The following is a 57,477-nucleotide window of genomic DNA, read 5'->3' as shown; positions in this document are numbered from 1 at the left end:
TACTGAAAGTTTGGAACGAATTGATGGTGCACTGCAGAAAATTAGTGCCAGAGTTAACTTATGATAAGGCCTTGGGTTGTTCATATTGGCGCTGGTCCATGGCAAACTTCAGCCATTAAAAGGGTGAGAGAACTTGGTTATCGAGCATTAGTTATTGACGGCAACCGTGACGCAGTGGGTTTCGAGTTTGGAGATAGCCATATTGTGGCAGATATTGCTTGCTCGCCGGCCGTCGAAAAGGCTGTCAGGGATTTTTTTGCTGATACATCAGATTTACCCTCCGCTGTAGTATGTAGTGCATGTGAAGCAGGCATGCTCGCGGCTGCCAAACTTCGCGATATTTATAACTTGCCCGGTACAAGATCTTCATTGGCACTAAGGCTTACAAATAAAGGTGAGCAACGTAGAGCTTGGCAAGCGCTTGCCTCACCAAATTTTGTGGTAATAAACCGAGATAATACAAATATAGCATCAGCTTTATCAGAAATATGCAGTGAAAAAGTGATTATCAAGCCTATAGACTCTTCCGGGAGCCGGGGGATTACCGTTATGCGTCGTCAGGATATATCTCGTGACGCTCTAGAATGGGCTCTTACGTGGTCAGGTTCAGGGGAACTTATTATTGAGGAGTTCGTCGATGGAAAAGAATATACTATTGAAAGCTTGAGATTGCATGGAAAGAGCTACCCCATACTTGTTACAAGTAAAGAAAAAGTAGCTGGTACTTACTCTACTGTGGCTAACCTTTTGGTTTCAAGTATCCTCAGCGCTTCGCAGTCAAAGCAAATACAGCTCTTAATCCAGCAGGCTCATGACGCTCTTGGTTACGATAATGGAGTTTGCCACACCGAAGTAATAGAAGATGCAAAAGGGCGTTTTTGGCTGGTTGAAACTGCTGGTAGGGGAGCAGGCTTCGGAGTCTCAGAGCATTTTATCAAGTACGCCACTGGGTATGATTACTTCGAGGCCTCACTCTGTTTTGATTTGGGTCTCTCTGTTGAGGTTCCACCATCTAATTTACCAACTTTAATTTCAGCTGTACGCTTTCTTGAAAATGTTCCAGGGACACTTATAGACATCGTAAACGACTCAGATTCAGAGGTCCACCTCCTTGCCTCTCCAGGAACGAAATTGTCGCCGCCTAGAACTGACGGAGATCGAATGGCGTATTTTTACGTCCAAGGGCATTGCCACAAAGTTGTGAATGAAAAAATTATGGCAACGCTCGCAAAAATTCATGTGAAGGTAGAATAATGTATAAACAAAAGCTTTTTGACCCCCTGATGCATATAAAAGTTGATAAGACTTGGTATAAAACGAACAAGCGGGCCGATGTTCATACAATAAAGTCGTTTCAGGAGGGAGGTCTTCTTAAAGGTGGTGTGATTGCTTGCATGCCAGATGATGAACCTGAGGCAATTTCAAATATCATATCTGAACAGTTACCATTCTGTCACCTCGTAATTAGTGTGAAAAAAGAGTGGTTAAAGCTTGATGAAGTACAACTAACTGCTCTTTTTAAGGGGTTCAAAGAAAAATATAAAGCAATAGGAATAAAAATTCATCCCCGCTTCACGGAAATTAGTCTCGAAAATAGCGAAGTAGTCGATAGAATTATTCAAGCGACACATCGCTGCAATATGCTAGTGTATATTTGCACAATAATTAGAGCGCCAGTGGGACCAAACAGTGTCCCTCCACATTATCTTATTGCCCAGATAGCGGAAAGGCACCATGCGGTAGATATTGTTTTTTTGCATGGTGGTTACAGTGACGTATTTAATACAGGAGAAGTCATCCGTGATTACCCTAACGCATGGCTCGATCTTTCATTTACCTTCATGAGATTTAGGAAAAGCTCTCTGGCCCTTGATTGCGGATATTTGATGGAAACCCTCGACAGAAAAGTGATGATAGGGACTGATTACCCAGAATATACCCCAACGCAACTTTTTAACGCCCTAGATGAATACGTTTTTGAGCGGCGCGATCTTGAATTAACGGATATTAAAATCGAAAATGTGCTCAGCAGAAATATCGAAACTTTGGTGAATAAGTATGTCTAAGATGATTAATATTGACGGGAGAGAAATTGGGGAAGGTAGACCTCCGTATATTGTTGCTGAGATGTCTGCTAACCACAATGGAAATCTTCAGAATGCACTCGATATAATTACTTTTGCTAAAAAGTGTGGCGCAGACGCAGTAAAAATCCAAACGTATCGTCCAGATACGATTACCCTGAATAGTCACGAAGACGAGTTTATTATCAAAGAGGGTAAATGGGCGGGCATGTCTCTTTATGAGTTGTTCGAGCAAGCTCACATGCCTTGGGAATGGCATAAGCCGCTATTTAAATATGCACGAGAGCTTGGCATCACAATATTTAGTGCACCCTTCGACAATACAGCGGTAGATCTACTTGAAGACTTAAATGCCCCTGCATACAAAATTGCCTCCTTTGAAGCAGTTGACTTGCCATTAATAAAATATGTTGCTAGGACTGGTAAACCTATGATCATATCAACCGGAATGGCGGACGCAGATGAAATTCAGGAAGCAATTGAGGCAGCTCGCGAAGGAGGGTGTAAAGAACTAGCGGTCTTGCATTGTGTAAGCGGTTACCCAGCCCCTTCCGAAGACTATAATTTACGGACTATCGACGATATGATTAGACGGTTTGGGCTTGTTACTGGCTTGTCGGATCACACGCTCGATAACACTGTGGCCATAGCTAGTGCTGCTTTAGGGGCATCGATTATCGAAAAGCACTTTACGCTTGATCGCAGTGGAGGAGGGCCTGACGATAGTTTCTCCTTGGAACCTGCTGACTTAGAAGCCTTGTGTCGGGACAGTAAGACCGCTTGGAAAGCTCTTGGAAAGGTTGATTATGGACATAAGGCGAGCGAACAAGCGAACGTTAAAGTACGGCGTTCATTATATTTTGTGAAAGACATGAAAGCGGGTGACATTATTACTGAAGATTGCATTCGTAGCGTCAGGCCAGGCTTCGGCTTAGCCCCTAAACACTTTGCAGAGTTGATAGGCAAGAAGGTAGCAATTGATATAAAAATTAATTCTCCGGTAAAACGAGAGTTAATTGAAGATTAATAATAAAAAATGGTTAAAAAAACTATTCAGTTAAGCGACTGGCATTTCTTTTGGCGGTATCCCAAGAAAAAGCTCCATGATTCGAATCGGCAAATTCGGAGCTACATTTGTCTGAGTTATGTTGCTGCATTTCCGTGTAAGACCTGAGGCTTTCCGATAGCTTATTTATGTTAGAATCACAAATAACTGGAATGACGGTACACAAGCTCACCCAAGATTTAGATGCCGGAGATGTTGTTCGTCGATGGCTTGCGCCTTTATTAAAAAGAGAGCAATTGCATCAGTTTTTAACTGTTGCTACTAGATCAATTTTACTCAGTTGGTAACATCAGGAAACTTTAAACAAAAAGAGCCAGAAGTATTCAGGCAATTTTAACAGCTGAAAGCTTTACAGTGCGAATCTTAAAAACAAAAAACCGACCAACACGTTACCGTGGGTCGGTTTTTCTGTTTGCTTGTGCTCGCCCTTAGGAAAGCACGAACAAATTCAGATTAAAGCGCTTGGATCTTAGCGTTCAAACGGCTCTTATGACGTGCCGCTTTGTTTTTGCTGATCAAGCCTTTAGTTGCGTAACGGTCCAATAATGGTGTTACTGTGGTTAAAGCTGAGGTTGCAGCTTCTTTATCTTTGCTTTCAATGGCTGCGTTTACACGTTTAAGGTAAGTACGCATCATTGAACGGCGGCTTGCATTATGGCGGCGATTTTTCTCGGCTTGAATCGCACGCTTTTTAGCAGACTTAATGTTAGCCAAGGTGAACTCCTAAAATTCGTTAACAGAACGCTTCTTTATAAAGGTCGTGGATTATGCCTAATCTGGCGGAAATGTCAACACTTAATGTCGTAGATTGTGTATTTTGAGTGACTTGCCAAACATGATTTTTTATTCGATATTGTTAACAGCTTGCAACATTTAAGGATGAGTTATGGCTGAATCGCTCCGAGTAGAGAAGATCCGTGAGTTTGGACTCTACATAGGACAAGAGGATCCTCAGTTAAATGGGTTAATGAAGGCGCTTGCAGCCTGGCTAGATGTGCCTATGGCGTTCGTCAGTATCGTCGACAATGAAACTCAGTTTTTTAAGGCGAAGACAGGCTTTGACGGGGAGGAAATCGATCCTGAGCCTTCGTTTTGTAATTATGTCGTGAGCAACGAAGCGCAATTGCTAATAAACGATGCGCTTAAAAGTAAACAATTTAAAGACAACCCTTATGTCATCGACGCACCTAATGTTCGATTTTACGCCGGGGTTCCACTTAAGCTCGACGATGTGACGGTGGGAACGGTATGCGTACTCGATACACAGCCGCATAACTTTACTGATAAAGAACTCGAGAGCCTGTCGCATGTCAGCGAGCATGTCAGTCAATACTTAACCTTATCTTTAAAGCACCAACAGTTAGTGCAAGAACGCTCATTTATCGATGACACGCCTGCTGCGCTCATTAAATGGCGTTATAACATGGCACTGGACCTGCAGTATGTCTCGGCCAACATGTCGACGTTGTTCAACATTCCCAGTGATCAACTCCGTGATGGCTCAAAAAGCTTTGAAGACTTTCTCGATGATAAAGGTCGCAAGGAGCTCAACTTTTTACTCAGTAACCATCTGGCTGGAGTCGCAACGAGTGAAGCCCAGTTTCGTCTAGTCCCAGCCAAAGGTCCAGAACGCTGGGTCAAGCTGTTATCAAAAAGCTTTTATGATCCCGAGGGACGACTTGAAAATATCCACGCTATGCTGATTGATAACACCGCTAACCGCTACTTTGAACGGCGGTTGAATGAAGCGAACCAGCAAATGCGTTTGGTCTTGGAGGCATCAGGGTTGGGTACCTGGGATTGGAACGTGCCAACCGATACCAATAAAGTGAATCAACGTTGGTGTGAGTTACTCGGGATTGAGTACGCTAATTTCGACCCATCCTTGTATTTTTGGGAGAGCCTTGTTCATCCTGCCGATTTAAAACGGGTTGAGCGCGAGTTACAAGCCCATATGGTGGGCGACACACCTGCTTTCTCGACCATTTATCGTATGCGTCATGCGCAAGGTTATTGGGTTTGGATAGAAACCTATGGACGCGTGGTCGAGCGCGATTCGGCAGGCAAAGCACTGCGCTTAACGGGGACGCACCGCGATATTACTGAAAAGAAAGAGGCCGAGCTGCTCGACACTAAGCAGCGACAACTATTAAGCTTTATTAACAAAGCACAGGCGCTCTACTTAAATGACAAAGATCTCTCTAAAGCCTGCCAAGACATTTTACCCGAGCTGATTGAGATTGCCGACAGCCAGTTTGCCTTTATCGGCGAGATGCAAAAGCGCAATGGTAAAGATGTGTTGTATATCCATGCGATATCGGAACTCTCGTGGAACGAACAAAGCTCAGAGCTGTATAAAGCGTATCTGCGCGGCGAACTATTCTTCGAGAGTTTGAACAATTTATTTGGCCGCACCATTACCTCCAACGAAGTCGTACTGACCAACGAACCCAGCCAACACGCTGCTTCCAAAGGCACACCGAGTGGCCATCCCCGTATTATGCGATTCTTAGGTTTACCGATTCGTTTACAAGGTAATGTGGTTGGCATGATAGGTCTCGCTAACAAGCTCAATGATTATGAGCAAAGTGACGCGACTTTTTTACAGCCCTTGTTAGACGCGCTGGGAGCACTGTTTTATGCAGTTCAATTGGACAAAGCACGTATCGATGCTGAGCGGCGTCTAAAAAATATGGCGATGACAGATGCGCTCACTGGTGTGCCTAATCGTCGTGCATTTATAGAGCGTTGCCAATTGTTAAATGACGAGGGTGGCGCACGCAGTGTTGCGATTCTTGATATCGACCACTTTAAACGCGTCAATGACACCTTTGGTCATGCTGCCGGCGATGCGGTGATTAAACATTTAGCAGAGTCGCTAGCGCGCAGTATTCGCTCCGACGACATGGTCGCGCGTTTAGGGGGCGAGGAGTTCGCACTGATTCTTAATAGCGACTCAAAAGATAAAGCGCATCAACGCTTGGAGGCGTTGCGGCAAGAGATCGAACAATCTCAGGTCACTTTTGATGGTGAGCAAATAGGTTACACCATTAGTATCGGAGCACTGTTTATAGCTGAGGACGAGCCCGCAAACAGTGATCTCGAGCAAGCGGTACTGGATCATGCTGATAAAGCACTGTATGACGCCAAAAAATCTGGCCGTAATCGCGTTGTATGGGGCACCTAAGGCGCGTTACAATAAGCATGCGTAGCGCATAGCGAGCGCTTGGTATACACTGACGTTTTTCAATCCGCAGCCCGTGTACAGGAGAGCCCGTGTCCAAAGCGTTGTTACGTTCCGGATTCATAGTCAGTGCCATGACCTTGATATCACGTGTATTAGGATTGGTACGTGATGTTGTGATTGCCAACCTGATGGGGGCTGGTGCGGCAGCGGATGTGTTCTTTTTTGCGAATAAAATTCCCAACTTTTTACGTCGGCTGTTTGCTGAAGGTGCCTTTGCTCAGGCGTTCGTTCCCGTGCTTACCGAATACAAGCAAGGCCAACCATTGGAGCAGCAACGGCTTCTGATAGCTCGCGTATCGGGCACGCTCGGCACCATCGTAACGATTGTCACCTTAGTGGGTATGCTTGCTTCTCCGGTCGTGGCGGCACTTTTTGGCACCGGCTGGTTCTTAGACTGGTGGCACGACGGCCCTCAGGGTGAAAAGTTCGTGTTAGCCAGTGATTTACTGCGTATTACTTTCCCTTACTTATGGTTCATTACCTTTACCGCGATGGCGGGCGCTATCCTCAACACCTTGGGTAAGTTTGCTGTGGCCGCATTTACACCGGTGTTCTTGAACATTGCGATTATTGCTGCCGCAATTTGGCTGGCTCCCAACCTTGAGCAACCCGAGTTTGGTTTGGCGTGGGGCGTGTTTTTTGGTGGTTTGATTCAGTTTTTGTTTCAAATACCTTTTTTAAAACGCGCGGGTTTGCTCACGCGGCCGCGTTGGGGTTGGCATGACAGTGGTGTAACCCGCATTCGTAAATTGATGTTACCGGCCATTTTTGGGGTCTCGGTGAGTCAAATTAACTTGCTGCTCGACACCCTTATCGCTAGTTTTTTAATGACCGGCTCAATTAGTTGGCTCTATTACTCAGATCGCTTGCTTGAATTTCCGTTGGGCTTATTTGGTATTGCCATAGCCACGGTGATTTTGCCGGCACTGTCATCACGACATGTCGATAAATCCACTGAAAACTTCTCGGCAACCCTCGACTGGGGGTTACGTATGGTGCTGTTACTGGGCTTGCCCGCTATGGCTGGACTGTTCTTCTTAGCAGAACCGATGCTGATGGTGTTGTTTATGCACGGTGCGTTTACGCCAAACGATGCCGAGATGGCGTCCTATAGCTTAATGGCCTATTCCGCCGGTTTGCTGAGCTTTATGTTGGTCAAAGTATTGGCAACGGGGTTTTATTCGCGGCAGGACACCAAACGCCCCGTTAAGTTTGGCATTATTGCCATGGTCGCGAATATGGCACTCAATGTGGTATTTGCCATTCCGTTCAGTTACGTTGGCTTAGCGATGGCAACGGCGGCATCGGCGGCACTGAACGCGATTTTACTCGGTGTGACGCTGCATCGCGAACGCGTGTTGGTTATCCAACCAGGCACCTGGGCTTTTGTCGCTCGCGTGGTCATCGCCGTAGCGGTGATGGTCGCTGTGGTATTATGGCTTACGCCATCAGTGCAACAATGGCGTGATATGTCATTGGTCGCGCGTCCTTGGCAATTAGCACAAATTATCGGGGCCGGTGCGGGCGCCTATTTATTGGTGCTACTTATCGGTGGGTTACGACCACGGCATTTGCGCGCGCAAGAATACTGATTCTGAACGCAGCATCGGTTATAATCTCGCCCGCATTATTTTTATACATTAATGAGTGGTACTTTGTTCGGCTATGGAACTTATTCGCGGCATACATAATTTGCGTTCAGAACATCATGGATGCGTGCTGACCATTGGTAATTTCGATGGTGTGCACCTAGGCCATCAAGCGGTACTGGCGCAAGTCAAAGCAAAAGCCAGCGCACTCGGCGTGCCGGCAGCAGTCATGACCTTTGAGCCGCAGCCGCAAGAAATCTTTCAGCCAGAAAAAGCACCTGCGCGCCTCACCAATTGGCGTGAAAAATATCTCGCGCTGCGCGATGAAAACATCGACCGACACCTCGTCATTGAGTTTAACCGTAAGTTTGCTGGTCAGCCGCCCATTGAGTTCATCGAGAATGTGTTGGTTGGTAAGCTCGGCGTTAAGTTTTTGGTGGTGGGTGATGATTTTCGTTTTGGTTATAAACGCGAGGGCGATTTTGCACTGTTGCAACGAGAGGGCAAACGGCTCGGCTTTGAAGTCGTCGACACGCGCAGCTACCGCCAACAGCAACAACGGGTGAGCAGCACTGCAATTCGTAAAGCGTTGGCAGAGGGCGACTTTAAAAACGCCGAAGCCATGCTCGGCCGCCCTTATCAAATGCAGGGTAAAGTCGTACACGGGCGCAAGAACGGCCGCACCATCGGCTTTCCCACTGCCAACATCCCGTTAAAACGCCTAAAAAGCCCGCTACACGGCGTCTTCGCCGTAACGGTAACCATAAGTCGTGCCGAAGGCACGACCTACGACGATACCGATGTAGGTCGCGCCTTCGGCGCGACAAACAGCCGCGCCGCAGGCGCAAATAACCGTTGCGCAGCAACAAACACCCGCGCCCAAGGCACATACCATGGCGTAGCTAACCTAGGCACACGGCCTACGCTGAACGGCGACGAAGTCCAATTAGAAGTGCATTTATTCGATTTTTCAGGCAACCTGTACGGTCAGCACGCAACCGTGACACCGGTCGCCAAATTAAGATCCGAGCAGCGTTTTGCTTCGCTCGAACATTTAAAACAGCAAATAGAGAAAGATGCCGCTCGTGCCCGAGAACTACTCAGTTGATCGGCCACGATAGTCAGTAAATATGCGGAAAATGGAAACAGTGACCCATGAGTGATTATAAGCACACATTAAACTTGCCGGAAACGGCGTTCCCAATGCGCGGAAACCTCGCGAAGCGCGAGCCGGGCATGCTCAAACAATGGTATCAAGACGATCTCTATGGCGAGATCCGTAAAGCCAAAGCGGGCAAACCGAGTTTTATTTTGCACGATGGACCTCCGTACGCAAACGGTCAGATCCACATTGGTCACGCGGTCAATAAAATCCTAAAAGATATTATCATTAAGTCAAAAACCTTAAGTGACTTTAATGCACCCTACACCCCAGGGTGGGATTGCCACGGCTTGCCGATCGAGTTACAGGTCGAGAAAAAGCATGGCAAACCGGGTCAAAAGCTGGATCTCGCTGAATTCCGCAAACATTGCCGTGATTACGCGCAAACGCAAATTGATCAGCAGCGCGAAGACTTTAAACGTTTAGGCGTGCTCGGTGACTGGGACAACCCATACTTAACGATGAACTTTAAGCAAGAAGCGGATAGTGTGCGTGCGCTGGCTAAGATCATCGAAAAAGGGCACTTGCATCAGGGTTTTAAACCGGTGCATTGGTGTACAGACTGTGGTTCAGCACTGGCAGAAGCCGAAGTCGAATACAAAGATAAAGAGTCACCTGCGATTGATGTGCGTATGCCGCTGACTGACAGCGATAAAGCATTAGCCGCCTTTACCACGCCAGAAGGGCATCAGGGTAAAGGCAAGGTGAGCATGGTGATTTGGACCACGACGCCGTGGACCATGCCGGCTAACCGTGCCGTGACATTAGCCGAAGGGCTTGAGTATGCGTTGGTGCAAATCGAAGAGACCGACGATCAACAGGCTGAGCGCGTCATTTTAGCAAGTGATTTGGTGAACGATTGTATGGACCGTTGGGGCATCAATCATTACCACAAGCTGGGCTTCTGCAAAGGTAAAGCCCTTGAGTTGTTGCAATTAAACCACCCACTGTTTGATATCACCGTGCCGGTGATCATGGGTGACCACGTAACAACCGATAGCGGTACAGGCTGTGTGCATACAGCGCCCGGTCACGGTGTGGATGACTTCTTGGTGGGTCAAAAATACGATCTCGAAGTGTACAACCCGGTCGGCGATAACGGTGTTTACAAAGAAGACACGCCGCGTTTTGCTGGCCAGCACGTATTTAAGGCGAATGAACCTATTATCGATGCGTTACGTGACGCGGGCAACTTGATGCATGCCGAGCGCTATAAGCACTCATATCCGCACTGCTGGCGCCATAAAACACCGATTATTTTCCGTGCTACACCGCAATGGTTTATCAGCATGGATCAAAAAGGTTTACGTAGCCAAGCGCTTGAACAAATCAAGCAAGTGCGTTGGGTACCCGAGTGGGGCCAAAGCCGCATCGAATCAATGGTTGAGGGCCGTCCCGACTGGTGTATTTCACGTCAGCGTACGTGGGGTAACCCGATTGCGATTTTCGTCAACCGCGAGACCGAAGCGCTTCACCCAAACACCCTTGAGTTGATGGAAAAAGTCGCTCAGTTGATCGAGAACGAAGGCGTACAAGCATGGTTCGACCTTGATCCAGCGACCTTACTGGGTGATGAAGCTGATCAGTATCGTAAAGTGACCGACACCCTCGATGTTTGGTTTGACTCGGGTGTTACACATCACGCCGTGCTGCGCGAGTTCGCTGGATTAAGTTGGCCCGCTGACTTGTATCTTGAAGGTTCTGACCAACACCGTGGTTGGTTCCAGAGTTCACTGGTGACCGGCGTCGCGATGTATGAACAAGCGCCTTACCGTCAGGTATTGACGCATGGCTTTACCGTTGATGCGCAAGGCCGCAAGATGTCTAAATCAATCGGTAATGTCGTAGCGCCGCAGGATGTCATGAACAAACTCGGTGGCGATATCTTACGTTTGTGGGTGGCTTCGGCAGATTACTCAGGCGAGATGACGGTCTCTGATGAGATCCTCAAGCGTTCAGCCGATGCCTACCGCCGTATTCGTAACACTTCGCGCTTCTTATTGGCGAACTTAAGCGGTTACGAGCCAGAGCAGCATCAAGTGCCGATGGACGAGATGGTTGAACTGGACCGTTGGATTGTTGGTCGCGCAGCTGACTTACAAAAGCAGCTTGTGGATGCGTACGATAACTATCAGTTCTTATCGGTGGTGCAAAAGCTCATGCACTTCTGCTCTATTGAGCTGGGTAGTTTCTACCTTGATATTATTAAAGACCGTCAGTATACCGCCAAAGCCGATAGCTTGGCGCGTCGTTCATGTCAGACGGCACTGCACCACATTGCTGAGGCATTAGTGCGTTGGATGGCTCCTATCTGTAGCTTTACCGCCCAGGAAATCTGGGAACTCTTACCTGGCGAGCGTGAGCAGTATGTATTTACGCAAGCGTGGTACGACGGGTTTGAACAGTTTGCGGGTGTTAGCAGTGAAGAGAATAGCTTCTGGATTGAGCTGCTCAACGTGCGTGATGCGGTCAACCAAGCACTTGAACAAGCACGTCGTGACGATGTGATTGGCGGTTCGTTGCAAGCTGAAGTGACGCTCTACGCTGATACTGCGCTTGCAGAAAAACTGCAACGCTTAGGCGCTGAGCTGCGCTTCGCACTGTTGACCTCAGAGGCGTCTGTAGCGGATCTTGCCGATGCACCTGAAGCAGCGGTTAAAGCAGAGCAATTACCGCTTGCGGTCAGTGTGGTTGCAAGCGCGCACAAAAAATGTGAGCGTTGTTGGCATCACCGCGAAGAAGTCGGTCAAATCAGTGAACATCCAGATTTGTGTCAACGTTGTGTGAGCAACATTGACGGTGCTGGAGAGGAGCGTCATTTTGCCTAACGCTCAATCGATGAAACCCAGCAAACGTGCATCGGGCCTACAGTATTTGTGGGTCACGGTGGCGATTTTCATTCTCGACCAACTCACCAAATGGTGGGTTGCCGGTGATTTCGAATTATATGAAAGCCGCATCATTATCGATGGCTTGTTTAACCTGACGTATGTGCACAACTATGGCGCAGCATTTAGCTTTTTAAGTGATGGTGGCGGCTGGCAGCGTTGGTTCTTTACCGTAATCGCCGTGGCAGTGAGTGTCGTGTTGTTAATCTGGTTGCGCCGTAATGACGTAAGTTTTTGGCGTCAGAACTTATCATTCTCATTGATTTTGGCAGGTGCCATCGGCAATGTGACAGATAGGTTCCTGTTCGGTTATGTGATCGACTTTTTAGACGTGCATTATCAAGGCTGGCACTGGCCCGCGTTTAACGTGGCGGATTGTGCGATCACCATTGGTGCGGTACTGATGCTGTTAGAAGCCTTTATCGATAATCAACGAGATCCTGAAGATACCCAAGGTAAGGAGTAGTCGTGGGACGTTTACCTATTGAAGATGGCCGCGAAGTGGTCATGCATTTTACCATTAAGCTGAGCGATGGTTCTGTCGCCGATAGCACCCGCATGTCGGGTAAGCCGGCTAAGTTTCGCATGGGCGATGGTAGTTTGACCGAAAACTTCGAAGCGTGCCTGATTGGTTTGCGCCCTGGCAGTGAGCGTGAATTTACGCTAGCACCAGAACACGCCTTTGGTGAACCTAATCCAGACAACTACTATTATGTAGATTCGTCTAAATTTAGCGAAGAAACCAAGCCCGAAGTGGGTGCTATCCTTGCCTTTAATCAGCCCGACGGTACCGAGTTACCCGGTATCGTCCGTAAAATCGAAGGGCCCACGGTCACCATCGATTTTAACCACCCGTTGGCTGGGCAAACCGTGATCTTTGAAGTCGAAATTATTAGCGTGGAGCCGTAGTAGGCACACGGAGGAATTATGCAAATATTACTCGCCAACCCACGTGGTTTTTGTGCGGGCGTAGATCGCGCGATTACTATCGTCGAGCGCGCACTTGAGATTTTTGAGCCACCTATTTATGTGCGTCACGAAGTGGTGCATAACAAATATGTGGTCAATAAATTACGTGATGCGGGTGCGGTATTTGTCGAAGAGCTGGACGAAGTACCCGATGATGCCATTGTTATCTTCAGTGCGCATGGGGTTTCGCAAGCGGTTCGACAAAACGCCAAGGACCGAGGCTTAAAAGTCTTTGATGCGACCTGTCCATTGGTCACTAAAGTGCACATGGAAGTCACTCGTGCAAGTCGTAAAGGTCATGAATGCGTTTTGATTGGTCATGCTGGGCACCCAGAAGTAGAGGGGACCATGGGGCAATATGCCAACTCGAAAGGCGGGATCTATTTAGTTGAGTCTCCAGAGGATGTGCAAACGCTCGAAGTTAAAGATGCAGACAACTTGCATTACATGAGCCAAACCACACTGTCGGTGGATGATACGGCCGATGTCATTGATGCGCTACGGCAACGGTTTCCAAACATTAATGGACCGCGCAAAGACGATATCTGTTATGCCACACAAAACCGCCAAGATGCCGTGCGTCAGCTGGCTGAAGAAGCTGAGTTGATGTTAGTGGTGGGTGCCAAGAATAGCTCAAACTCTAACCGCTTGCGCGAGTTGTCCGAGAAAATGGGCACGCCCGCGTATTTGATCGATGATGCCAGTGGTATTCAACGCGAGTGGTTGAACGATATCCAGCGCGTAGCCGTAACAGCAGGGGCTTCTGCACCCGAAGTGCTGGTACGTGAAGTGATCGAGCAGCTGCGAGCGTGGGGCGGACAAACCGTAACCGAGCGTGACGGTCGCGAAGAAAACATCATTTTTAGTATTCCCCCCGATCTGCGTTAGACAGTTCTACATACACGGGTATCTCACCCGGTAACTCTGCATGAGCAAGCCAAAATGTGACTTGCCGTGTTGAATGCCAAACGTGCTTTACCGTGATTGTCTCGAGAGCGGCTTGCCACTCAATGAGCGTATCTCGATTCATGACCTGCATGAGCTCGCTTTGTGCTCGTTGCAGCTCTTGTAAGGCGTGCTGACGCCGTTGCAGTAGCAGAACTTCGCTCTGAGTGAGTTGAACCATCGTCAGGCCGCTGGCGAGCGAAATACTTAATATCAAAGTCATCATCATCGCCTCGAGTAAGGCTGAACCCCCTACGCTGCTCATAAACGTGCTGTTGCAGTTGTTGGTATTGCTGCCATTGCCAGGCGAAACGTTGCGACAACAGACTCAGTTGCTCGGCGGCAAGGAGCATGATCAATGCATGTATGCCAATCAGTGACAGAAGGGGGGTCATAAAGCTGCTCATTAAGCGTACTCCGAGTTGCTGGCGCCGAGGTAACGAGTGGGAGTTGAACCTTATCCGTGGCGGTTGCCAAAAAGACCTGATAACCGGTGGGCAACGTTAGGATATCAAAGCGTGTTAATTGTAAGCTGTGCGGAGCACTCAGACTTTGCCAGCCGCGTTGAGCACAGTCAAAGGCATCGCCGTGATACTGTAACGCGCCCTTGTGTAACCGATAGCCAATGTCGGAAGAAGTCACCGTCGACAGTATAAAGCAGCTTTTTAATGATGGTGACGTCAGCCGCTTTACTGCGTGGCTGCGGCTCAGATCGCGTCCGATTTGTAGAGCTAAACTTTGTAACGCGAGTTGTGGCCGCGGCTGTTGCAGCACGCGATTGACGGTGCCTGCCTGCCAAAGAATGACTTGCACGGATGAGCTCGCCAGAAGTGCCATGAGTGCGCAGGCGGTCATTAATTCGAGCAATGCAAAGCCACGCAACTGGAATTGGACGCCAACGGGGCTTAGATACATGAGGCGACTCCGGGTATATCGACCGTTCCGCCACTGCAATATCGTACGCGACCCAATGCGCTGACAATCCAACGCAGTTGCAGGTCGCCTTTTTCCATAACAACGCGGCCGGCGCGCGCAAACCCTTGAGGTGCATAAAAGACGAGTGGACGCCGGTGATCATCAAAATTACTCGAGAACTGCCAACCGTCGGTTTTTAGAGCATTTTTAACTTCGGTTAACGGTATCGTGATATGACGGTGCTGAGCCCGTGCTCGCGCCTGATAGGCATGCAATAGACTCAACCCACGCAGCGCGAGTGCACGCGCCTCAAGTTGCCCGTGAGCACTCTGCATCGCCGGTACACCGGCAGTCATTAACAACACGCTTAATAACGAACTGACAGACCACTCCATTAAGCTACTTGGCATCAACGCATCTCCACAGATTGACTTCAGGCAAAAAAGCTTACCGTATCCGCGCGAATCGACCAGTTGACGGAGCCGATAGTTAAGTAAGTGAATGACGCATCTTGTTGGCACAAAAATTGTATTAATTAGCCAGAGAATCATTTTTTTGACGCGCAGGAAACGAAGTATGGCAAGTGGTGCTGCAAGGCTGAACAATTTAAAAGGGTTTGCTCAAGCAAATTCGCATTTGATTAAAGGGTTCGGTACCCCGCTGGCGGTTATGGCGATTTTGGCAATGGTCGTGTTACCCATTCCGCCTATCTTGTTGGATATCCTCTTCTCATTTTCTATCACACTGTCGTTAGTGGTGATGTTGGTCGCGGTTTACACGCACCGTCCGCTCGATTTCGCGGCATTTCCAACCGTGTTATTGATAGCGACCGTATTGCGTTTATCGTTAAATGTGGCATCGACGCGTATCGTGCTGCTCAACGGTCACGAAGGACCTGGCGCGGCGGGTAGCGTGATCGAAGCATTTGGTAGCGTCGTTATTGGCGGCAACTACACAGTCGGTCTGGTGGTGTTTGCGATCCTAGTGATTATTAACTTCATCGTTATCACTAAAGGTGCAGGTCGTATTTCTGAAGTCACCGCGCGTTTTACCCTTGATGCCATGCCAGGTAAGCAAATGGCGATTGATGCCGACCTCAATGCGGGCTTAATCAATCAAGAAGAAGCGAAGGCACGCCGCAGCGATGTCACGCGTGAAGCAGACTTCTACGGCTCTATGGACGGTGCCAGTAAGTTTGTTAAAGGTGATGCGATTGCCGGCATTCTTATTCTACTAATCAACGTGGTTGGTGGCTTCTTAATCGGCATGATCCAGCACGGATTATCTTTTGGTGAGGCGATAGAAGTTTACACCTTGCTGACCATCGGTGATGGTTTGGTGGCACAGATTCCAGCGCTGTTACTCTCGGTTGCTACTGCGATCATTATCACGCGTGAAAATGACACCAAAGACATGGGTGAAGCGGTTGTATTCCAGCTTATCAACAACCCTAAAGTGTTAGTCATTACCAGTTCAGTTTTGTTTGCCATGGGTATCATCCCAGGTATGCCTCATTTTGCATTCCTCTCGATGTCGGCAGTTTTAGCTGGGGCGGCTTACTACAAAATGCGCAATGCAGAAACGAAAGAAACCGAGCAAGTCGAGCAAAAGCAACAAGAGCAACAGCAGCAAACGGCCCAAAAAGAACTCAGTTGGGATGATGTACGCCACGTTGACACGCTGGGTTTAGAAGTGGGTTACCGTCTCATACCCTTGGTCGACCGAAGCCAAGGCGGTGAATTGTTATCGCGCATAAAAGGCGTGCGTAAGAAACAGTCGCAAGAGTTTGGCTTTTTAGTTCCAGCGGTGCATATCCGCGATAACCTCGACCTCGGCCCGAATAGTTATCGCATTACGCTGATGGGTGTGACGATGGGTGAGGCCGATATCCGCCACGACTGCGAACTGGCGATTAATCCCGGGCAAGTCTTTGGTGAGCTCGAGGGCGAGAAAACCACCGATCCTGCGTTTGGTCTCGAGGCGGTTTGGATTAAGCCAGAACAGCGCGAAAATGCCCAAACCATGGGCTACACCGTGGTTGATGCGGCAACGGTTGTCGCCACGCATTTGAGTCAAATCGTCACAAACCACGCCTCGCAATTATTAGGGCACGAAGAAGCTCAAGAGCTATTGGATCGCTTGGGACGCAGTCATCCGAAGTTGGTCGAGGGGCTAGTCCCCGATTTACTGTCACTTGGTAATTTCGTCAAAGTACTGCAAAACCTGCTAGATGAGGGGATTGCAATCCGTGACATGCGAACCATTACACAGACCTTGGTGGAATACGCAGGGCGCACTCAGGACACCGATGTCTTGACCGCCGCAGTGCGCATTTCATTACGTCGACTTATCGTACAGGACATCTCCGATGGACAAAAAGAGCTCCCCGTCATTACTTTGGCGCCAGAGTTGGAACAGATGTTGCATCAATCATTGCAGGCAGCAGGCAATGAAGCCGAACAACAAGGCGCGGGTATCGAACCTGGCTTGGCAGAACGCTTGCAGCACTCGTTGAAAGAGGTTCATCAGCAACAAGAGATGAACGGCGAGCCTTCGGTCTTACTGACCTCAGGCTTATTGCGCTCAACGATGGCGCGGTTTGCGCGTCACTCCACTGATGGAATGCGGGTACTGAGTTACCAAGAAATTCCAGATGATAAACAGATTCGAATTGTGAGCTCGATTGGCGGCCAACAACAGCCAGCGGCTCAGTGATAGGGGGATTTACCTGTGAAAATGAAGCGCTTTTTTGCTGAGGATATGCGTCGAGCTTTATTGCAAGTGAAAGAAACGCTAGGGCCCGATGCCGTTATCATGTCGAATAAGAAGGTCAATGGTGGCGTTGAGATCGTTGCGGCAATCGATGGTGATGCTGAACCGCAAGCGCCAAAAGCGCAAGCACAGCCCGACAAAACGGAAGAGCCAGCCAAGCCAGCGAATTCTTTAGCTGAGATCCTCGCGCGCCAAGCGCAGCACCCGGCGATGGCGAATGCTAACGAGCCTCCCGAAGCGGCACCCCAAGCGACACCTCAACAAAATGAGCAGTCGATCTGGCAGGCACAAACCGATACGGTAGACGAACCTGCCGAGCCCGAAGTCGATGTTCCAGATTATGTAGGTGGTGGCAGCGCTGCGGAAATAGCGGAGCTGCGTGCACAAATTAAGGGTGTTCAAAATCTATTACAACACCAGCTGAGTGGTTTAATGAAGCAGGAAATGGAGCGCGAGGAACCAATGCGAGCATTATTGACTCAGCGCCTGATGACCATGGGAATCAGCGAGCGAATCGCCGATCAAATTGCCTGTTTTATCCCAGAGGGTGATGACATTGAGGACAGCTGGGAGCAATCGCTGCAACTGCTCGAAGGTCAGCTAAACACCACTCATGACGATATTTTGACTCGTGGTGGCGCAGTCGCGTTGGTTGGACCCACAGGGGTAGGAAAAACCACGACTATCGCAAAACTTGCAGCGCGTTATGCCCAGCGTCATGGCTCTGAATCGGTGGCATTGATTACGACCGATACCTTCCGCATTGGCGCAAGTGAACAATTAAAGGTCTATGGGCGTATTATTGGCTGTCCAGTTAAGGTCGCCAATGATGCTAAAGAGTTAGCGGATGCGATGCTCACCTTGCGCGATAAGCGTCTGATTTTGATTGACACGGCAGGGATGGGTCAGCGCGATAAACGCTTAAGTGAGCAACTCGCACAATTATTACAGAATAAACGTCTGAGAATCCGTCCATATTTGGTATTATCATCAACATCACAGACACAAGTGTTGAACGATACCGTTAAGCAATTCAAAACATTGCCATTGGCAGGTTGTATTTTTACCAAGCTCGATGAGTGTTTGAGCTTGGGTGAGAGTATCAGCGTCGCCATTGAGCAAGGACTTGCAGTGGGTTACTTAACCCACGGACAACATGTTCCAGAAGATATCCGTGTGGCCGACGAACATTACATGGTCACTGAAGCGGAGCGCTTATACGACAAAAGCATTTGTTCGAATGTGTCAGACATGCCAAAATCAAACTGGCAGGCCGTTCAATAAAGGTCATCGATTAACCAAGCAACAGGTAGCAGTAAGAGTTGGAGCACATGGATCAAGCGAGTGGCTTAAGAAAGATGAATCAAAGTAAAGTCAAAGTCATTGCAGTAACCGGTGGTAAAGGGGGGGTGGGTAAAACCAACATCTCTTTGAACATGGCCATTGCAATGGCAGAGCAAGGTAAGCGTGTATTGGTACTCGACGCCGATTTGGGTCTTGCCAATGTTGACGTGATGCTCGGACTGCGCGTACAAAAAAATCTTTCTCATGTGCTAAGTGGGCAAGCAGAGCTCAAGGATATCTTGATCGAAGGTCCCGCTGGTATTCGCATTGTCCCAGCGACATCGGGTACTCGTTCGATGATTGACCTCGATGAAACACAGCACGCTGAGTTGATTCGTGCGTTCAGTGATTTACAAGGTGACTTTGATGTGTTGGTCATTGATACCGCAGCAGGGATAGGCAATACCGTAGTGCGTTTTGCCCGTGCCGCTCAGGATGTAATGCTGGTCGTCTGCGATGAGCCCACCTCGATTACCGATGCCTATGCGCTGATGAAAGTGCTCAGCAAAGAGCAGGATGTGTTTAAGTTTAAAGTGGTTGCTAATATGGTGCGCAACCTGAGGGAAGGTCAATTACTCTTTAATAAATTGACTAAAGTCACCGATCGGTTTTTAGATGTGGCGTTAGAATTGTCCGCCATTATTCCGTTTGACGAAAATATTCGTCTCGCGGTGCGAAAGCAAAAACCACTGGTGCAATTACACCCTCGGTCGCCCGCTTCATTAGCCATCAAAGCGCTTGCACAGCGAGCACTTGATTGGCCTGTCCCTGCGCAAGCAGGCGGCCATTTAGAATTTTTCCTTGAACAATTAATAGGATCGGCCGATAACGGTAAGAAGCAGGATGTTGCCAATGAATAAAGCCGCTGTTTACAGTGCCCATGCCGACAATCGCCAAGCGATTATTGAACAACATACCGGGTTGGTAAAACGAATTGCGCACCACATGATGGCGCGCCTGCCCGCGAGTGTACAAGTCGATGACTTGATCCAATCAGGCATGATTGGCTTATTGGAAGCAGCTAGAAATTTTGATAACAGTAAAGGTGCAAGCTTTGAAACCTTTGCTGGAATCCGTATACGAGGTGCCATGCTAGACGAAATTCGTCGGGGCGATTGGGCGCCTCGCTCTGTGCACCGTAATCATAGACGCGTTCTCGAAGCCATTCGCCAAGTAGAAAACGAGACGGGGCGCGATGCTAAAGATACGGAAGTCGCCGAAAAATTAGAAATGTCACTTGAGGAATACCATAGCATACTGCGCGATGTTAACTCAGGACGTATCATTGGTATCGAGGACCTCGGCGTCTCTGAAGATGTCATTGTCCCTGAGCAAGTGACGGGTACCAACTATGAGCCGCAAAGAGATGTAGAAAACGATGCGTTTCATCGCGCACTGGTGGATACCATTTCTGGTTTACCTGAACGTGAAGCATTAGTGCTTTCGTTGTATTATGATGAAGAACTAAACCTAAAGGAAATAGGTGAAGTTCTCAGCGTGAGTGAATCACGTGTGAGTCAAATTCATAGCCAAGCGATGATGCGGTTAAAAACGCGCATGCAAAGCTGGGTTGAGTAATTGTCGTAGTAATCGAGAGCCCAAGTGGAGGGAGCTTTGGATAAAAACATGAAAATTCTTGTTGTTGATGACTTTTCAACAATGAGACGAATCATCAAAAACCTTCTTCGCGACCTTGGATTTACCAATATCCAAGAAGCTGACGATGGCAACACTGCCTTACCGATGCTCCAGCAAGGTGATTTCGACTTTGTTGTCACCGACTGGAACATGCCAGGTATGCAAGGTATCGACTTACTTAAAGAGATCCGTAAAGACGATGACCTTGCGCATTTACCTGTTTTGATGGTGACCGCAGAAGCGAAGCGAGAGCAAATCATTCAAGCTGCACAAGCGGGTGTTAACGGATACATCGTTAAGCCTTTCACAGCTGTTACGTTGAAAGAAAAGCTCGATAAAATCTTTGAACGCATCAGTTAATGAGTGCGGTTATGGCAAAATCATCGGCAAATATATCGCTCCAGCAAGCGCGGCAATTGGTTGAGTGGCTTGAAGAGGGCGAACAAGCTAAAGCGGATCAATGGCTTGATGACTTTCGTGAAGAACGTGATGACAAATTATTTACGTCTGTGGGGCAACTCACCCGCGATCTGCACGAAGCCCTGCAAGACTTTCAACTCGACCCCCGCATCATGCAGTTAACGCAGGACGATCTGCCTGACGCACAAAACCGCTTGCAATATGTTATTGAGAAAACAGAGGATGCCGCCAATCGAACCATGGATGCGGTTGAAGCCTGTTTGCCAATGACAGACGAGATGCATCAACGTGTCGAACAAGTTATGCCGACTTGGCAGCGATTGATGAACAATGACATTCAGTTGCACGAATTCAAAGAGATGTGCCATCAAGTCGATGCGCTGATGCGCGAATGTGGGCAAAACATGCCACAAATACACGGCTTAATGACCGAAGTTTTAATGGCGCAAGATTACCAAGATATAACGGGTCAAATCATCCGTCGAGTTATCCAGCTCGTAGAAGACGTCGAGAAAAATCTAATCGAGCTACTCAAGTTGTTTGGTGAAGAACAGAAATCTCAAGCTAAACAAAATGTAAAAGCAGTCGATAAGAGTGCAGCAGAAGGGCCTGTCATTAACCCAGAACAACGCGATGATGTCGTCGTTAATCAGGATGACGTAGACGATTTATTATCTAGTTTAGGTTTCTAGGAGAGAGTAGCGCATGAGCTTTGAGATGGACGAAGACATCTTGCAGGATTTCTTGATCGAGGCGGCTGAAATCCTCGAGCAACTATCTGAGCAACTCGTTCAATTAGAAAACGATCCCGACAACAAAGACCTACTAAACGCGATCTTTAGGGGCTTCCACACTGTTAAAGGTGGCGCTGGATTTTTGTCGGTATCTGCGTTGGTTGACACCTGTCATGGCGCGGAAAACGTTTTCGATACCCTTCGCAATGGTCAACGTTCCGTTTCATCTGACCTGATGGACGTTATCCTGCAAGCACTCGACACCATCAATGCGCAATTTGCGCAACTGCAAGCGCGTCAAGAGCCAGAAGCCGCTGACAGCGAGCTACTCGAAACCTTGCACAAGCTCTCCCAACCCGAATCGGAAGACGAAGCCGACGTACGTCGCGCCTCTGGCGCGACAGGCGATGGCTCCGACGACACCGAAACCGACGACGATACCGACACCGACGTACGTCGCGCCTCTGGCGCGACAGACAATGCCTCTGTCGACGACATCCAAGAAGACGAATTCGAAGCACTACTCGACGAACTTCACGGCAAAGGCAAAGCACCCACGGCGGGTAAAGCACCAGATAGTAAAGCTGAGAAAAAGCAAAGCACAACCAGCGACAGCAGTGGTGGTGACGAAATCACCGATGACGAGTTTGAAGCGTTACTCGATGAGCTCCACGGTTCGGGTAAAGCGCCTACCAGTGCAGAGAAAAAGCAAGCAGAGCAAAAGGCGTCGAACAAAAGCGACAGTGATGAGATCACTGACGATGAGTTTGAGGCGCTACTCGATGATTTGCATGGCAAAGGCCAGGCGCCTAAAGTGGGTAAATCAGAAGCCAAACAGCCCGAGCCTAAAAAGCCAGAAGCTAAAAAGCCCGAGCCGAGTAAACCCGAACCGAAAAAACCAGCGGCAAGTCAGCCTGCGGCCAAGCAAGAAGCTAAGAAACCTGCTGCGCCACCACCGCCGCCGCCAGAAACAACAGTACGTGTTGATACCAAGCGACTTGATGAGATCATGAACATGGTCGGTGAGTTAGTCTTGGTGCGCAACCGCTTGCTGAGCCTGAGTAATAATGATGAACAGAAGCAAGAGGAAATGAGCAAAGCCATCGCTAACCTTGATGTGGTCACCGGTGATCTGCAAGGTGCTGTGATGAAAACGCGTATGCAGCCTATCAAGAAAGTGTTTGGCCGCTTCCCACGTGTTGTCCGCGATTTGGCGCGAAGCTTGAAAAAAGAAATCAATCTAGAGATGTACGGTGAAGATACCGATCTCGACAAAAACTTAGTCGAGGCGTTGGCCGACCCGTTAGTGCACTTGGTGCGTAACTCCGTCGATCACGGCATTGAGATGCCCGATGAGCGCCAAGCAAAGGGTAAGCCACGCGAGGGGACAGTCACCCTTTCAGCATCGCAAGAAGGTGACCACATCATGTTGTCGATTAAAGACGACGGTGCGGGCATGGACGCTGAAAAGCTGAAACAAATCGCGATTAAGCGTGGTGTATTGGATGAGGACGCTGCGGCGCGCCTCACTAACGAAGACGCATATAATCTTATTTTTGCCGCGGGTTTCTCAACTAAAGAACAAGTGTCAGACATCTCTGGGCGAGGTGTGGGCATGGACGTGGTGAAAACCAAGATCAGCCAATTAAACGGTAGCATTAAAATCGATTCAGAATTGGGTCGAGGCACTGAATTATTGATTAAGGTACCGTTGACGTTGGCAATCCTGCCGACCCTCATGGTGGAAGTTAAACAGCAAACGTTTGCGTTACCGTTGGCGGTAGTCAGCGAGATCATCGACCTAGACATGTCAAAGACCAACACCGTTGATGGTCAGCTGACATTGATCGTACGCAAACGCGCCATCCCTCTGTTCTTTTTAGAACACTGGTTGACCCGGAATCCCGAGCGTAACAAACGCAACGAAAATGGGCATGTGGTGGTAGTACAAATCGGCACCCAACAAGTCGGTTTTGTTGTTGACGCGCTCATCGGTCAAGAAGAAGTTGTCATCAAGCCATTGGATAAATTACTGCAAGGTACACCGGGTATGGCCGGTGCGACGATCACCAGTGATGGCGGTATCGCGTTAATTATTGATGTGCCGAGCATGCTGAAGTACTACGCAAAACGATAACGGGTAACACTAAAAATGACAGTGAGTGTTTTAGTGGTCGATGACTCGGCGTTTTTTCGACGCCGAGTAACAGAGATTCTTGAAAGTAATAGTCAAATAAAAGTCATCGGTTCGGCTAATGATGGCCGTCAAGCCGTGGAGCAAGCAAAAGTTTTACGTCCTGATGTGATCACCATGGACATTGAGATGCCAGTAATGAATGGTATTGATGCGGTGCGTGAGATCATGCGCGATGCGCCTTGTCCTATCTTGATGTTTAGCTCGCTAACGCATGAAGGCGCAACAGCTACGTTAAATGCGTTGGAAGCCGGTGCAGCTGACTTTCTGCCAAAGAAATTTGAAGACGTTGCGCGCAACCGTGAGGACGCGGTCAAAACATTGCAAGATAGAGTGCTGGCGATTGCAGGCAAACCGGCTTTACGGCGCTCTTCACCGCCTCGTCCTTCCGCCGTATCGCGTGCAAAACCACAGGAAGCCGAGCCTAGCGTACGTCCGGGCTCTGATCGCTTTGCCCGCAGCACGCCGCCACCAACGCGTACTTCGACACGTGAGTCAGAGCCTAGCAGTCCGCGCGTCGTTACCGAGCGATTGACCATTAATCGTGCTTATCAGGTACTGGCAATAGGTACGTCAACGGGCGGACCTGTCGCGTTGCAGAAAATACTCACGCAATTGCCACAGAATTTTCCGTATCCTATCGTCATGGTACAGCATATGCCTGCCGCGTTTACTAAGGCGTTTTCGCAGCGTTTAGATGGTTTGTGCAAAATCAGCGTGCGTGAAGCAGAAGATGGCGATAGCTTACAACCAGGCGTTGCGTATTTAGCGCCGGGCGGAAAGCAGATGTTGATTGAAGGCCGCGCTGGAGCGGCACGCTTACGCGTGCGTGAGGATAATTCGGGCCGCGTAACTTATAAGCCGAGCGTCGATTTAACCTTTGCCAGCTTATCCAAAGTTTATGGTGGCAAAGTATTGGGCGTGATTTTGACAGGTATGGGTGCCGATGGCCGTGAGGGTGCGCGAATGCTGAAAGAGCAGGGCGCGACGATCTGGGCTCAGGATGAAGCCAGTTGTGTGGTCTACGGCATGCCGCAAGCGGTTGCGAGCGCAGGGATTTCGTCGCGCAGTGTCAGCCTGAACCAAATGGCAAGCGCGTTACTGACCGAAGTCGGTTACGGAGACTAAACCATGCATGTGTGGACCATCGCTAATCAAAAAGGCGGCGTAGGTAAGACCACAACGACTGTGGCGCTAGCTGGCTTATTGCAGCAGCGAGGCCAGCGCGTGCTATGCATTGATATCGATCCGCATGCATCGCTCACATTTTATTTTGGTATTGATGCGGAAGGCTTACAAGCGACCGCCTACGATGTGTTTGCTATGGGCAAACATGTCGATAAAGAAACCACAGTAAAAGCCATTGTTTCGACCGAACATGATCATTTAGATGTCATGCCAGCCTGTATGGCACTGGCAACACTTGACCGAAAACTCGGTACGCAAGGCGGTATGGGCTTAGTGTTACAGCGCGCCCTAGCCTTTGTTGAACACCGTTACGATTATGTATTAATCGATGTGCCTCCGGTATTAGGTGTGCTAATGGTGAATGCGTTGGCGTGTTGTGAGCGGGTGCTGATTCCGGTGCAGACAGAGCCACTTGCCCTTAAAGGGCTTGAGCGTATGATGCGTACCTTGGCGTTGATTCAAAAGTCACGTGGGCAGGCGCATCAGTACACAATTATTCCAACATTGTATGATAAGCGCACACGCGCCTCGTTAGACACCTATAAGAAGCTTGCGCAGCGTTATGGTAAGAGTGTGTGGAACGGCATGATCCCAATTGATACAAAATTTCGGGATGCCAGTAATGAACAGCTACCCCCGTCGATGTTTGCGCCGCAATCACGCGGTGTATTGGCTTATCAAACCTTGCTGACACATTTGCAGCAATTGCACTTATAGGAGGTCACGTGAGTCGCTCAAGTTACAGTAGTGAACAAGCAATGACCGAGTATTTGGATGCGTTGTTGCTAGAAGAAGAAATGCCGCCGGTGGATTTTGATGATTCACCGGTTCGGTCATTGCTTGAGCGAGCTGCACCACAATTGCAGCCGCCCGAATTGGAGCCAGAACCAGAACCAGAACCTGAGCCAGAACCTGAGCCAGAACCTGAGCCAGAACCCGAACCCGAGCCGGTGCCTGAGCCTGTCGATGAACCGGAATTCGCGTACCAAGCAGACCCAATCGCTGAACCCGAACGACTCGAACCGACAGAGGTTACAGAAACCGAAGCACGCGCCGATATGAAAGATGACGGCGCGACACCACCGCCGACAGATGCCATGATGGAATATCAAGAAAATGATTTCCAAGCACTGTTTTTTAAAGTGGCGGGATTAACCTTAGCCGTGCCGTTAAAAAGTTTAGGCGGCATACATACGTTAAGTAAAATAAGCCCGTTAATTGGTAAGCCCAGTTGGTTCAAAGGTATCATGAACGAGCGCGGCGCCAAGCTACAAGCGGTGGACACTGCACGTTGGGTGATGCCAGAGAAGCTGACCGACGAAGTGGCGGAAAATATTAGTTACGAATACATGATTACATTGAGTGATAGTCCATGGGGCTTGCTGTGTGAGGAGCTGGTTGATAGTGAGCCGTTACAGCCAGAGGCTATTCAGTGGCGTAATGGACCCAACCAAAAACGTCCGTGGCTGGCTGGCGTGGTACGTGACAGAATGTGCGCGTTGCTCGATGTAAATGCATTAATTACACTGCTGGATAAAGGCTTGGGTCATACTCAAACCGACCCAAAAAACGAATCGGAGTCATAGCATGGCAACTGAAAACCGTAAAACCAAACAACAAGCTGAAGCCGATAGCAACGATGAAGTGCTTCAGTGGGTAACCTTTCAACTGGAGCAAGAGACCTACGGCATCAACGTAATGCAGGTACAAGAAGTACTGCGCTACAGTGAGATTGCACCTGTCCCTGGTGCGCCAGACTACGTGTTGGGTATTATCAATCTGCGCGGTAATGTCGTCACGGTCATTGATACGCGCCTGCGCTTTGGCTTGCCCGAGAACGAAATTACCGATAACACCCGCATCGTGATTATTGAATCGGATAAGCAGGTGATTGGTATTCTGGTCGACAGTGTCGCCGAAGTGGTGTACTTGAAGAAATCAGATATCGACAGTGCCCCGAATGTTGGCACAGAAGAGAGCGCACGCTTTATCCAAGGGGTTTCTAACCGTGACGGTGAGTTGTTGATCCTAGTCGACTTAGATAAAATGCTGACCGACGAAGAGTGGGATGAAATTTCGCGGTTAGGGTAAATAGAGTTAATGACCTCAATTATAGTTTGGCTAGCATCGGCTGCGCTGATGCTAGCAATCATTGCGCTTATTGTGGCGATAATGACCAGTCGTAAACACGCCGAATTGCTAGAACGCCAACAACAGCGCTTACTGATGCTTACCGAAGCCTTAGGCGCATTAGAAAACAAACCGCAAACACGCCAACCTGCTGCTAATAACGAGGCTGTAACTCAACTGCGTGAAGAGTTTGAGCAGTGGCAACGCAAGCAACAACATGCAATTCAACAAATCGAGCAGCAACAGCAGGCGCAACAAGAGCAATTTGCCACCACACTGAAGCAATTAGAACAGCAAGAACCGGAAATAAAACTGTATCAACGAGCGGCTAAGCTGGTGGAGCAAGGCGCCAGTGTCGATGATTTGATGCAAGCGTGCGATTTACCGCGTGCCGAAGCTGAACTGATGCTTGCGATGCACAAGCGCAGTTAGTACCAACTATCGGGAAACCTGCCATCCAGTAAGTAAGAAAAAGCAATGAGTTCCGCGATGAGCACATAGAGTTCACGCGGGATTTCTTCGCCTACGTTAAGCCGCGCTAACGAGTCTGACAGCATCGGATCTTCATGCACCATAACCCCATGCGCCTTAGCGACCTCAATAATTTCCTCAGCCAACTCATCAAAGCCCTTAGCAATGACTTGCGGTGCGTTAAGGCCATCATAGGATAGACCAATGGCTTGTTTTTGCTTATTGCTATCGCTCATACCGTCACCCGGATAATACCACTGTGTTGTTGTGCCAAGCTTTCCGGTACTTTGCCTTGTTTAATCTGAAAGTCCACCGCAGCAACATCGAGTTGTGTTAAACGTTGCTCAAGCTCAGGGAGCTGGCGCTGCAGATGGCGTTGAGCCGCTATTGATTCGGTAAAAAATTGCACGCGCGTTCCGCCTGTTTGATAACGTCCTTTCACCAGCATCGGTCCCCATTGCTTAAGTTCAAACCGTAAGTTAAAGAGCCACACTGAGCGTTCATTTTGTTCATCATCACGGCCGCTTGGTTCGCGTTTAATCAACAATTCGGTGCCGGTTTGGCTACTTGGATTGTGTGAGGGCAACATCAGGTAAAACTCGGGCTGTTGTGCCGGACTCTCTTGTAGCCGTATTTGGCTGCTTTGTGCGCTGTTCATGGTTTGCGCCAAACTACTGAGTAACCGTTGCAACTGCGCAGCGGGCTGTTGTAACAGTTGGGCATTCAGCCGCTCGCGCACCTCGGCGGTCATCGGTGGATTGGGTGTCAGCGAGCGATCGCTGCCCGCACGGGGTTCGCTGGGTGCGCGCATGATTTGATCTAACACTGCCTGACTCAACGCCTTGGCGGCTTGCGGCTGGGTGCCTTGTTGTGCCTGCATCCGAATACCGAGCAGTGCAATAATCAGTTTTCCGACCACGCCTAATTGTTGGTTAGGTTGGCTCGCCAATGGCTTGGCGGCGAACCAGTCATTGACATACTGAGCAAGCTGCTGCGGCTGCGTCATCTGCTCGCCTTTGGGCAACTGCGCCAATGTTTGCGTAAGTAACTGCTTCACCTCAGTGTGCTGCTGCGGCGTCACGTCAGTCACCTGCCGTAAAAACTGGCTAAGTTGTGCGGGGCTGAGTGTCTGAGTTTGCTTGACTAACCGCCCGTCAACGGTCGCTGTTTGCGCCACCTGTGGTTGTACGGAAGACTGTGACGGTGCGGAGGGCTGGGGGTGTGAGCCAGCCGCAGGCATCGGTGTGTTTAATTGTTGCACCAGCGCTCGCACCAAAGGCTGTGGTACCTGGGGTAAGGGAACACTCACTTCGCTCGTTGTACGTGGGGTAATCGTCAGTTGCATGACTAACTGACCTTGTTTAACGCTAACGGCTTCAATCTGCACTGGCAACTGGGTTAATCGCGGCGGTGAAGCCTGTGCCTGAGTGGCTTGCGACTGCGCTGCCTTAACCCACTGACCCAGCCATTGTTGCAGTTGTTCTGTGACCGCTTGGCGTAGCGGCTGAGGCAATTGTGCAAGCGCGATGGACGTCGATGCTGGACGGCTCAAAACATCGGTCTGCGCTGAGGGCACTGGCGTCGGTAAGCTGATACGCGCATCACTGCGCACCATTTGCTCAACCATACGGTTGACCAACGCCGTTTGTGCTTGCTTGGTCGGCGGCGGCTGTACGGTGTCAGTCGCCCGTTCTGTCACCCGTAATAATAATTGCTCAAGTTGTTGCGTCACCGCCGTTACCGTTTGTGCTGGCACGTTTAACTGACTGGTAAGCGGTGCTGGGTTAAAATGCTGAGGCTGCGAGGGTGGATTTTGCAGCTGCGAAGTGAGGGCGTTAAACACACTTTGCAGGGTGGCTTGCTGCGCTTGTGTGATAGCGGCTTGGGGCGTCTTTGTCGATGCCATCGCAGCGGCATCCGAAGGTGTCGCCAACGACTGCATCACCTGTTGTAATAACTGTTTAATTTGCATAACGCATTGCCCCTACCCAGATCATGAAAAGCGACCGTTTTACATGGCTTTTTCGGCAAATATTGTGGTAAACTCGAGCCAATTTACACATCATTTGCAGACATTGCCGCAGCCTTGATGAAGCATAAAACAACAGAACCTCTGCCCCGACTTAAAGCGCACGAACTTTCGTCAGTTCGCGGCGGGCGTACCTTGTTTGAACAGGTCTCGTTTGAGGTTCATGCAGGCGAACTCTGGCAAATCACAGGTGCCAATGGCGCCGGCAAGTCGACCTTGTTGCGCATGCTGGCCGGCTTAATGCCGAGCAGCACAGGCCGTATCGAGTTTAACAACCACTCAATACAGTATGACCGTAGCGCCTATCATCAGCAACTCTTGTTTATTGGCCATAAGCCCGCGGTAAAAGCCGAACTCACCGCGCTAGAAAATGTCTACTGGCAACGCCGTTTAAGCGGCGACACCGGTGCACGTCAAGACAGCATGGACGACTGGCGCTTGCTCGAAACTATCGGCTTACTCGGTCTTGAAGATGAAATGACCGGACGCTTGTCGGCGGGGCAACAGCGGCGCGTTGCACTCACGCGGTTATGGCATAGCCAAGCACCACTGTGGATTCTTGATGAGCCCTTTACCGCGCTCGATGTCAAAGGTATCGCACTGCTCGAGCAACGCTTTAATGAGCATTTAGCAAAGGGTGGCAGTATTGTGATGACATCGCATCAGGCATTATCCTTGGCGAGCTTAAACCCACAACAATTGCATTTGGGCGAAGTCTACGCCAACGCAATGGGAGCTGTGTAATGACCGCACTGCAGTTATGGCGTTCAGTGCTGAGTAAAGATCTGCGTCTCGCCGCGCGACGGCGCTCCGATGCGATTAACCCGCTGATCTTTTTGCTGATGGTCATCACTTTGTTCCCGTTAGGCGTGGGGCCCGGCCCCGATATTCTTGCGCGCATCGCCCCCGGTATTATTTGGGTGGCGGCGTTGTTGGCAACGCTGTTGGGCGTTGATCGAATTTTTAAAGATGACTATGCCGATGGCTCACTCGAGCAACTGTGTTTGTTGCCGCAGCCACTCGCCTTTACAGTGAGCGCGAAAATGGTTTCGCACTGGTTGTTAAGTGGGCTGCCATTAGTGATACTCTCGCCGCTACTGGCATTACTACTGAGTTTGCCGGGCGACGCTTACGCGGCGCTGAGTGCATCATTATTATTAGGCACCCCTGCGCTGAGTGCGTTAGCAGCCATCGGTGCATCACTGACGTTGCCATTGCAACGCGGCAGTGCCCTAGTCAGTTTGATTTTATTGCCATTGTTTATTCCGATACTGATTTTTGCCACATCGGCAGTAGAAAGTGCAGGAATGGGGATGGCTGTGCACGGACAATTGGCTATTTTAGCCGCAATTTCCGTATTAACGGTAACATTAGCACCGCTGGCCGTGGCCGCGGGCGTCAGAATGAGTGTGAATTAATATGTGGCGTTGGTTACACCCTTATGCAAAACCTGAAGCAACCTATCGCTTAGTGGATAAGATGCTCCCGTGGTTCGCCGGCTTAACAGTAATTAGCTTGCTGGTGGGTATGGTCTGGGGCCTCGCGTTTGCGCCGGCCGACTATCAGCAGGGCGACAGCTATCGAATTATTTATATTCATGTGCCCGCCGCTATCTTCTCCATGGGCGCTTATTTTGGCATGGCGATATGTGGTGCCATTGCACTGATCTGGCAAATTAAAACAGCGGAATGGGCACTTCCTGCGATTGCACCGGTCGGCGCTGCTATGACCGCCATCGCATTGTTCACCGGTGCGATATGGGGTAAGCCCATGTGGGGCACTTGGTGGGTGTGGGATGCACGGCTCACGTCTGAACTGATTTTATTGTTTTTGTACATTGGTGTGATGGCGCTGTATGCCGCATTTGATGACGCGCGTACAGGTGCTAAAGCGGCCTCGATTTTGGCGATTGTGGGTGTGGTCAACCTACCCATTATTCATTACTCGGTAGAGTGGTGGAACACCCTGCACCAAGGTGCCACCATCACTAAGTTTGAGCGTCCATCCATTGCTAACAGCATGCTATGGCCGCTATTGATCAGCTTATTGGGCTTTATGTTGCTGACCGCAACATTGGTGCTGATGCGCTACAAAAACCAGCTGTTAAAACATGAACTGAATCGTCCTTGGGCGCAGGCTGAGTTGGCACAAGCGAGCAGCACTTCGGCTGAGGAGAAACGCTAATGGCATTTGATAGTTTTAGCGAATTTGTGCATATGGGTGGCTACGGCTTGTATGTCTGGTCGTCTTTTTTTCTGACTTTTTTAGTGATTGCAGGTGTTGCCTTAGAAACCAGTGTGCAACGGCGACGTTTGCAGAAGGAAAGCTTAAAAGTTCAACGTCGTAAACAGCGGCTTGCACGTCGTACGCAGCAAGCGAGTGCTGAGGAGTAGAAGTATGAACCCGCGTCGCAAAAAACGGTTAACTTGGGTATTGGTATTAGTGGTTGGGGTCAGTGTTGCGATTGGTCTCATGTTGTATGCCATGAGTTACAGTATTAACTTGTTTTATACCCCAAGTGATTTTGAGCAAGTCGAAGCAGGCAAACAACCGCCACAAGTGGGTCAACGCATGCGGATTGGCGGAATGGTGGTGGAAGGGTCCGTTGATCGCGATCCCGAAACGCTGGAAGTCAGCTTCAAGGTCACCGATACCGGCCCCGAAGTGACCATTCTGTATCAAGGCATTTTGCCTGACTTGTTCCGTGAGGGGCAGGGCATTGTCGCACAGGGTGAGTTGATTGCACCGCGGACATTGCAGGCAAGCGAAGTCCTTGCCAAGCACGATGAAGAATACATGCCGCCCGAATTAGCCGAAAAAATGAAAGGCATTAAGCATGTCAATCCGAACAAACCGGCTGAGCAAGAGGAAACACCATGATTGCTGAGCTAGGTCACCTAAGTATTGCCATTGCGCTGGCATTTTCAGCGCTGCTGGCGGGATATGCGCTGATAGGGGCGCAACGCGGTCATGGCGGCATGATGAGCCTGTCGCGCCCGCTGGCGATCGGACAGTTTATCTTTACCGCGATCGCTTTTGCCTTGTTGGTCACGGCGTTTGTGCAAAACGACTTTAGCATCGCCTACGTGGCGGCTAACTCCAATACACAGCTGCCGTGGTTTTATCGCGTGACCGCAGTGTGGGGCTCGCATGAGGGTTCGTTCCTACTGTGGATGTTGATGCAGGCAGGCTGGATAGCTGCGGTTGCACTGTTTTCACGTTCGATGCCACTACCAATGGTCGCACGTGTGCTCGGTATTTTAGGGCTGATCAGCATCGGCTTCTATCTGTTCATGATGACGGTATCGAACCCGTTCGACCGCAGCCTGCCGTTTATTCCTGTCGACGGCAACGACCTAAACCCATTGTTGCAAGACCCCGGCATGATTATTCACCCGCCCTTGCTATATATGGGCTATGTCGGTTTCTCAGTGGCCTTTGCGTTTGCCATTGCGGCGTTAATGTCGGGCAAACTCGATGCGGCGTGGGCACGCTGGTCGCGTCCGTGGACCTTAGCCGCTTGGATGTTCCTCACCGTTGGTATTGCGCTCGGTAGTTGGTGGGCGTACTACGAACTAGGCTGGGGCGGTTGGTGGTTCTGGGACCCTGTTGAAAACGCCAGCTTTATGCCATGGTTGGTCGGTACCGCATTGATCCACTCGTTAGCGGTCACCGAGAAGCGGGGGAGCTTTAAATCATGGACTGTCTTGTTGGCGATAGCAGCGTTCAGCTTGAGCCTATTGGGCACATTCTTAGTGCGTTCCGGTGTGTTGGTATCGGTCCACGCATTTGCTTCTGATCCCACCCGTGGATTGTTTATTCTGGTGTTGCTGGCGATCGTGATTGGTGGCTCGCTCGCACTGTACGGCTGGCGCGCATCACAAATGCAAGGCTACAGCCGCTACGAAGCCGCATCGCGAGAAGTGTTTTTATTAGCCAATAACGTACTATTGATGGCGGCGATGGTGGTTGTCCTACTCGGGACCTTGTTGCCGTTGGTGTATAAGCAGCTCGGTCTGGGCTCCATCTCTATCGGCGAACCTTTCTTTAATGAGCTGTACAGCTACTTGGTCGTACCGTTCGCCTTGATGCTGGGTATCGGTCCTTGGATGCGTTGGCGCAGACAACCGCTTGCGCCGCTGCTTAAACCCTTATTACTGTGCTTAACACTCGCTGTCGTGCTTGCCTATGTATTGCCTAAAATCTGGGCAGATGAAATGTACGTGTGGGCAGTGTTGGGCTTGTTCCTCGCCTTGTGGGTCGCGTTAGCAACCATCACCGATGTGCTACAAACGGTGCAACAACGTGGCGGTGATGTCAGCGCGTTACGCCGCATTCCTGCGAGCCAGTGGGGTATGGTGTTAGGTCATATTGGCTTTGCCGTGACTTTGGTGGGTATTGCGCTGGTTTCGCATTACGAGACCGAACGTGACGTTTCAATTAAGCCTGGTCAAACCGTCAACGTGGGTCAGTATGACCTGACCTTTGAACACCTGACGCATAAAGAAGGCCCGAACTATGATTCCGACCATGGTGTTTTCACCGTCAGTGAAAACGGCGAGTATGTCACCGAAGTGGTCAGTGAAAAGCGTTTTTACCGCGTGCAGCGAATGAGCATGACCGAAGTCGGACTCGATTCAGGTTTACTGCGCGATCTGTATGTTGCCATGGGCGAACCGCTCGAACAGGGTCAGGGCAACCAAACCAAATGGGCAGTACGCTTTTATACTAAGCCGTTTGTCCGTTGGATTTGGCTCGGCGCATTGATCATGGCGGTAGGTGGTGTCATCGCCATGGCAGACAAACGCTATCGCAAACGTAAACAAGGAGCCCCAGCATGAGTACAGAACAAACACAAGGCTCAAGTAAAAAGTGGATCGTGCTGTTCGTTCCATTAATGCTGTTTGTGGTGTTGGTGGTCTTTTTACTCAAAGGCTTGGGTGATGACCCAACGCATTTAGAATCGGTGTTGATCGATAAGCCTGTGCCTGCTTTCACTGCGGAGGATCTGTTTGATCCCACCGAGCAGCATAGCGAGCAGGTGCTCAAACAAGGGCCGCTGTTGTTAAACGTATGGGCAACCTGGTGCCCGACATGCCGTGCCGAACATGAGTTCCTAAATGAGCTCGCAGCGCAGGGTATTCCTATCGTCGGTTTAAACTATAAAGATGATTCGCGTGGCAAAGCCATGGATTGGCTGAATACGCTGGGTGACCCTTACACCGTTAATTTGTATGACCCAGAAGGTAAAGTGGCGTTTGAGTTTGGCGTGTATGGTGCGCCCGAGACTTACTTTATCGATGCACAAGGGCGCGTGCGCTATCGCCATGTTGGTGACGTCAATCCACGTAACTGGGAAAACCAGTTAAAAGCGGTCTATCAACAAATGGTGAAGGAGGCGAAGCAATAATGCGTACCTTAACCAGCACACTTATCAGCACATTTGCGGTGTTAGCAACATTGTTCAGTGTGTATGCGGTGGGACAAGCATCCATTCGTCAACATGAGTTTGAAACGGAGGCACAGCGTCAGCTCTATCAAACCTTGATCCAAGAGTTGCGCTGCCCGAAATGCCAAAACCAAAACATTGCGGATTCTAACGCACCCCTCTCTGAAGATATGCGCGACCGCACCTATACCATGGTGATGGAAGGTAAAAGTCGCGAAGAAATTATCGACTACATGGTCGCTCGGTACGGCAACTTCGTGCACTATCGCCCGCCATTTAATTGGTACACCAGCATTTTGTGGTGGGGACCCTTGCTGATCATTGCGATTGGCGTGGGCGTAGCATGGATGATGTCGCGCAAGCGTAAACAGCCACTGGCCTTGTCAGAAGAAGAGCAAGAGCGACTGAAACAGTTAAGGAAGCCAAACCATGATTAAGTTGTATTTGGCGATGGCCGTACTGCTGATTATTGCAGTCATTATTGTGTTGCTAGCCGGCTTGCGTCAACGTCGACAAAGCGTTGACCGCGAGAGTGAAAACCGTGATTGGTATGAAGAGCGCTTAGCCGAGCTTGAACACGACAAACAGCAGGCACGTATCTCGCAAGAAGCCTACGATGAAGCGAAGCTGGAGCTAGACAAAACCTTTATCAGTGACAGCCGCGATATCGAGGGCGAAGTGAGTTGGCAGCGCGCGAACCCTTTTATTCCCATCGCAATCATCCTTGCGGTGGCGGTTGGTTTTTATGCGCTGTTTGGGAGTTGGTCATTGCAAAAGCAAGCCGACGATGCGCTCACGCAGTTACCAGAGCTTGGTCAACGGCTGTTGCAGGAACAGCAACAAGCGGATGTTGAATCCATGCAAACCTTTGCACTTGGGATGCGTCAAAAGCTAGCGGCTAAACCGGATGACCCGATGGCATGGTGGTTATACGCCGGTATCATGTCCGATCTGCGTCAGTTTGACCAAGCGCAACAAGCGTTTGAGAAATCGCTCGCGTTGGCGCCGAACCGTCTTGGCACCTTAATCAGTTATGCGCGTTTTTTGATGTCATCGCCGACCGAAGAGCATCTGCGTAAGGCGGCGAGTTTGCTGGCGCAAGTATTACAGCAACAGCCAACGCACACTGAGGCATTGTCGCTGACCGGTTTTGTGGCGTATGAACGGGGCGACTGGGAACAAGCCATAGCGGCATGGCAACAGCTGTTGCCATTGCTAGAAGAGGCGTCCCCACGCAGTAATGCGGTGCAACAAGCGATAGCCGATGCCGAACAAAAAATGCAGGCAGCGGACCGCAGTGTGACAGTCAGTGTCGGATTAGATGACGACCTACGTGACCAATTACCTGCGCAAGGAACCCTATTTATTTACGTCACTGCGACTCAAGGTCCAGCGATGCCTGCGGCGGTAAAACGTATGCCTGTCAGCGATTGGCCGGTCACCGTGACATTGACGGATGCCGATTCGATGCTGCCAGATTATCGTTTAAGCGGCTTGGACCAATGGCAAGTTAAAGCCATGGTGTCGCAAGATGATAAAATTGACCGTCAAGCGGGTGATCTCTTTGCCGAGCCGATGACTATAAATGCACAGCGCTCTGCAGAAGTAGCGCTGACTCTTAATCAAACAGTAACGGAAGTAGCGAATGACTAATTGGCTTAAAACCGCACCTAAATGGGTAATACTCGCCAGCACATTGGCGTTAGGTGCTTGTTCATCTCAACCGGATGACCCCTATGCAGACCCGCGTGACCCCTTTGAAGATACGAACCGGGCAGTATGGGATTTTAACCGTGAGTTGGATAAAGCTGTCATTAAACCGGCAGCCGAAGTCTATGAAAACGTACCTGAGCCCGTGCGTAACTCGCTTTACCGTGCGCTAGAAAACTTGCAAGAGCCTTGGTCATTCGTGAACAACGTGTTGCAAGGGCAGTTTAAGGATGCCGGCGTGACTGCAGGGCGCTTCTTTTTTAACAGCACCATCGGTTTGCTGGGTTTACTGGATCCAGCAACCGAAATGGGTCTCACCAAGCGCGAAGAAAGTTTAGGACAGACACTGGCTGTATGGGGTGTGCCAAACGGTCCATTCCTGATGCTGCCGGTATTAGGTCCTACGGTTGTTATCGATCGCGGCACCGATTGGGTCGATGGTAACTACTTCCCATACACCGAAATCAGCGATGACTGGGATATTCCTCGTTACACCATCAAAGGCTTATCACTGCGGTTACGCTTGCGCGAGCAAGAGCAAGTGTTAGATAACTCACTTGACCCGTATACCTTTGTCAAAGAAGCCTACTACCAAAACTGGAACTACGAAGTTTACGACGGTAATCCACCGCCAGAGGTCGAGGCTGACGCCGAAGAAGTCGACTTTTCGGAAAGCTCGTATTGACGACAGACCTGCCTTGGACGATCCTTAAAAGATTCGTCCGAGGATAGGTGTATCTGAATGGGTCAAAAACAAGTTTTACTGATTGAAGATGATCGCGTGTTTCAATCAGTGGTTGAGCAGTTTCTCATCCAGCAGAATTACGCAGTACATTGTGTAGAATATGGTGAGCAAGCCTTATCGCTGTGCCAACAAAGTACGCCGGATATTGTGCTGTGTGACCTCATGTTGCCTGACATCAATGGCCTGCAAGTTATCGAGCGCTTATTAAGTATCGCCCCGCACCTTCCGGTGATCGTCATTTCGGCGAGTTCTGACATGAGTGATATTCGTGAGGCGGTGCGACTGGGGGCGTGGGATTACCTAGTCAAACCCATTGATAGCCTGTCAACGATTACGCAAGCCATCGAACATTGTCTTCAGCGCCATCGATTAGAAGAAACCTATGTCAGCGATATCTGGGAGTTGGACAGCCATATTAATCAACTCTATCAAGATCAACACATCGTTGAGCGCCTTGCCAGTGACCTTTTGGCGCAAGCTCCCCTACATATCGGTGATTACATTATCGAAAACCAAGTGGCGGAGGGTGCCGAAGCCAACATTTGGATAGATTATCGTACCTTAACCGAGGGTAGGGTATTAGTGGTGATGGCGACGGCGCACAGCCAAACCGAGCAAAACCTAATTCCGTTACTGGTGTTAAAGACACTGATCGATCCGTTAATACGTCAACATCTTGCGGGGAGCGATGATACCGTGCTTGACCCGCGTGATTTGGTACAGCACATTAATTTTGAGTTGTGCCATTCGCGAGTGCGGACAGCGTTCGATGGGGTGTTCGCGATTCTTGATAGCGAACGCCAAACGTTTCGTTGGACTCAAGTCGGCGACCGCATTCGCATGCAGCCGCAAGCCAAGCCTGACCTGGCGTTAGGCATATGGCGACATGCGAGTTTTCACAGCTATATTCACACGGATGTAAAACGCGTTCATTGCCAATTACCTGAAGCGATTCTCAGTATTGAGCGTCAGGCTGTATCCTCATCTTCATCTTGATCTTCTTCCTCTAATTGATCCGCACGCTGTGCTTCAAACTGACGCACAGCTTTATCAATATAAGGCAGTGACATATTTAACGTAATAGGCTGAGTAAATAGCGGATAACCAATACCAGCAGCCAGTAAGCCGACAGCTTTCCACCAACCGGGCAAATCGACGATGGCAAAAAAGATGATGCAAATTGGCACCAATTTAGCTAGGTTACATATCATACGACGAGGTACTGGCATCGCTTGTTGCGCGATTGTTAAGATAAGCGCTCTTTCTGTGAAAGGAAATGATTTGAGCTGTGGAACCTGTCGTGAGGTTAAATAGAATCCCATGGCACCTTACCTAAGCCGTTGTTAATAACAAATTGGATTTGCATTATAACAGCTCGGCAAGGTATAAACGTGCCCCTACGAAAAAATGTTCGAAAAAGGAAGAATTCATGAGCACGAAGCGGGTTAAAAAAGTCGTCATCCCGGTTGCCGGATTGGGCACGCGGATGCTTCCAGCTACGAAGGCAATCCCTAAAGAAATGTTGCCTTTGGTGGACCGTCCATTAATCCAATACATTGTTGAAGAGTGTGCTGCCGCCGGTTTAACCGACGTTATTTTGGTGACCCACTCGAGTAAAAACTCTATCGAGAACCACTTTGATACGAGTTTCGAGCTAGAAACGACTTTAGAACGCCGCGTAAAACGCCAGCTACTGGAAGAAGTCCAAGCCATTTGTCCTAAAGGCACCACCATCATGCACGTGCGCCAAGGTGAAGCTAAAGGACTAGGTCACGCCGTATTATGCGCACGTCCGCTTGTCGGCGATGAGCCGTTTGCTGTCGTGTTACCCGATGTACTTGTCGATTCAGCAAGCTGTAATTTAAATGAAGACAACATGGCTGAAATGGTGCGTAACTTCACCGACACAGGTGCAGCTCAAGTCATGGTTGAAAAAGTACCGCGTGAGCAAGTGAGCAACTATGGTATCGCGGATATCAATGGTGTCGACTTAGCCGAAGGCGAGCAAGCACCGATTAAACAGTTGGTCGAAAAGCCCGAAGTGGATAAAGCGCCTTCAGATTTAGCGGTGGTAGGTCGCTATGTATTCCCAGAGGCGCTGTGGTCGCTGTTAGCCAAGACGCCTGTTGGTGCAGGTAATGAGATCCAGCTAACGGATGCGATGGCAATGTTGCTTGAACAGTCACCTGTTAATGCTTATTACATGAAAGGTAAGAGCCACGACTGTGGCAACAAGCTGGGTTATGCGCAAGCGTTTATTGAGCATGCATTGCGTCATCCGTCACTCGCGGATGATATGAAAGCGTACATCAAGCAGTTACAAGCTTAAGTGTAACGGCTCGAGGCCAGCGCTAACCCGCGCTGGCTTCCATATCATCCTGTTGGCGCTTTGGGGCATGACGTAAAACCAAATCCGCCAGTAAACGAGAACAGGGTCCTGTTTTCTCCCCTTTTGGCAACACCAAGTACAGCGAACCTTTGCGGCATGTGCTGCCTTTCAGCTCCAATTTACGTAACGAGCCTTTTTGCATCGCGCGTTTAGCAATATAGGGTGGCAACCAACAAAAGCCTAATCCCGAACGAACAAGCCGTAACGCCTCATCAAAATGACTCACCGTCCATCGTTGTTCAGCCTTTAACCAGCCGCCTTCTTCTGCGGGTTGATTCGCAGTATCGCGGATGACAATCTGTAGATGCTGCGCCAACTGATCCTGCGAAATAGGCGATGACTGCTGTGCTAACGGATGATCTGGATGACAGACTAAGTCCATGTAGTAGTCGTGAATGGGCTCGCCCAGATAGCCTTTTGGCAATTGATGGGTAATGACCAAATCTGCACTTTCGTTACGGATATGCTCCAACGTACCGGTGAGCACCGTGTCTTCAATCGTTAGCCGAGACCCGCGGCCATGCTCTTGAAAATCTTTTAACGCTGGAATTAAATCGTTGCGGTCAAAAACCATTTCTAACGCCAGTTTAATCTCTGGTTCCCAGCCTTGCTCCATGTTGCACGCTAGCTGCTCGAGCTCATACACCGTTTGGCTCAATTGTCGCGAGCGGCGCAGCATCACTTCACCGACATGAGTGAGTTCTGCTTTGCGGCCTCGGATCTCAAGCAATTGCACGCCCAATACTTGTTGTAGCTTCGACACTGCGTGATTTAACGAGGACTGACTTTTATTTAACTTCTCTGCTGCATGTGCATAGCCACCACAGTCTACAACCGCTTGTAAAATGCGCCATTGTTCCAAAGTGGACTTAGCTCTGTAGTGTGGCATAGGATTAATGTCTAACCTCTTGTCTGACGATTAAATTGTCGCTTTAACGATTGCACGGATGGGTGCTTGATATCCCTCAATAGTCTTTTTTGGGTCATTTGGATCAAGAAAATCTTTTAAAGATTCACCCGTCATCCACTCGGTTGATCGCTGTTCATCAAGTGTGGTGGGGTTATGGTCGACAATTTCGGGATTTTTAAACCCTAAACGTTCGAGCCAGACACAGAGTGCTTTGGCGCTTGGTAAAAACCACACATTACGCATCTGAGCATAACGCTCGCCTGGCATCATCACGGTGGTTTCGTCGCCCTCGACCACAATCGTTTCTAGTATTAATTGTCCACCTGATCTTAAAAGACTTTTAAGTTGTTGTAAAAACTCAAGTGGCGAGCGACGATGATACAACACGCCCATGCTAAAAACCGTATCAAAACTTTGAAGTGAGGGCATATGCTCAATTCCGACCGGAAAGTAATGTGCGCGGTCACCGATGGATGGTGGCATCATCTGCTTTATTGCCTGAAACTGCGTCAAGAACAGCTCACCTGGGTCAATCCCCCAAACCTCCGAAGCGCCTGCCTCTAACATCCTCCAAAGGTGATAACCACTGCCACAGCCCACATCTAACACCTGCTTGCCGCTGAGGTCGTTTAAATGCGGTTGCACGCGTTGCCACTTCCAGTCAGAACGCCATTCGGTGTCGATGAATAGTCCAAATAAATCGAAAGGTCCTTTGCGCCAAGGTTGTAACTGTTTTAACAAACCATTCATTCGCGCGCGGTCTGAGTCACTGGCTTGCTCGGGCAAACCAACTTGCACTGTATCGCCCAAACTGGCGTGATCCGTGTCAAGTTGAGGTAACTGCTTAAGCACACGTTGCCACTTCTTAAACTCGCCATGAGGTGACTGTAAAAACGAATTTAACTGCTGGGGCAATGTGGTTAACCATTGGCGGTGAGGGCTTTGAGCCAGTGCGCTGAGATCCTTAGCAAACATCTCCATGAATTATTCTCCTTTAACGGCCATCATCGCGACGAAATTAAAGCACTGTAACCACACACCCGAATGCGCAAAGCCCGCGTCCTGAAAGCGCGCGAAGTGAGTATCTAGGCTATCAATTTTCATTACATTTTCTATCGCTGCGCGTTTTTGGCTGATCTCAAGCTCGCTATAGCCGTTGGCGCGCTTGAAGTCATGGTGAAGCTCAACTAATGTATCGTGAATGTGTTTATCCGTGTGGGCGACTTTTTCGGCGACTAATAGCACACCGCCTGGGTTTAAACCTGAATAAATTTTCTGAATAAGCGCGTTTCTGTCTTCTTTTGGCACAAATTGCAGTGTAAAATTCAGCACCACGATTGAGGCGTTTTCAATGGATGTGTCTTGCACGTTTTCACAATTGAACGTGACAGGAATATCACTTTTAAAGCCTTGTAAGTGCAAACGTGCGCGGTCAATCATGGGTTGCGAGTTATCGACGGCGATAATCTGATTACCCTGACTTTTTTCGCAGCCTTTGCGCAGGGCTAACGTTGCTGCACCCAGTGAACAGCCAAGGTCATACACATTTGTGTTATTTTGACTATAACGTTCAGCCAGTTGTGGTAATGTTTGTATGATCGTAGCGTAGCCGGGCACTGAACGATTAATCATATCCGGAAAGACTTCAACGACATGTTCGTCAAAACGAAAGTCACCAACGCTGGGTAAAGCTTTTGAGTAAATTGTATCCTGCTGACTCATAAGAAATAACTGTGTTTAGGCGGCATAAAATATACGCGTAGTTTAACGCTAAATCGCTCTGAGGCACAGAATAAACAAGAATAAAAGCTGAACGGTAAAGATGAATCGCAATCAGACATTACTATCAACCCTAGGTTTTCGCGCCAATGCAAGGAAGCAAGGTAAAATGAGACTATTTAAATACCTAGCGGGATATCTCGGAATTTTCTGGGTCAATGCGGTTTTAGCTACGACAGGAAGTTCAGTAGATACCAATGACTGGCTCGAAGAGCACCAGTCAATTCGAGTCGGTGTCCCGCAAAATCTCATGCCATTGATTGGTATCGAAAACGGCGAAGGCGTTGGTTTTGATGCCGACATGCTGCGACTTATTTCGCAACACCTATCGGTTGAGTTGAAATGGACCCCTTGTGGTTCGTGGAGCCAATGCTTGATTGCGCTCGAGCAGCGCAATATTGATATCTTACCCAGCATGTCATATTCTGAGGGCCGCTCGCGCTACGCCAGCTTTACGCAACGGTATTGGTCAATGCCGTGGGCAGTGCTTTATCTTAATAAAGACGCCCTCGATTCAACCGGCAGCGTCAACGTGGGCAACTTACGCGGTCAGCGTCTAGGTATCATTCAAGATTACAGTGTGGTCTCGTTGTTGCGTAATCAGCGTGGTACCGAAGTCATCGAATATCCCGAAATCGACCAAGCCATTACTGCGCTTAAAGATAGCCAAATTAACGTTTACGTTGATAGCCTGCCGATACTCGTGTTCGAGTTACAAAGACAACCCATTGCTAACGCGCAACTTGAAGTCCTCGATGACGCGCCTGGACAAGATCTATTTTTTGGCGTGCGCAGTGATTGGCAGCCATTAGTGGTCACCCTTAACAAAGGCATCGATAACATTACCCAAAGCCAACAAAACCAGTTACGTAACAAGTGGTATGGATACGAGCTGCAAACCGGTTGGAGCGACGAAGAGCTGCTACAAATTGCCTTGAAGGTGGGTTCCGGTGTTGTGCTGGTGTTTTTGTTTATTGCCTTTAGAAATAGCCGTCTGCGTCGCGAGGTTAAATTGCGTAAGGATGCCGAGAAACGCATCCGTTACGTTGCAACCCACGATGAGTTGACGGGGTTGCCGAACCGCAAATTATTGTCAGACCGATTAGACCAAGCCATTCTGCAAGCGGAGCGCTCGAATAAAGCCTTTGCCATTATGTTCTTGGATTTAGACGGCTTTAAACAAATTAACGACCAGTACGGCCACGAAGTGGGCGATGAACTGCTGATCCACGCTTCCCAGCGTATGCAGAGCCTATTGCGTCGCTCTGATACCGTGTGTCGTTATGGTGGCGATGAGTTTGTCGTGTTGCTACCCACCACCCCAACCACCAGTGCCGCACTGGCTGTGGCGCGTAAATTGGTGGTGCATATCGCACGCCCATATCAAATTGGCCAGCACATGCTCGAAGTCAGCACCAGTATTGGTGTGAGCTTATTCCCGCAACATGGCAGTGATGAAAACGCCTTATTGCGAGCGGCCGATAAAGCCATGTACGCGGCAAAAGATGCCGGTAAAAACGATGTCAGGTTAGCCGCGCCTTAACTCGGATGACATTAGCGCCTATTTCGCTATAATATGCGCTTTAATCATTTAGCAGAATAAAAGGTGTGAAAGGCGCATGCGAACGCATTACTGTGGGCAGGTGACTGCCGAACTAGCCGAACAAGAAGTGACTTTATGTGGTTGGGTCAACAAACGTCGCGATTTAGGTGGCTTGATCTTTATCGATCTACGTGACCGCGAAGGCTTGGTTCAAGTGGTATTTGACCCCGATCAAAATGCCCTGTTTGAGCAAGCAAACCGCCTGCGCCAAGAGTTCTGTGTACAAATCCACGGTAAAGTAAACCGTCGTCCAGACAGCCAAGTGAACGCCAACATGAAAACTGGCGAAGTCGAGATCATTGCCAACGATCTGACTATCTTGAGCCGTTCAGAACCGCTACCTATCGATTTTAACTCGCAAGTAAGCGAAGAAGCACGTTTACGTTATCGTTATCTGGATTTGCGTCGTCCGCAGATGAACCAGAACCTGCAGTTCCGTGCCAAAGTCGCCAGTGCCGTGCGTCGTTTCCTCGATGACAGTGGCTTTTTAGATATCGAAACACCGATGCTGACCCGTGCGACTCCAGAAGGTGCGCGTGATTACTTGGTACCAAGCCGTACCCACAAAGGTCGTTTCTTTGCCTTGCCACAAAGTCCGCAGTTGTTTAAACAATTGCTAATGATGTCGGGCTTTGACCGCTACTATCAGATCGTAAAGTGCTTCCGTGATGAAGACTTACGTGCTGACCGTCAGCCAGAATTTACTCAGATCGATATCGAAACCTCGTTCATGAGCGCAGAGCAGGTGATGGAAGTCACCGAAACCATGACACGTCAATTGTTCCAACAATTATTGGATATCGATTTAGGCAAGTTCCCGACCATGACCTGGCACGAAGCCATGCGTCGCTTTGGTTCGGACAAGCCAGACTTACGTAACCCGTTAGAGTTAGTCGATGTCGCTGACCTGTTAAAAGACGTTGAATTTAAAGTCTTCTCGGGTCCTGCAAACGACGAGAAAGGACGCGTTGCAGTGATTCGCTTACCGGGTCAGGCAGATAACGTATCGCGCAAGATGATCGACGAATACACCCAATTTGTTGGCATCTATGGCGCTAAAGGCTTGGCATGGATCAAAGTGAACGATCTCAGCCAGGGTCGTGATGGCTTGCAGTCGCCGATCCTGAAGTTCTTGCCCGATGAGGCACTGAACGCGATTCTTGAGCGTACTGAAGCCGCCACGGGTGACATCTTGTTCTTTGGTTCAGATAAAGCCAATGTCGTCGCCGAAGCGATGGGCGCGTTGCGTCTCAAGCTGGGCGAAACGTTCGAATTGGTGAGCGACGAATGGCGTCCGCTGTGGGTGGTTGACTTCCCAATGTTCGAAGAAGACGACGAAGGTCGTTTAGCCGCGATGCACCATCCATTCACGGCACCGGTCAACGTTACGCCAGAAGAGCTAAAAGCAAACCCTGCGCAAGCGCTGTCTAATGCGTACGACATGGTACTTAACGGCGTTGAAGTCGGCGGTGGTTCTGTACGTATTCACGATAATGCTATGCAGCAAGCCGCGTTCGAAGTCTTGGGCATTGGCGCTGAAGAGGCGAAAGAGAAGTTCGGTTTCTTACTCGAGGCGCTCAAGTACGGTACACCACCACACGCCGGTTTAGCCTTTGGTCTTGACCGCTTAGTGATGCTGATGGTGGGCGCAAGCTCAATCCGTGACGTGATCGCGTTCCCGAAAACCACCACGGCTGCCTGTGTGCTTACCGATGCACCTGGGTTGGCTAACCCAGACGCGTTGCAAGAGCTCGGCGTTAAGAGTACGGTGGAAGACAAAGACGAATAGCAACAAATGGAGTGAGACATGGCAGGTCATTCCAAATGGGCCAACATAAAACATCGTAAAGCCGCGCAAGACGCAAAGCGCGGCAAAATCTTTACCAAATTGATTCGAGAAATCACCGTCTCTGCAAGGCAGGGCGGTGGTGATCCCGAAACCAATCCACGCTTGCGTGCGGCGATTGATAAAGCGCTGTCTAATAACATGAAGCGCGACACCATTGATACAGCGGTTAAGCGCGGTTCGGGCGAACTCGAAGGTGAAAACGTTGAAGAGTTGACCTACGAGGGCTATGGCCCCAGCGGCGTGGCTATCTTACTCGAATGCATGACGGATAACCGCAATCGCACGGTGTCAGAAGTGCGTCACGCGTTTAATAAATTTAACGGCAACCTGGGTACGGATGGCTCGGTGGCGTATCTGTTTAATAAACGTGGCGTGATCAGTTATGGTAGCGAGACCAGCGAAGAAACCATCTTGGAGCCCGCGATTGAGGCGGGTGCCGATGATGTGTTGAACCATGGCGATGGTCATATCGATGTGTTTACCAGCCCTGATGCCTTTGGTGCCGTCAAAGACGCGCTAGATGCCACAGGCGCCGAGGCGACCAACGCTGAAGTGACCATGGTGCCCGATACCAAAGTCGACTTAGATGAAGACGGCGCTCGCACCTTCCTCAAACTACTCGACGCACTTGAGGATTTAGACGATGTGCAAAACGCCTACCATAACGCTGATATCTCGGATGACGTATTGGCATCACTGGATGAGTAACCCGCGATGAGCGTGATCCTTGGCATTGATCCAGGCTCACGTTTAACGGGCTTTGGGGTTATCCAGCAGCAAGGGCGACATTTATCTTATATTGCCAGTGGTTGCATTCGTGCAACAGGCACCACCGCGCAACCACTGAGCCTCGCCGAAAAACTCAAACGCATACATAACAGCGTGGTTGAACTGATCACTCAGTACCAACCCGATGAATTTGCGATTGAGCAAGTATTCATGGCACGCAACCCAGATTCTGCGTTAAAGTTAGGGCAAGCGCGAGGTGCAGCGATAGTGGCCGCAGCGTGTGCCGATTTACCGGTTGCCGAGTATAGCGCGCGGCAAATAAAGCAGGCGGTGGTGGGCAATGGCGGTGCCGATAAAACACAAGTGCAACACATGGTGATGGCATTACTCAATTTGAGTAAATCCCCCCAAGCCGATGCCGCTGACGCATTAGCGGTGGCGTTGTGTCACGCACACAGCGCGCAAAGTTTAATTAAAATGTCTGGCGCAGCACGCAAAATCGTGCGCGGTCGTTTACGTCGTTAGCACGGGCATTCACTAGAATAACAAAGAGGATATCCAGTGATCGGACAAATTCGTGGCACCTTGATAAGTAAGCAACCCCCGGAAGTATTAGTCGATGTGCAAGGGGTGGGCTATGAAATTCAATTGCCGATGACCTGCTTTTATCAGCTGCCCGCCACCGGAGAGCCTGTCACCTTGGTGACACATTTTGTGGTGCGTGAGGACGCGCAATTATTATATGGCTTTAACTCGCTCGCCGAGCGCAGTTTGTTTAGACTATTAATTAAAACCCAAGGTGTGGGACCTAAGCTGGCGCTGGCTATCCTATCAGGTATGAACGCCGATGAGTTTGTCTGGGCAGTGAATCAAAACGATGTCAGCCGCTTGGTGAAATTACCGGGTGTGGGTAAGAAAACTGCGGAGCGCTTGGTTATCGAGATGCGTGACCGCTTAAAAGATTGGCAGGGTTCCAGTACGCCCGCCACCGATGCCGCACCCTTGGATAGCATCACTGGTGATGCGCTGGTGCATCCAGCGGATGCACGAGCCGATGCCTTGAGCGCATTGCTCGCACTCGGTTATAAGCCGGTGCAGGCCGAGAAAGCATTAAAAGCCGTGTACCAACAGGGCGAAAGCAGCGAAACATTGATTCGTAGCGCGCTTAAACAATTGTCTTAATAGGCCGAACAGCCTTTGGAATAGGTTATGATTGAAGCAGATCACATCCCCAGTCACCGCATTATCGAAGCCGATGTACAGGGTGACGATGAAGCCATTGACCGTGCCATTCGTCCGAAGAAGCTCGCCGACTACACCGGGCAAAAACACGTGGTCGAGCAGATGGAAATCTTTATCGAGGCGGCGCGTAAACGCGAAGAAGCGCTCGATCATCTGCTGATTTTTGGTCCGCCCGGCTTAGGCAAAACCACGTTGGCCAATATCGTGGCGAATGAACTGGATGTGAACATCAAAACCACCTCGGGGCCGGTTCTTGAAAAAGCAGGCGATCTCGCTGCGCTGCTGACTAACCTCGATGCTCATGATGTCCTCTTTATTGATGAAATTCACCGCTTGAGTCCGGTGGTCGAAGAAATCCTCTATCCGGCGATGGAAGACTACCAACTCGACATTATGATAGGCGAGGGGCCGGCAGCACGTTCGATTAAGCTCGATTTGCCGCCATTTACCTTGATTGGTGCAACGACCCGAGCCGGCGCGTTGACATCCCCCTTACGTGACCGCTTTGGTATCGTGCAGCGCTTGGAGTTTTATCAAGTCGAAGAGCTCACCGAAATCATCAAGCGCTCAGCGCACTATATGAACGTCACCATGGATAACGGTGGGGCGCAAGAAATCGCTCGTCGGTCGCGGGGCACGCCGCGTATCGCTAACCGATTATTACGCCGGGTCCGTGATTACGCCGAAGTAAAAGCCGATGGCACCGTTAATCAAGAAGTCGCCAGTGCCGCACTGACCATGGTGGATGTCGACCAAGCCGGTTTTGACTACATGGATAGAAAACTGCTGCTGGCGATTATGGAGAAGTTTTTGGGCGGCCCAGTGGGGTTAGATAACCTAGCCGCAGCCATTGGTGAAGAAAAGGACACCATCGAGGATGTGCTCGAACCTTATTTGATTCAGCAAGGGTTTTTACAGCGTACCCCACGAGGACGTATCGCCACACCGCGGGCATACCGCCACTTTGGCTTGAATCCAAACGCAGAAGAATAACACGATTCAAAAAGGTAAAATTTGAGTAAAAAAAAGCCCGAACCAAATGGAACGGGCAAACAGAACAACAAGAAGGAAGTTAAAAATCCAGGGAACTTACTCTAAGTAATCAAAAAAGTAAGTAACAATCTAAGAAGAAGTGACAACCAATCTCTTCATCTCGATTTAGGGGCTATTATACGCCCAGATGAGCCATCATCAAACTAGAAAAATTACATCTTCAGATTAGAAAAACTAATATGAAGAAATTGTAGATTGTTCGAAAATAGCGCAACAAAAAAGCAACAAAATCAAAAATTGTATACAAAACAGTATGTTAAAATTTGATTGTTTCAAATTTGTCATAAATAAAAGTCTGTTGATATTTTAATCAGAGCAACTTTTTCACACTTTTACAGAGTATTGGGACGAAAGGGTTATTTCTCAAGGAATTTTTATGCAAGAACGTGTCTTTACCTGGCCGATACGGGTCTATTATGAGGATACCGATGCAGGTGGTATCGTTTATTATGCGAACTATCTCAAGTTTATTGAGCGTGCTAGGACAGAATGGTTAAGGTCTTTAGGGATTGAACAGGATAGCTGGTTAGATCACAATAGAGCTTTCGTGGTGCGTCATGTCGATCTCGACTTGCAAGCCGCCGCCAAGTTTAATGCTGAACTGACAGTGACCGTTGTGGTCGAACAGGTCAAGAAAGCGTCCTTGGTGTTTACGCAGCAAGTACGGGGCGCAGATGGTACATTACATTGTCAGGCACGGGTGAAAGCCGCATGTGTCGACAAAGATGCGATGAAAGCGGTCGCAATACCCGATAGTATCTTACAAGCGATAAAAGCAGAGGTTAGTTAGCGTGGAAGCAGAATTGTCCTTTATTGATTTGTTTTTGCAGGCCAGTTTACTGGTTAAATTGGTCATGCTCATGCTATTGGCAATGTCCGTGTGGGGCTGGGTACTCATATTCCAACGTAAAAAGGTCATTGGACAAGCTCACAGCGATGCACTCAAATTCGAAGACCGTTTTTGGTCAGGAGTTGACCTCGCTCGCTTATATCAAGAAATTTCAGCCCGTGCGAAAAACAGTCGCGGTATGGAGCTACTGTTCCACGCCGGCTTTAAAGAATTCGCTCGGCTCAGTAACCACGATAACGCCGATGCACAAACCCGTGTAGAAGGCGCCTTCCGTGCCATGCGCGTTGCCCACGCACGCGAGATGGAAAAACTCGATTCTAACCTCGGTATTTTGGCAACCATCGGCTCAATCAGCCCGTATATCGGCCTGTTTGGTACGGTGTGGGGTATCATGAATGCTTTCATCGCACTCGGTGCCGTAAAACAAGCCACCCTCGCGATGGTCGCACCGGGTATCGCCGAGGCATTGATTGCTACTGCGATGGGTCTGTTCGCGGCGATCCCTGCTGTTATCGCATACAACCGCTTTACCAACCGAGTTGAAAAAGTGGATAACCAGTACATGAACTTTATTGATGAGTTCGTTGCCATCTTGCAACGCCAAACCTTATCAAACGGTAAAAATGTAAAAGGTGACGCGCTATGATGGTGATGCCACGTAAGCGCCGCAAGCCGGTCGCCGAAATCAACGTGGTGCCCTACATCGACGTCATGTTGGTGTTGCTGATTATCTTTATGGTAACCGCACCACTGATAACCCAAGGGGTTAAAGTTGAACTGCCAAAGGCAAGCGCAGAGGCATTGGCAAAGGACACCAATCCACCGTTGGTGGCATCGGTGGATGCCGAAGGTAATTACTACCTGAATCAGGGGACTGACCCTGACGTGCCGATCAGCGCCGATGAAGTCGCGACGTTAGTGGCTGCGCACCTGCAGGTCGAGCCAGAAACCCCGGTCATGGTGAATGGTGATGGGGCGGTATCGTACAATCAAATTGTGCAATTGATGGTACTACTGCAACGCGCTGGCGTACCGTCAGTTGGGCTTATGACAGATTCAGCGGATAATTAGTTGTGGCAAAGTCAGCAGAGAGTTTTAAGTTACCCTTAGCCTACTCGATAGGCATTCACGCGGCGATCGCTGCGGTGTTGTTGGTGAGCTTTGAATTCACTTCGCCTGAGCCGACGCCGATGGAAGTGAATCTAGAACAAAGCGAAATGAATCCGAAGCCGGAAGAAATCGTCAACGCGGTATCTGTCGATAAAGCAGCGGTTGAACGTCAGGTGCAACGGATAAAAGACCAAAAGGCCGCCGAACGCCGAGCTGAGCAACAGCGTATTCAAGAGCTAGAACGCAAAGCAGCAGAAGCGCGTAAAGCACGTGAACGTGAGCAACAACGTTTAGCGCAGATAGCCGAGCAGCAAAAGCAAGAAGAGCAAGAAGCAGCCGAAGCACGTAAGCGTGCCGAGCAAGCGAGAAAAGAAGCCGAGCAATTGGCTGAGCAACGTCGCAAAGAAGAGCAAGCGGCAAAACAAGCCGCAGAGCGTCGCGCGCAAGCCGAACGAGAGGCCGAAGAAGCGGCACGTAAAGCCGAGGAAGAACGCAAACAGCGTGAGGCCGAACGTAAACGTCGCGAAGAAGAAGAGCGTCAGCGTCGGTTAGCGGCAGAACGCGAAGCGCAGTTGCAAAAAGAGATGGAAGAAGAACGCCAACGCCGGTCTGCGGCGCGTCGTCGCCAAGTGTTGAGCGAGTTGGAAAAATACCAAGCGCTGATTCAGCAAACGATTCAGCGCAACTGGAACGTAGACGATTCGATGTCGGGTAAATCCTGTGAGTTGACCATCAGCTTGGCACCGAGTGGGTTCGTCAAGTCGGTGACCACCGGCGCGGGTGACCCATCCGTATGTCGTTCAGCCGAAAACGCGGTGTTAAAAGCCACCACGTTGCCGGTGTCGGAAGACCCAGAAGTCTACCAACAGATGAGTACCATTAAACTAACGGTTAAACCGCAGTTATAAACGTAAGGTGAACCATGAAAAAGCTGTTTTTAAATTTATGTATCTTAGTTATGGCAGTCACGTCGACCGCACGAGCCGGGGTGTTAGAAATTGTCATCACCGAAGGTATCGACAGTGCGCGTCCGATTGCGGTTGTTCCATTTAAATGGTTAGGTGACGGCGAAGCGCCAGGCAACCTTACAGAAGTCATTGCCGCGGATTTAACCCGCAGTGGTAAGTTTAATCCTATCCCGCAATCGGCGATGCCGCAGTATCCTGCCAATGATGAGGAGCTTGATTACTCAGCATGGGCGAAGATGGGCGTCGAAGCCGTGCTGATGGGTACGGTAGAACCTTACTCGGTTGACCGCTACATGGTGAAGTTCCAGTTGGTGGATGTATTACGTGGACAAATCACCGGTGGCGATGCACAGATGCTGAAAAACGGTCAGTTGGTACAAAGCAACGACCACATCTTAGATGCACGCAGCTCGGTCATCGATGGCAACCAATTCCGTCAGTACTCACACCGTATTTCAGATGTGGTCTACGAAGCACTGACGGGTGAGCCGGGTGCTTTTATGACTCGCATTGCCTACGTCACAGTCAACCAAGACGACGAATATCCCTACAAATTACTGGTCGCCGATTATGACGGCGCTAATGAGAAGGTGTTATTACGTAGCCCTGAGCCACTGATGTCACCGTCATGGTCGCCGGATGGTAACAAGTTGGCGTATGTCAGCTTCGAGAACAAGCGCCCGGAGATTTTCGTACAAGACATCTACACCACACGACGTGAGAAAATCACCTCGTTCCCAGGCATCAACGGGAGTCCGGTGTTCTCGCCAGATGGCGATAAAATGGCGATGGTATTGTCAAAAGATGGCAATCCTGAGTTGTATGTCATGGATCTTAAGACTAAAAACTTGCAACGCTTAACGCGGAATCGTACGATTGATACTGAACCAGGTTGGACACCTGACGGTAAATCAATCGTATTCACTTCAGAAAGAGGTGGAAGACCGCAACTATATAGCGTAAATTTATCTTCAGGTGAGGTGCGTCGCTTAACTTTTGAAGGCGAACAAAACTTAGGTGGCACGGTCATGCCATCGGGCGAATCGATGATTTTGGTTAACCGTACAAATGGTAACTATCACATCGCGCGGCAGGAATTCCCGCGGGGTACGATGCAAGTACTGACTCGCACGGCGTTGGACGAATCACCCAGTGTGGCACCTAATGGCAGTATGGTGATATACAGCACTACTCACAATAACAAACAAGTGTTAGCGTTAGTGTCGACAGACGGTCGCTTTAAAGCGCGTTTGCCGGCCAGTAGCGGTGAAGTGAAGTCACCATCGTGGTCGCCATTTATGTAAGTGCTTGTAAAAGTACTATAAAAGTAGTGTAAGCTTGTGCACGATCGCGCAAGTTTTAATCAAAATTAGTTTAGTAAACCGAACGGTTTGATCAACTGGATAACGATAAGGATCATTAGGATGCAGCTCAACAAATTATTAAAAGCTCTGGCGATTGCCGTTCCAATGGCAACATTAGCCGCATGTAGCTCTAACTCAAGCACTGATTCAGGCATGGGTGCAGGTCAGGAAACGAACCAATCTTCTGAATCTGGCGAGCAGTCAGGTGTACAAGTGGGTTCAGCTGACCGTGCTAAGACGCCTGAAGAAGTTCGTGAAGAACAGATGGAAGCGCTACGTAAAGAGCACATCATCTACTTTGCATTTGACCGTTCATCAGTTCAATCTGAGTATGCAGAGTTGCTTGCAGCACACGCTGACTACTTAGTTAAGAACCCGAACGTCACCATCGTTATCGAAGGTCACGCCGACGAACGTGGTACGCCAGAGTACAACATCGCATTGGGCGAGCGTCGTGCAAAAGCGGTTGAAGATTACCTAACTAACTTAGGTGTACAAGATTCACAAATCTCAACCGTTTCTTATGGCGAAGAGAAGCCATTAGTGAACGCTTCGAACGAACGTGCGTACGCGAAAAACCGTCGCGCAGTATTGGTTTACTAATAGCCACTTCGACGTTTAACTAAATAAAACGGATAGTTCATGAAAAAATCATTATTGGCTATCTGTCTACTGATGCCTGCCGCCGCTATGGCGCAGGCACCAGTGTCCAGCCTAAATCAGTCAGCCAGTTCACTTGAGCAACGCCTAGCCACCATCGAGCGCATGCTTGATGCGCGTCAGGGCGCTCAGCTCGAAATGCTTAATACCTTGTCTTCATTGCAACAAGACGTCGCTGAACTTCGTGGTATCACCGAAGAGCACGAGTACCGTCTTGAGCAGCTGTTAGAGCGTCAGCGCGAAATCTACCAAGAGATCGATCGTCGTTTTAGTCAGCTTAAACAGCAAGGTGGCGGATCGTCTTACAGCATGGACGATATGCAGACGGTACCGACTTCAAGCGATTCAGGTGGTAGTAGCGCATCCAGTAACGGAAGCAGCGGCTACAGCGCGAATATGAGCGAGAATGACGCCTATGACAAAGCCATCGCCTTAGTACTTGAAGATAAGCGCTACGATGCCGCAATACCGGCGTTCGAATCCTTCTTGCAGAACTTCCCTAATTCAACCTACGTGCCAAACGCACATTATTGGTTGGGTCAGCTGTTGTATGCGCAACAAGAGTACCAGAAGGCGCATGACCACTTTAAACAAGTGGTAGATAACTACCCAGACAGCAATAAGCGCGCAGACTGCTTATTGAAGTTAGGCGTTATTGCAGCTGAGCAAGGCAAAACAGCCGATGCCAAGACGTTTTATCAGCGAGTACTGAACGAGTATTCGGACAGTACCGAAGCGAATTTGGCGAAGCAACGCCTGTCAAACCTGTAACATCGGCCCAACAACTGATCGAATAGTAAGCAGTCAGACAAAAAACTGAAATTATCAGTTGCATCACAGCGTTATTTAAGTAAACTATGCCGCCGTTGCCAAGGACAAATGTGGCAACGGAGGCAGTACTAGAAAGTGGGTTGTTAGCTCAGTTGGTAGAGCAGTTGACTTTTAATCAATTGGTCGCAGGTTCGAATCCTGCACAACCCACCACTTCTTTCGCCTTTACCAGACGATGTAAAATGCGCACTCCGCGCTTTTACGTAACTTGCGCATTCTGCGCAAGCACATGATGGGTTGTCCGTAGCTTGCGCTTTCAGCGCAAGGAAAGATATCCGAAAAATGGGTTGTTAGCTCAGTTGGTAGAGCAGTTGACTTTTAATCAATTGGTCGCAGGTTCGAATCCTGCACAACCCACCATCTCCTTTCTTATTTTCTTTTTATCATCCCTCTTTATTTGATCTTAACTTTTAAATGCGCTCTAATCTGATTATTCTTTCGTATATCCTCGAGTTACGAAAAAGTCCGCAATTAAAAAAATAATTCAAAAAATAGAGGTCATATGGACATAACCCTTACCCAAATCATGATTGCCGTTTTGGTATTTGGAATTATCTCCCTGGCTATAAATATTCTAATATTTAGAAAGGCTAATAATTTAGAGCTAGGGTTAAGTAGCCAAGCTGCCAGCATAAGGAATCTTGAAGAGTCTTTGGAACTGTTCGAGGAAAATATTTCCAGTAAACTAATTGAACTTGACTCTGCACTTAAGAAGCAGTTCAAAGAGCTCGACAGAGTTCAACAGTCAAACGTTTCACAGCTCAAATCCTCTCACGAACAACACGCTCAATATGTTAGTGACACGGTCAAAGAAGCCTTTGCTTCGTTAGATAGACGCCAAGCTGCATACTCATTCAAGAGTAAGCAGGAAAACCTCGCAAACATTGAACAGCTGACAAACCTTATACAAACGTTGCGTTTGAACAACTTAGTAGAGCTCACCAATGAGGTGGCGCGTCATCAAGATCTTAAGATAGAGAATGAAGAGTTCGTCAAGCGTTTGGGTGACTGTAAAGTGACTCGTATCGAAGACAAGTATTCAGGCCAAATTACTCAAATTTACTATGAGAACAACATCAAGCGGAGTAGTGATACGTTTGCTGGTGACTCTTTGAAATATCAAATGTTTTATAACGCATCACGACAACCAGAGCGTGGATTAGAGTTTAACTCAGAAGGACAAACAATCTTCGAGTATCTTTATGATGAAACTGGCGAGGTTGAGTCGCAAAACGCATTTGAGTATGACGATAAAGGAAATCAAGTAAATAAAGAGCATACAAGCTACTAAGGAGTGGAGTTGTGTTCCTGTCTGAGTTGAATATTGGAGAGAAAAAGAACTTTTTAGAGCTGGCCTATTACTCAATGGGGCTTAACGGTGAACATAAGGATGTGGAGTCGTTGGTATTTGACTCATTTGTACATGAGTGTGAGTTACCCGGTTACACGCTTCAAAAACAAGATAAAATCGAGTCCATAGTAAAGGTGCTAAGCAAATCTTCTACTAAGCATAAGAAGATTTTGCTTATTGAGCTCTACGGGATTTTGCTTGCCGACGGTGAAGTTTGTATGAGTGAAGCTGATTTCATGCAGAATTTGGCCAAGGCATTTGGCTTTGATAGCGCAGAAGTGGAAAGGCTTCAAAACTGGGTAGAGGAAATGAATAGTTTGGTCGAAAAAGGCTACGAATTACTTAACTAAAGCCTAAAGGAATTGCTTATGAATTTTGTAAAACGAGCGTGTAGTAAAGCGTGGAACGCCGTTACTGGCAAGAAGTACGCGATACAAGCTGAAGAGCTTTATAGCAAGACTAAAGAAAAATACGAAGCGGCTTGCGACCACTATCAGAAACAGGTAGGGCAAGTCGGGAAATCCATTGAACAACGCGTGAGCAGAATTAACCAGTATAAATTAGATATATACGAGGTGCATTTCGAGCGTTTTAAGAACATCGCGAGACGACTGAAGAATGTGACAATACAAGGTCAACCATTCGAAGAGTTGTTCGACGATAGTATTCTCGAGATAAAGCAGCATGTGGAGCTGCGAGAACAGAATGAATTGATGCTGATCGATTTTGATAATATGAGCTTTCTCGAAACAGCTGGGATGATTCTAACGCTTGGAATTTTTTCGCGTAAGAAAGCAAAAGAATCATTGGCTAATGTTAAAGAGGAAGCTGCACGGATAGACGAAGAAATTGAAAAGATGACTACCCAGCTGACCCAGCTCAGTGTCGTCCTAAAATCGATAGATGCTGTGGTTGGGTATTTCGATTCGCTGATACTCAATTACGAAAAACTATTACAGCGTTTTGAATGGGGTGTTCAATCGCAACGCGTTTATCAAATGAGTGGAGAGTGTTCAATATTCTGTGTCAGCCAAGTTTTCATAAATCTATGTGGCCATCCAGTCGACCTTCAAAGTGGATGGTTAGCTGAGACAGTGTCA

Annotated in this window: 61 protein-coding genes and 2 tRNA genes (1 of these 63 only partly in view); 53 read left to right on the top strand and 10 right to left on the bottom strand. The window is 49.2% G+C overall.

The window, feature by feature from the left end:
- From DFP83_RS07035 to pseI, 4 genes are all read left to right on the top strand, one after another.
- Positions 1-64, top strand: partial view of a pyridoxal phosphate-dependent aminotransferase gene (locus DFP83_RS07035; protein WP_110574307.1) — the 3' end only. Its footprint begins 1,085 nt before the window's first position; only the last 64 of its 1,149 coding nucleotides appear in the window; the start codon falls outside the window, past its left edge; the stop codon is at positions 62-64.
- A 140-nt stretch (positions 65-204) separates the two neighbouring features.
- A complete protein-coding gene (locus tag DFP83_RS07030) occupies positions 205-1,254 on the top strand; it encodes an ATP-grasp domain-containing protein (RefSeq protein WP_157981538.1) in 1,050 nt (349 codons plus the stop codon).
- Positions 1,254-2,066, top strand: a complete 813-nt coding sequence (locus tag DFP83_RS07025) for an amidohydrolase family protein (protein ID WP_110574305.1) — start codon at positions 1,254-1,256, stop codon at positions 2,064-2,066. Before DFP83_RS07030 ends, DFP83_RS07025 begins: the two co-directional genes overlap by 1 nt.
- Positions 2,059-3,111: a pseudaminic acid synthase gene (gene pseI, locus DFP83_RS07020; RefSeq protein ID WP_110574304.1), complete on the top strand. Its 1,053-nt coding sequence runs from the start codon at positions 2,059-2,061 to the stop codon at positions 3,109-3,111. Before DFP83_RS07025 ends, pseI begins: the two co-directional genes overlap by 8 nt.
- 492 nt (positions 3,112-3,603) lie before the next feature.
- On the opposite strand, the gene rpsT is transcribed toward pseI, so the two are convergent.
- Entirely contained in the window at positions 3,604-3,864 is a 261-nt protein-coding gene (gene rpsT, locus DFP83_RS07015; protein ID WP_071463303.1) for a 30S ribosomal protein S20, read from the bottom strand.
- A 172-nt stretch (positions 3,865-4,036) separates the two neighbouring features.
- On the opposite strand from rpsT, the gene DFP83_RS07010 reads away from it, so the two are divergent.
- The 7 genes from DFP83_RS07010 to ispH all read left to right on the top strand — a co-directional run bounded on the left by DFP83_RS07010 (position 4,037) and on the right by ispH (position 13,893).
- Positions 4,037-6,337: a sensor domain-containing diguanylate cyclase gene (locus tag DFP83_RS07010; protein WP_110574303.1), complete on the top strand. Its 2,301-nt coding sequence runs from the start codon at positions 4,037-4,039 to the stop codon at positions 6,335-6,337.
- Positions 6,338-6,426: 89 nt separating this feature from the next.
- Positions 6,427-7,989 (top strand): murein biosynthesis integral membrane protein MurJ, encoded by a 1,563-nt coding sequence (gene murJ, locus DFP83_RS07005; protein WP_110574302.1) that lies wholly within the window; start codon positions 6,427-6,429, stop codon positions 7,987-7,989.
- 73 nt (positions 7,990-8,062) lie between these two features.
- Entirely contained in the window at positions 8,063-9,094 is a 1,032-nt protein-coding gene (gene ribF, locus DFP83_RS07000; RefSeq protein ID WP_110574301.1) for a bifunctional riboflavin kinase/FAD synthetase, read from the top strand.
- Positions 9,095-9,141: 47 nt separating this feature from the next.
- Complete coding sequence (gene ileS, locus DFP83_RS06995; protein ID WP_110574300.1) at positions 9,142-11,976, top strand: isoleucine--tRNA ligase; 2,835 nt, start codon at positions 9,142-9,144, stop codon at positions 11,974-11,976.
- Positions 11,977-11,986: 10 nt separating this feature from the next.
- Positions 11,987-12,502: a signal peptidase II gene (gene lspA / locus DFP83_RS06990; protein ID WP_110574427.1), complete on the top strand. Its 516-nt coding sequence runs from the start codon at positions 11,987-11,989 to the stop codon at positions 12,500-12,502.
- A 2-nt stretch (positions 12,503-12,504) separates the two neighbouring features.
- On the top strand, positions 12,505-12,945 hold the full coding sequence (gene fkpB, locus DFP83_RS06985) for an FKBP-type peptidyl-prolyl cis-trans isomerase (protein WP_110574299.1): 441 nt from the start codon (positions 12,505-12,507) through the stop codon (positions 12,943-12,945).
- An 18-nt stretch (positions 12,946-12,963) separates the two neighbouring features.
- On the top strand, positions 12,964-13,893 hold the full coding sequence (gene ispH, locus DFP83_RS06980) for a 4-hydroxy-3-methylbut-2-enyl diphosphate reductase (protein ID WP_110574298.1): 930 nt from the start codon (positions 12,964-12,966) through the stop codon (positions 13,891-13,893).
- On the opposite strand, the gene DFP83_RS06975 is transcribed toward ispH, so the two are convergent.
- From DFP83_RS06975 to DFP83_RS06965, 3 genes are read right to left on the bottom strand one after another with little or no spacing between them, the layout of a single operon-like run.
- Positions 13,868-14,215, bottom strand: a complete 348-nt coding sequence (locus DFP83_RS06975) for a hypothetical protein (RefSeq protein WP_110574297.1) — start codon at positions 14,213-14,215, stop codon at positions 13,868-13,870. The two genes, ispH and DFP83_RS06975, sit on opposite strands and share 26 nt — an antisense overlap.
- Positions 14,212-14,865, bottom strand: a complete 654-nt coding sequence (locus DFP83_RS06970; RefSeq protein WP_110574296.1) for a hypothetical protein — start codon at positions 14,863-14,865, stop codon at positions 14,212-14,214. The genes DFP83_RS06975 and DFP83_RS06970 overlap by 4 nt, the downstream gene beginning before the upstream one ends.
- Entirely contained in the window at positions 14,856-15,275 is a 420-nt protein-coding gene (locus DFP83_RS06965) for a hypothetical protein (RefSeq protein WP_110574295.1), read from the bottom strand. The genes DFP83_RS06970 and DFP83_RS06965 overlap by 10 nt, the downstream gene beginning before the upstream one ends.
- Positions 15,276-15,441: 166 nt before the next feature.
- On the opposite strand from DFP83_RS06965, the gene flhA reads away from it, so the two are divergent.
- From flhA to DFP83_RS06905, 12 genes are read left to right on the top strand one after another with little or no spacing between them, the layout of a single operon-like run.
- Positions 15,442-17,580 carry a flagellar biosynthesis protein FlhA gene (gene flhA, locus DFP83_RS06960; RefSeq protein ID WP_110574294.1) on the top strand — a complete coding sequence of 713 codons (2,139 nt, stop codon included), beginning with the start codon at positions 15,442-15,444 and terminating at the stop codon, positions 17,578-17,580.
- Between the two features lie 15 nt (positions 17,581-17,595).
- On the top strand, positions 17,596-18,921 hold the full coding sequence (flhF, locus tag DFP83_RS06955) for a flagellar biosynthesis GTPase FlhF (protein WP_110574293.1): 1,326 nt from the start codon (positions 17,596-17,598) through the stop codon (positions 18,919-18,921).
- Positions 18,922-18,968: 47 nt separating this feature from the next.
- Positions 18,969-19,841, top strand: coding sequence for a MinD/ParA family protein (locus tag DFP83_RS06950; RefSeq protein WP_110574292.1), 873 nt, complete (start codon positions 18,969-18,971; stop codon positions 19,839-19,841).
- Positions 19,834-20,559 (top strand): RNA polymerase sigma factor FliA, encoded by a 726-nt coding sequence (locus DFP83_RS06945; RefSeq protein ID WP_110574291.1) that lies wholly within the window; start codon positions 19,834-19,836, stop codon positions 20,557-20,559. Before DFP83_RS06950 ends, DFP83_RS06945 begins: the two co-directional genes overlap by 8 nt.
- A gap of 36 nt (positions 20,560-20,595) precedes the next feature.
- Entirely contained in the window at positions 20,596-20,979 is a 384-nt protein-coding gene (gene cheY, locus DFP83_RS06940) for a chemotaxis response regulator CheY (RefSeq protein WP_006954899.1), read from the top strand.
- 11 nt (positions 20,980-20,990) lie between these two features.
- Positions 20,991-21,731, top strand: a complete 741-nt coding sequence (locus tag DFP83_RS06935) for a protein phosphatase CheZ (RefSeq protein WP_110574425.1) — start codon at positions 20,991-20,993, stop codon at positions 21,729-21,731.
- Between the two features lie 13 nt (positions 21,732-21,744).
- On the top strand, positions 21,745-23,910 hold the full coding sequence (locus tag DFP83_RS06930; protein ID WP_110574290.1) for a chemotaxis protein CheA: 2,166 nt from the start codon (positions 21,745-21,747) through the stop codon (positions 23,908-23,910).
- Positions 23,911-23,925: 15 nt separating this feature from the next.
- Positions 23,926-25,095 (top strand): protein-glutamate methylesterase/protein-glutamine glutaminase, encoded by a 1,170-nt coding sequence (locus DFP83_RS06925; protein WP_110574289.1) that lies wholly within the window; start codon positions 23,926-23,928, stop codon positions 25,093-25,095.
- 3 nt (positions 25,096-25,098) lie between these two features.
- Positions 25,099-25,872: a ParA family protein gene (locus DFP83_RS06920; RefSeq protein WP_110574288.1), complete on the top strand. Its 774-nt coding sequence runs from the start codon at positions 25,099-25,101 to the stop codon at positions 25,870-25,872.
- An 8-nt stretch (positions 25,873-25,880) separates the two neighbouring features.
- The gene (locus tag DFP83_RS06915) at positions 25,881-26,741 is read left to right on the top strand and encodes a chemotaxis protein CheW (RefSeq protein ID WP_181416385.1); all 861 of its coding nucleotides are present in this window, start codon (positions 25,881-25,883) and stop codon (positions 26,739-26,741) included.
- 1 nt (position 26,742) lies between these two features.
- A complete protein-coding gene (locus tag DFP83_RS06910) occupies positions 26,743-27,246 on the top strand; it encodes a chemotaxis protein CheW (RefSeq protein WP_110574287.1) in 504 nt (167 codons plus the stop codon).
- A gap of 9 nt (positions 27,247-27,255) precedes the next feature.
- Positions 27,256-27,717, top strand: coding sequence for a DUF2802 domain-containing protein (locus tag DFP83_RS06905; protein ID WP_110574286.1), 462 nt, complete (start codon positions 27,256-27,258; stop codon positions 27,715-27,717).
- Here the strand turns inward: DFP83_RS06905 and DFP83_RS06900 are convergent.
- A complete protein-coding gene (locus tag DFP83_RS06900; RefSeq protein ID WP_110574285.1) occupies positions 27,714-27,992 on the bottom strand; it encodes an EscU/YscU/HrcU family type III secretion system export apparatus switch protein in 279 nt (92 codons plus the stop codon). The genes DFP83_RS06905 and DFP83_RS06900 overlap by 4 nt on opposite strands.
- Entirely contained in the window at positions 27,989-29,728 is a 1,740-nt protein-coding gene (locus DFP83_RS06895) for a flagellar hook-length control protein FliK (RefSeq protein WP_110574284.1), read from the bottom strand. Before DFP83_RS06895 ends, DFP83_RS06900 begins: the two co-directional genes overlap by 4 nt.
- Before the next feature lie 117 nt (positions 29,729-29,845).
- On the opposite strand from DFP83_RS06895, the gene ccmA reads away from it, so the two are divergent.
- From ccmA to DFP83_RS06840, 11 genes are read left to right on the top strand one after another with little or no spacing between them, the layout of a single operon-like run.
- A complete protein-coding gene (gene ccmA / locus DFP83_RS06890; RefSeq protein WP_110574283.1) occupies positions 29,846-30,529 on the top strand; it encodes a cytochrome c biogenesis heme-transporting ATPase CcmA in 684 nt (227 codons plus the stop codon).
- Positions 30,529-31,203: a heme exporter protein CcmB gene (ccmB, locus tag DFP83_RS06885; RefSeq protein WP_110574282.1), complete on the top strand. Its 675-nt coding sequence runs from the start codon at positions 30,529-30,531 to the stop codon at positions 31,201-31,203. The genes ccmA and ccmB overlap by 1 nt, the downstream gene beginning before the upstream one ends.
- Before the next feature lies 1 nt (position 31,204).
- Positions 31,205-31,969, top strand: a complete 765-nt coding sequence (locus DFP83_RS06880; protein ID WP_110574281.1) for a heme ABC transporter permease — start codon at positions 31,205-31,207, stop codon at positions 31,967-31,969.
- Positions 31,969-32,178, top strand: a complete 210-nt coding sequence (gene ccmD / locus DFP83_RS06875) for a heme exporter protein CcmD (protein WP_071463328.1) — start codon at positions 31,969-31,971, stop codon at positions 32,176-32,178. Before DFP83_RS06880 ends, ccmD begins: the two co-directional genes overlap by 1 nt.
- 4 nt (positions 32,179-32,182) lie before the next feature.
- Positions 32,183-32,665, top strand: coding sequence for a cytochrome c maturation protein CcmE (gene ccmE / locus DFP83_RS06870; protein WP_110574280.1), 483 nt, complete (start codon positions 32,183-32,185; stop codon positions 32,663-32,665).
- Positions 32,662-34,626 (top strand): heme lyase CcmF/NrfE family subunit, encoded by a 1,965-nt coding sequence (locus DFP83_RS06865; protein WP_110574279.1) that lies wholly within the window; start codon positions 32,662-32,664, stop codon positions 34,624-34,626. Before ccmE ends, DFP83_RS06865 begins: the two co-directional genes overlap by 4 nt.
- Entirely contained in the window at positions 34,623-35,195 is a 573-nt protein-coding gene (locus DFP83_RS06860; protein WP_110574278.1) for a DsbE family thiol:disulfide interchange protein, read from the top strand. The genes DFP83_RS06865 and DFP83_RS06860 overlap by 4 nt, the downstream gene beginning before the upstream one ends.
- On the top strand, positions 35,195-35,671 hold the full coding sequence (locus DFP83_RS06855; protein WP_110574277.1) for a cytochrome c-type biogenesis protein: 477 nt from the start codon (positions 35,195-35,197) through the stop codon (positions 35,669-35,671). Before DFP83_RS06860 ends, DFP83_RS06855 begins: the two co-directional genes overlap by 1 nt.
- Positions 35,664-36,887, top strand: a complete 1,224-nt coding sequence (ccmI, locus tag DFP83_RS06850) for a c-type cytochrome biogenesis protein CcmI (protein WP_110574276.1) — start codon at positions 35,664-35,666, stop codon at positions 36,885-36,887. The genes DFP83_RS06855 and ccmI overlap by 8 nt, the downstream gene beginning before the upstream one ends.
- Entirely contained in the window at positions 36,880-37,629 is a 750-nt protein-coding gene (locus tag DFP83_RS06845) for an MlaA family lipoprotein (protein WP_110574275.1), read from the top strand. Before ccmI ends, DFP83_RS06845 begins: the two co-directional genes overlap by 8 nt.
- 57 nt (positions 37,630-37,686) lie before the next feature.
- Entirely contained in the window at positions 37,687-38,685 is a 999-nt protein-coding gene (locus DFP83_RS06840) for a response regulator (RefSeq protein WP_110574274.1), read from the top strand.
- On the opposite strand, the gene DFP83_RS06835 is transcribed toward DFP83_RS06840, so the two are convergent.
- Positions 38,658-39,011, bottom strand: a complete 354-nt coding sequence (locus DFP83_RS06835) for a DUF6170 family protein (protein WP_110574273.1) — start codon at positions 39,009-39,011, stop codon at positions 38,658-38,660. The two genes, DFP83_RS06840 and DFP83_RS06835, sit on opposite strands and share 28 nt — an antisense overlap.
- 107 nt (positions 39,012-39,118) lie before the next feature.
- Between DFP83_RS06835 and galU the strand changes: the two genes are divergently transcribed.
- Entirely contained in the window at positions 39,119-40,018 is a 900-nt protein-coding gene (gene galU, locus DFP83_RS06830) for a UTP--glucose-1-phosphate uridylyltransferase GalU (RefSeq protein WP_110574272.1), read from the top strand.
- 22 nt (positions 40,019-40,040) lie between these two features.
- On the opposite strand, the gene DFP83_RS06825 is transcribed toward galU, so the two are convergent.
- Genes DFP83_RS06825 through cmoA form a run of 3 tightly spaced genes read right to left on the bottom strand, consistent with a single transcriptional unit; the run spans position 40,041 to position 42,710 of the window.
- The gene (locus tag DFP83_RS06825) at positions 40,041-40,967 is read right to left on the bottom strand and encodes a LysR family transcriptional regulator (RefSeq protein WP_110574271.1); all 927 of its coding nucleotides are present in this window, start codon (positions 40,965-40,967) and stop codon (positions 40,041-40,043) included.
- Positions 40,968-40,997: 30 nt separating this feature from the next.
- Positions 40,998-41,969: a tRNA 5-methoxyuridine(34)/uridine 5-oxyacetic acid(34) synthase CmoB gene (cmoB, locus tag DFP83_RS06820; RefSeq protein WP_110574270.1), complete on the bottom strand. Its 972-nt coding sequence runs from the start codon at positions 41,967-41,969 to the stop codon at positions 40,998-41,000.
- Between the two features lie 3 nt (positions 41,970-41,972).
- Entirely contained in the window at positions 41,973-42,710 is a 738-nt protein-coding gene (gene cmoA / locus DFP83_RS06815; RefSeq protein WP_110574269.1) for a carboxy-S-adenosyl-L-methionine synthase CmoA, read from the bottom strand.
- A gap of 166 nt (positions 42,711-42,876) precedes the next feature.
- Between cmoA and DFP83_RS06810 the strand changes: the two genes are divergently transcribed.
- From DFP83_RS06810 to DFP83_RS06720, 18 genes are all read left to right on the top strand, one after another.
- Positions 42,877-44,310, top strand: a complete 1,434-nt coding sequence (locus DFP83_RS06810) for a diguanylate cyclase domain-containing protein (RefSeq protein WP_110574268.1) — start codon at positions 42,877-42,879, stop codon at positions 44,308-44,310.
- Positions 44,311-44,386: 76 nt separating this feature from the next.
- Entirely contained in the window at positions 44,387-46,159 is a 1,773-nt protein-coding gene (aspS, locus tag DFP83_RS06805) for an aspartate--tRNA ligase (protein WP_110574267.1), read from the top strand.
- 18 nt (positions 46,160-46,177) lie between these two features.
- Positions 46,178-46,927: a YebC/PmpR family DNA-binding transcriptional regulator gene (locus DFP83_RS06800; RefSeq protein ID WP_110574266.1), complete on the top strand. Its 750-nt coding sequence runs from the start codon at positions 46,178-46,180 to the stop codon at positions 46,925-46,927.
- Between the two features lie 6 nt (positions 46,928-46,933).
- Positions 46,934-47,473, top strand: a complete 540-nt coding sequence (gene ruvC / locus DFP83_RS06795) for a crossover junction endodeoxyribonuclease RuvC (protein ID WP_071463344.1) — start codon at positions 46,934-46,936, stop codon at positions 47,471-47,473.
- Positions 47,474-47,509: 36 nt separating this feature from the next.
- On the top strand, positions 47,510-48,130 hold the full coding sequence (ruvA, locus tag DFP83_RS06790) for a Holliday junction branch migration protein RuvA (RefSeq protein ID WP_110574265.1): 621 nt from the start codon (positions 47,510-47,512) through the stop codon (positions 48,128-48,130).
- Positions 48,131-48,157: 27 nt separating this feature from the next.
- Positions 48,158-49,183 carry a Holliday junction branch migration DNA helicase RuvB gene (gene ruvB, locus DFP83_RS06785; protein WP_110574264.1) on the top strand — a complete coding sequence of 342 codons (1,026 nt, stop codon included), beginning with the start codon at positions 48,158-48,160 and terminating at the stop codon, positions 49,181-49,183.
- A 436-nt stretch (positions 49,184-49,619) separates the two neighbouring features.
- Positions 49,620-50,033 carry a tol-pal system-associated acyl-CoA thioesterase gene (gene ybgC, locus DFP83_RS06780; RefSeq protein WP_110574263.1) on the top strand — a complete coding sequence of 138 codons (414 nt, stop codon included), beginning with the start codon at positions 49,620-49,622 and terminating at the stop codon, positions 50,031-50,033.
- 1 nt (position 50,034) lies between these two features.
- A complete protein-coding gene (tolQ, locus tag DFP83_RS06775) occupies positions 50,035-50,739 on the top strand; it encodes a protein TolQ (protein WP_110574262.1) in 705 nt (234 codons plus the stop codon).
- A gap of 2 nt (positions 50,740-50,741) precedes the next feature.
- Positions 50,742-51,164 (top strand): protein TolR, encoded by a 423-nt coding sequence (gene tolR, locus DFP83_RS06770; RefSeq protein WP_181416387.1) that lies wholly within the window; start codon positions 50,742-50,744, stop codon positions 51,162-51,164.
- Between the two features lie 2 nt (positions 51,165-51,166).
- Positions 51,167-52,111 (top strand): cell envelope integrity protein TolA, encoded by a 945-nt coding sequence (gene tolA / locus DFP83_RS06765; RefSeq protein WP_241971607.1) that lies wholly within the window; start codon positions 51,167-51,169, stop codon positions 52,109-52,111.
- A gap of 14 nt (positions 52,112-52,125) precedes the next feature.
- Entirely contained in the window at positions 52,126-53,475 is a 1,350-nt protein-coding gene (tolB, locus tag DFP83_RS06760) for a Tol-Pal system beta propeller repeat protein TolB (RefSeq protein ID WP_110574260.1), read from the top strand.
- 120 nt (positions 53,476-53,595) lie between these two features.
- Positions 53,596-54,138: a peptidoglycan-associated lipoprotein Pal gene (gene pal / locus DFP83_RS06755; RefSeq protein ID WP_110574259.1), complete on the top strand. Its 543-nt coding sequence runs from the start codon at positions 53,596-53,598 to the stop codon at positions 54,136-54,138.
- A 39-nt stretch (positions 54,139-54,177) separates the two neighbouring features.
- Positions 54,178-54,966, top strand: a complete 789-nt coding sequence (gene ybgF / locus DFP83_RS06750; RefSeq protein ID WP_110574258.1) for a tol-pal system protein YbgF — start codon at positions 54,178-54,180, stop codon at positions 54,964-54,966.
- Positions 54,967-55,103: 137 nt separating this feature from the next.
- Positions 55,104-55,179: transfer RNA gene (locus DFP83_RS06745), tRNA-Lys, on the top strand.
- A gap of 131 nt (positions 55,180-55,310) precedes the next feature.
- Positions 55,311-55,386 (top strand) — tRNA-Lys (locus DFP83_RS06735).
- A gap of 142 nt (positions 55,387-55,528) precedes the next feature.
- Complete coding sequence (locus tag DFP83_RS06730) at positions 55,529-56,317, top strand: hypothetical protein (protein ID WP_126753153.1); 789 nt, start codon at positions 55,529-55,531, stop codon at positions 56,315-56,317.
- Positions 56,318-56,328: 11 nt separating this feature from the next.
- On the top strand, positions 56,329-56,727 hold the full coding sequence (locus DFP83_RS06725; RefSeq protein ID WP_110574256.1) for a tellurite resistance TerB family protein: 399 nt from the start codon (positions 56,329-56,331) through the stop codon (positions 56,725-56,727).
- A gap of 18 nt (positions 56,728-56,745) precedes the next feature.
- Positions 56,746-57,477 (top strand): hypothetical protein (locus tag DFP83_RS06720; RefSeq protein ID WP_110574255.1); only part of this gene is annotated, 732 nt, incomplete at its 3' end.

Origin of the sequence: Idiomarina fontislapidosi (assembly GCF_003226255.1) — a bacterium.
GTDB lineage: Bacteria > Pseudomonadota > Gammaproteobacteria > Enterobacterales > Alteromonadaceae > Idiomarina > Idiomarina fontislapidosi.
This window is presented reverse-complemented; position numbering and strand designations above follow the sequence as displayed.

Coding starts and splice junctions, on each gene's coding strand:
- DFP83_RS06730 (WP_126753153.1), top strand. CDS start 55,529: ATGGACATAACCCTTACCCAAATCATGATTGCCGTTTTGGTATTTGGA.
- DFP83_RS06825 (WP_110574271.1), bottom strand. CDS start 40,967: ATGCCACACTACAGAGCTAAGTCCACTTTGGAACAATGGCGCATTTTA.
- DFP83_RS06840 (WP_110574274.1), top strand. CDS start 37,687: ATGGGTCAAAAACAAGTTTTACTGATTGAAGATGATCGCGTGTTTCAA.
- DFP83_RS06835 (WP_110574273.1), bottom strand. CDS start 39,011: ATGGGATTCTATTTAACCTCACGACAGGTTCCACAGCTCAAATCATTT.
- DFP83_RS06865 (WP_110574279.1), top strand. CDS start 32,662: ATGATTGCTGAGCTAGGTCACCTAAGTATTGCCATTGCGCTGGCATTT.
- flhA (WP_110574294.1), top strand. CDS start 15,442: ATGGCAAGTGGTGCTGCAAGGCTGAACAATTTAAAAGGGTTTGCTCAA.
- ruvB (WP_110574264.1), top strand. CDS start 48,158: ATGATTGAAGCAGATCACATCCCCAGTCACCGCATTATCGAAGCCGAT.
- DFP83_RS06880 (WP_110574281.1), top strand. CDS start 31,205: ATGTGGCGTTGGTTACACCCTTATGCAAAACCTGAAGCAACCTATCGC.
- ispH (WP_110574298.1), top strand. CDS start 12,964: ATGCAAATATTACTCGCCAACCCACGTGGTTTTTGTGCGGGCGTAGAT.
- DFP83_RS06855 (WP_110574277.1), top strand. CDS start 35,195: ATGCGTACCTTAACCAGCACACTTATCAGCACATTTGCGGTGTTAGCA.
- DFP83_RS06895 (WP_110574284.1), bottom strand. CDS start 29,728: ATGCAAATTAAACAGTTATTACAACAGGTGATGCAGTCGTTGGCGACA.
- galU (WP_110574272.1), top strand. CDS start 39,119: ATGAGCACGAAGCGGGTTAAAAAAGTCGTCATCCCGGTTGCCGGATTG.
- ccmB (WP_110574282.1), top strand. CDS start 30,529: ATGACCGCACTGCAGTTATGGCGTTCAGTGCTGAGTAAAGATCTGCGT.
- DFP83_RS06950 (WP_110574292.1), top strand. CDS start 18,969: ATGGATCAAGCGAGTGGCTTAAGAAAGATGAATCAAAGTAAAGTCAAA.
- DFP83_RS06970 (WP_110574296.1), bottom strand. CDS start 14,865: ATGTATCTAAGCCCCGTTGGCGTCCAATTCCAGTTGCGTGGCTTTGCA.
- DFP83_RS06845 (WP_110574275.1), top strand. CDS start 36,880: ATGACTAATTGGCTTAAAACCGCACCTAAATGGGTAATACTCGCCAGC.
- lspA (WP_110574427.1), top strand. CDS start 11,987: ATGAAACCCAGCAAACGTGCATCGGGCCTACAGTATTTGTGGGTCACG.
- DFP83_RS07025 (WP_110574305.1), top strand. CDS start 1,254: ATGTATAAACAAAAGCTTTTTGACCCCCTGATGCATATAAAAGTTGAT.
- DFP83_RS06910 (WP_110574287.1), top strand. CDS start 26,743: ATGGCAACTGAAAACCGTAAAACCAAACAACAAGCTGAAGCCGATAGC.
- DFP83_RS06900 (WP_110574285.1), bottom strand. CDS start 27,992: ATGAGCGATAGCAATAAGCAAAAACAAGCCATTGGTCTATCCTATGAT.
- ybgF (WP_110574258.1), top strand. CDS start 54,178: ATGAAAAAATCATTATTGGCTATCTGTCTACTGATGCCTGCCGCCGCT.
- DFP83_RS06905 (WP_110574286.1), top strand. CDS start 27,256: ATGACCTCAATTATAGTTTGGCTAGCATCGGCTGCGCTGATGCTAGCA.
- ribF (WP_110574301.1), top strand. CDS start 8,063: ATGGAACTTATTCGCGGCATACATAATTTGCGTTCAGAACATCATGGA.
- DFP83_RS06935 (WP_110574425.1), top strand. CDS start 20,991: ATGGCAAAATCATCGGCAAATATATCGCTCCAGCAAGCGCGGCAATTG.
- cmoB (WP_110574270.1), bottom strand. CDS start 41,969: ATGGAGATGTTTGCTAAGGATCTCAGCGCACTGGCTCAAAGCCCTCAC.
- DFP83_RS06965 (WP_110574295.1), bottom strand. CDS start 15,275: ATGCCAAGTAGCTTAATGGAGTGGTCTGTCAGTTCGTTATTAAGCGTG.
- cmoA (WP_110574269.1), bottom strand. CDS start 42,710: ATGAGTCAGCAGGATACAATTTACTCAAAAGCTTTACCCAGCGTTGGT.
- DFP83_RS06860 (WP_110574278.1), top strand. CDS start 34,623: ATGAGTACAGAACAAACACAAGGCTCAAGTAAAAAGTGGATCGTGCTG.
- aspS (WP_110574267.1), top strand. CDS start 44,387: ATGCGAACGCATTACTGTGGGCAGGTGACTGCCGAACTAGCCGAACAA.
- ybgC (WP_110574263.1), top strand. CDS start 49,620: ATGCAAGAACGTGTCTTTACCTGGCCGATACGGGTCTATTATGAGGAT.
- ccmI (WP_110574276.1), top strand. CDS start 35,664: ATGATTAAGTTGTATTTGGCGATGGCCGTACTGCTGATTATTGCAGTC.
- ileS (WP_110574300.1), top strand. CDS start 9,142: ATGAGTGATTATAAGCACACATTAAACTTGCCGGAAACGGCGTTCCCA.
- tolB (WP_110574260.1), top strand. CDS start 52,126: ATGAAAAAGCTGTTTTTAAATTTATGTATCTTAGTTATGGCAGTCACG.
- DFP83_RS07010 (WP_110574303.1), top strand. CDS start 4,037: ATGGCTGAATCGCTCCGAGTAGAGAAGATCCGTGAGTTTGGACTCTAC.
- DFP83_RS06925 (WP_110574289.1), top strand. CDS start 23,926: ATGACAGTGAGTGTTTTAGTGGTCGATGACTCGGCGTTTTTTCGACGC.
- DFP83_RS06810 (WP_110574268.1), top strand. CDS start 42,877: ATGAGACTATTTAAATACCTAGCGGGATATCTCGGAATTTTCTGGGTC.
- DFP83_RS06945 (WP_110574291.1), top strand. CDS start 19,834: ATGAATAAAGCCGCTGTTTACAGTGCCCATGCCGACAATCGCCAAGCG.
- DFP83_RS06800 (WP_110574266.1), top strand. CDS start 46,178: ATGGCAGGTCATTCCAAATGGGCCAACATAAAACATCGTAAAGCCGCG.
- pseI (WP_110574304.1), top strand. CDS start 2,059: ATGTCTAAGATGATTAATATTGACGGGAGAGAAATTGGGGAAGGTAGA.
- DFP83_RS06975 (WP_110574297.1), bottom strand. CDS start 14,215: ATGAGCAGCGTAGGGGGTTCAGCCTTACTCGAGGCGATGATGATGACT.
- ruvC (WP_071463344.1), top strand. CDS start 46,934: ATGAGCGTGATCCTTGGCATTGATCCAGGCTCACGTTTAACGGGCTTT.
- ccmA (WP_110574283.1), top strand. CDS start 29,846: ATGAAGCATAAAACAACAGAACCTCTGCCCCGACTTAAAGCGCACGAA.
- ccmD (WP_071463328.1), top strand. CDS start 31,969: ATGGCATTTGATAGTTTTAGCGAATTTGTGCATATGGGTGGCTACGGC.
- DFP83_RS06920 (WP_110574288.1), top strand. CDS start 25,099: ATGCATGTGTGGACCATCGCTAATCAAAAAGGCGGCGTAGGTAAGACC.
- ccmE (WP_110574280.1), top strand. CDS start 32,183: ATGAACCCGCGTCGCAAAAAACGGTTAACTTGGGTATTGGTATTAGTG.
- pal (WP_110574259.1), top strand. CDS start 53,596: ATGCAGCTCAACAAATTATTAAAAGCTCTGGCGATTGCCGTTCCAATG.
- DFP83_RS06930 (WP_110574290.1), top strand. CDS start 21,745: ATGAGCTTTGAGATGGACGAAGACATCTTGCAGGATTTCTTGATCGAG.